Raw genomic sequence first — 42999 nt, forward strand, 5'->3', positions numbered from 1 at the left:
TTTGTTGCGGGGGCAGGATTTGAACCTACGACCTCTGGGTTATGAGCCCAGCGAGCTACCGAACTGCTCCACCCCGCGGCACAAGAAGTACTCTAGCACGGGAACGGATGGGGGGCGAATCGGCGAGTCCGGCGAGGTCGCCGAAGGCATGCGACGGTTCCAGGACGCAGAGAAAGCGTCAGAGATATCGCCGACGCAGCTCGGCGACCTCGTCGGGGTCCAGCGTCCGTGCGGGCCGTCCGCTGAGAAAGACATGCAGGCGCGCCGTCTCCTCGATCTCTTCGGCAGCAGCTGCGGCCGATTCCAGGGTCACCGCGGAGACCAGGGAACCGTGGTTGGCGAGCAGCAGGGACCGGGAATCGCGCGCGGCATCGGCAATGGCCAAGGCAAGGCCCCTGTCGCCCGGCGGAAAGTACGGGATGCGACGCTGCTCTTCGGCTGGTTCTAGCTCGACAGCGCGATGGGGCGGCATCGCCTCCGGCTTCTGCTCGGAGGCCGGTGCCGCCCTCTCCGTATTGCCGTGGGCTGGGCATGTCTGGCGTCGTAGAGGTTCGATGCGAGAAAGCGGGTCTGCTCTTCCAAGCCAAGCTCCTGAGCGAGCGTGGGCGCCTGCCGGGTCGCAGCCACCGAGAAGTCCAGTCCGAGAACGGATGCCCCACGCTGGGCAAGTGTCAGCGCGTCCGCGCCGAAATCGCATCGCAGGTGCAGCACACGTTTGCCGGACAGGTCAGACCGTTTGTCCGCACCTGGCAACAGCTGGGAGAGTTCTGCCTCGTCGACCCGGGTGAGCCGTCCGGCGCCCGCCCGCAGCTGCCCCTGATCGTCGAAGGCACTGAACATGTGGATGAGGACCCGTTCGTCCCAGTGCGCTCGGTTGGCGTCGAGCCACTCGCCCGAACCGAGGTCGACACCGCGTGGGGAGCCTGACGGAATCTCGGTCACGCGCCCCACGCTACCGGGTCGGTCAGCGGTTGAGCAGCGCGAGTGCCCTGCCGAGAGCGTCATTGAGTCGTGCATCGGCTTCGCCGTACGCCGCCCAGTCGCCTTCGGCCAGTGCCGCGGACTTGTCGTCCATCGCGGTCTTCGCCTCGGCCAGGACAGCGCGCAGAGCCTGGTCGGCTGCGGGGTCACCGGTGCTCGGCTCGGTGGGCGTGGATGGCTCCGCGCCTGGCTCGGTCGGCTCTGTCGGCACCTCGGGGGCCGGCGTTCCGGTATCCGCTGTGTTTCCGTCGCCGGCATCAGCGCCCGAGTCACCGCCGAACAGCGAGTCAAGAGCCTGATCCAGGGTGTCCTCGAACGCGATCTGGTCGCCGAACGCCACAAGGACCTTCTGGAGCAGCGGGTAGCTCGTCTCACCGGTCGACTGCACGTACACCGGCTGAACGTAGAGCAGTCCGCCACCGACCGGGAGCGTCAGCAGGTTGCCGTTGAGCACCTTCGACTGCCCCTGCTTCAGCAGGTTGATGAGTGAGGAGACTTCAGGGTCGGTGTTGAAAGCGTTTTGCACCTGCCCCGGGCCGGGAACCGTCACATCCTTCGGCAGGGTCAGCAGCCTGAGCTTGCCGTAACCATCTCCGGGTTTGCCCGACTCGGCACCGGCATCCGCGTCCACTGCGAGATACCCGGTCAGCACGCTGGAGGCGCTGTCGCCCGTGCCCCGAGGAACGAATGTGGAATACAGCGAGAAGGTCGGCGCTTCCTGGCCAGGCATCTGCAGGGTCAGGTAGTACGGCGGTTGCAGAGCTGCCTCTGCGGCCTCGGACTGGGGGTCGGCCGGTGTCGACCAGGCGTCTGTCCGTGAGTAGAACTTGCCGGCATCCGTCACGTGGTACTGCCCGAGGATCTGGCGCTGTACCTTGAACAGGTCTCCCGGGTAGCGGACGTGGCTCATGAGCTCACCGCTCATCTCCGACATCGGCTTCAGGGTCGACGGGTAGATCTTCTGCCACGTCTTGAGGATGGCGTCGTCGGTGTCCCAGGCGTACAGGGTCACCGATCCGTCGTACGCGTCGACAGTGGCCTTCACCGAGTTGCGGATGTAGTTGATGTCGTCGAGCCCGAACCGCTGGTCGTTCGTCGCGGAGTCGGCGATCGCCGTGGAGAGGCCGACGGTGCGCGAATACGGGTAGGCGTCCGAGGTGGTGTACCCGTCCACGATCCACACCACACGGCCGTCGACGACGCTCGGGTACGGGTCGGAGTCGAGCGTCAGGTACGGCGCCACCTTCTTCACACGGGTCGCCGGGTCACGGTCGTACATGATCTGCGACTCGCTGGTGACATCGTCGGAGAGGAAGATCTGCTCCGACTGGAACTTCAGCGCGTACACGAGTTTGTTGAGCACCGAGTCCAGCTTGGGCCCGGCGTCGCCCTTGAACGTGTTGTACGTTTCGGATGCGCCGTCCTCGCCTGACGGGAAGTCGAGTTCAACAGGCTTGTTGCCCTTCGGGGCGCCGACGATGGAGTACTCAGGCGAGGCCTCACCGAAGTAGATGCGGGGCTCGAACTTGCCGAGCGCACCGGAGGTCGGGATGCCGGACTCGAGGAAGACCGGCTGCCCGTCGACCGAACGCTGGTTGCCGTATGCGGCGACGAGGCCGTAGCCGTGGGTGTACACGAACGTGTTGTTCACCCAGGTGTCATCGGGGTCCTGACGCAGCTCACGGAGCGCAACCACAGCGTCCTGGCTTTCTCCGTCGACCTGGTAACGGTCGACGTCGAGAGTCGGCGCGAACGCGTAGTAGTTCTTGAATCGCTCGAGCTGAGAGATCGAGGGGCTGACGAGTGCCGGGTCGATGATCCGAATGGATGCGGTCGTCTCGGCGTCTTCGCGGAGTGCGCCCGCCGTGGCATCCGTTGTCGCGTTGTACGGAATCTCCTCGAGGTCCGCGACGTCGTATGCGTCACGGGTGAGGTCGATGTTCCGCTGGATGTACGGGGTTTCGAGCGACTTCGCGTTCGGGTCGACCTGGAAACGCTGCACGACCCACGGGTATGCGGTCCCGACCAGGAGGCCGGCGACGAGCAGGAGGGCCGTTCCGACGACGGGCAGCCGCCAGCGGCCGATGAACGCCGTGATGAGGAACAGCACGGCGACGAGCGTGGCGATACCGGCGAGGATGACCCGGCCAGGGATCGTGGCGTTGTCGTCTGTGTAGTTGACCCCGGTGATCAGGTCACCGGTCTGGTTCAGCGTCACGTATTGGTCGAGCCAGATCGACACCGCCTGAAGCGCGATGTACAGCGCGGCGAGGATGGCGATCTGAATGCGGGCTGCCTTCGAGATGCGCAGCTCGTGGCCGGTGACTCGGATCGAACCGTACAGGTAGGTGACGGCGATGGTCAGCAGCGTCGCGAGGAGGATGACGGCGGAGGCGAAGCCGACGAGGCCACGGAAGAACGGCAGCTCGAAGAAGTAGAACGAGACGTCGAGCCCGAACTGCGGGTCGACGTTACCGACGGGCGTGCGGTTCAGCCACATCAGAACGACTTCCCAGCGGGTCGCCGCGGCGAACCCTGCGAAGAGGCCGAGCACGACGGGGATGCCATAGGTGGCCAGGCGGCGCAGCGGCTCCACAAGTTCCTGGTACCGATCCAGCTGGCTGCTGAGCTTCGCGTACACGGGACGCAGACGGTACGCAAGCATGATGCTTGCCCAGACCGGGAGAGCCATCCCGAAAAAACCGATGACGAACATGACGCCGGAGGCGATCCACTGGGTGGTCAGCACGGTGGCGAAGCCGAGCTGTTCGAACCAGAGGAAGTCCGAGTACAACCCGGCGAAGATGAAGAACGCGACGACGAGCACGCCGACCACAGCTGCCGTGATGGCGAGCGGGGCTCTACTGCGGTTCGGTGCGGGACGGGCTGATGCTGATGGAGCGGATGTCACGTGTGGCCTCTGTCAATTTTCGGGTTCTGTCACAAGTCTATGGGGCACAGAGCGTTACTGGCTGGGAGCTAGCCCGCTGCCTCCGCCAGTTCACATGAGGCGAGCGCGTCGATCCCTTTGGAACTGGCGACAGCATCCAGTGCGGCCAGCGCATCGTCGAGCGTTGCGACGCTGAGAACGCGGATGCCGTCCGGCACGTGCCCGACGACTTCGTTGCAGTTCGCCTCAGGCGCGAGGAAGTATTCCGCGCCGGCGTCGACAGCTCCGTAGAGCTTCTGCCGGATGCCGCCGATCGGTCCGACAACGCCTTCAGCGTCGATCGTTCCGGTTCCCGCAACCTGTTCCCCGCCGTTGAGCGCACCGGGGGTCATCTTGTCGATGATGCCGAGGGCGAACATCATGCCGGCACTCGGCCCGCCGACGTTGTCGAGCTGGATCGTGACGTCGACGGGAAAGTCGTAGAGAACCTTCGTAGCGACGCCGATGATGCTCGTGCTTTCGCCGTCGGCCGCCGTCGCGTCCACCGGAGTGATCGACACGGTGGTCGGCACCCCGGCGCGCGCCACCTCGAACACGGCCGCCGACTGGGTGCCGTTCTCAGCGATCGCCTTTCGGAGGGACACCAGATCGGAGACGGCGACATCGTTGACCGCGAGGATCTCATCGTCGACCTTGAGCTTGCCGTCTGCCGGCGCACCGTCGGCGACCTGGCCGACGGCGAGCTGCGCGGGGAACTCGTAGTCGAGTTCGGTCAGGGCCGCGGCGACGGCATCCTGCTGCGAATCGACCATCAGTGCCGCGTTCTCCGCTTCGCGTTCCTCTGTCGTCACACCTTCGGGGAACACCGACTCAACCGGGACGATCGCCTTACTGGGCGCGAACCAGGCGAGTGCCACTTCGAACCAGCTCGGCCGTTTCTCCCGGTTGCCGACCGCCTGAACGGTGAGCATGTCGAGCGACCCGCTGGTTTCGTAGGTCTTGGCATCTTTCACCGTCACCAGCGGGACTTCCTTGTCCTTGATCGTGACCGAACCCAGCGTGTTGAACACCGGCCCTGGCTGCTGGATGACGTACGGAGACGGCCAGAAGGAGAGCCCGAGGAGGATCACGACAGACACGGCGAGCGCCAGCCAGCCGCGGTTACGACGCCGGCGAGCCGACTCCATCCCCGCGATGTCGGCCTCTGTGTACAGCGCCTGGGCTCCGGGTTGGGGCGGGTGTTCGAGAAACAGACTCATCGTGCCTTTCGGGTGTTCGCGGCGGGCGGACACCTGCCACGGGCAGCCACGCGAATCTCAGAGGATCAACGACTAGCGTAGATCCCGCAACCGAATGCTGTCTGAAAGGTGGCCTCTGTGCCCGACGAATCCGACAAAAACCCCGAGGACGAGTTCCGTGACATGCTGCGGCAGTTTCTCGCGGGCAACGCGGGCATCGACCCAAGCCAGCTCGCCGGCGCGGCGGGCCTTCCGGGTGACCCCGCCTCGGTCAACGCCATGATCAGCCAGCTCCGGAACGCTCTGCAGGGTGCCGGTGATGGCAAGATCAACTGGCAGGCCGCCACCGACCAGGCTGTCACCCTCGCCACGAACGACGCTGTTCCCGCGAGCACCCAGCAGCGGGCGGCGCTGGACCAGGCCTTCTCGGTCGCCGCGCTGTGGCTCGACGATGTGACGGGCATCAGCGAGTTGACGAACGTGCCGCGGCTTCTCACCAGGGCCGAGTGGGCGCGCGCGACCATGCCCGTGTGGAGTCAGCTCGCCGAACCGGTTGCGACGAGTATTTCGGATGCTCTCACCGGTGTTCTCCGCGACCAGGCCCCCGAAGAGTTCCAGGGCATGGTCGAAAACGCCGGCGCACTCCTCAGGAGCATCGGCGGCGCCTTGTTCGCCATGCAGCTCGGACAGGTCGTTGGGCAGCTCTCCACCGAGGTGGTCTCGGGAGGCGACATCGGCATCCCCCTGCTCGATGACAACCAGGCGGCCATCCTGCCGCAGAACGCGACCGCGTTCGGCGAGGGGCTCGACATACCTGACGACCAGGTTCAGTTGTACCTCGCGGTTCGCGAGATCGCCCACGCCCGCCTGTTCCGGCACGCACGCTGGCTGCGCCTGCACCTCATCTCGTCGATCACCGAGTTCGCGCGTGGCATCCGGATCGACACCGACCGGCTCGAGAGCCTCGCCGCGAGCTTCGACCCGTCCAACCCTGAGGAACTGCGCCAGGCGATGGTCGACGGCTCCCTGATCCCGCCGAAGACGGATGCCCAGCTGGGCACGCTCGCACGTCTGGAGACCACCCTCGCCCTGGTCGAAGGCTGGGTCGATGTCGTGACCGCTCGCGCGTCATCGCGGCTCCCCAAGGCCGACGCGATCGCCGAGACGGTTCGCCGTCGGCGTGCGACGGGCGGGCCGGCCGAGTCGGCGTTCTCCACGCTCGTCGGTCTTGAGCTCCGGCCCCGCCGGCTCCGGGAGGCGGCGTCGATGTGGCAGCAGATCACGGACGCCGTCGGCGACGAGGGGCGCGACGCCCTCTGGGCGCACCCCGATGTCCTTCCGACCGGTGAGGACATCGACGACCCGGCTGCGCTCATTGCGCGCCTGGAAGCGCGTGCCCGTGGTGAGGTTCCCGAGCCTGACGATTTCGACACGGCTCTCGAGGACCTGCTCCGCGGCGAGAACGGCCCCTCGAAGGACGACACGCCGCCGGTGGTCTGACCCGGGCTTCGCGCCAACGGCGTGGCGTGGTGAGGGCTCCCGAGTTGTGACAGCGGCAACAACCATTCCGGACCCCTCACGCATCCGGAACGACATCGGGGAACGACCACCGAATCCCGCGCTGTGGATAACCCGCACGCTTGACCGGTGCGTACGGCATGATCTCCGGCATGATCCTCCGTCTCGATCCCCGCTACCCGGTCGTCTGGCGGACGACCACATCACTGCAGATCGGCGCGGAGCATCCGATCGCGCGGCTCGACGCGGTCACGCCGGCCGTTGAGCACCTGCTCGGCGCGGTGATGGCGGGCACCAGCCGGGGCCAGCTCGACCGGCTGGCGGCACGTGTCGGCGCCCGGCCGTCAGAGGTTGCTCGGTTCCTCGCCGACATCACCCCGGCGCTGACCGCCCCGGAGACGTCCACCGGGAAGCCGGCCTGGATCGTCGACGGTAACGGCACGACGGCCGACGGCATCCGTTCTCTTCTGCGTTCCTCCGAGTTCCCCGAGGCCGGCCACACGATGCGGCCAGGCGTCGCCGTGCTCGTCGCTACCCACGTCATCGATCCGCGGCGATACGTCCGCTGGCTCAGCCTCGACATTCCCCACCTTGCGGTGGTCTACACCGACATCGGTGTGCAGATCGGCCCGCTCGTGGAGCCGGGCGCCGGCCCGTGCCTGCACTGCCTGGCTCGGGAACGCACCGACGCGGATGCCGCGTGGCCGGTGATGGCGTCGCAGCTTCTGGGCCAACCGTCGCTGGCGGAGCAGGAACCGCTCATCAGCGAGGTCAGAGCACGGGTGGCCAGGATCGTGACGGCGCGACTCGGGAACGGGTCAAACGACCTCGTCTCGGCGTCGCTCAGGATCGACGGGTTCCGGGTGTCTGGGAGCCTGACCGCGCACCGGCCACACCCGGATTGCGGATGCCGATCTCTGTCAGGAAACGGGATCGCTCCCGCGGCTGCGGGGAACGCCCCGAGTGCTCCGCCCATGACATGAACAACCGCGACCTCGCCCTGGTGACGCCCACGTACAGAAGCCGCCGTTCCTCATCCACCTGTTCGAACGTCTTCGCATAGCTGATCGGCACGAGGCCCTCGCTGAGGCCGAGGAGGTAGACGGCATCCCATTCGAGACCCTTTGCGGAGTGCAGCGTGGCGAGGGTGACCGCTGACACCGTCGGTTCGTGCTGGCCGGCCTGCCGCTCCAGCAGTTCGTCGGTGAACTGCCGGAAGGTCGTGCCGGGCGCTGCCTGGTCGACAAGTCCCATGATCGCGTTCAGGGACTCCCATTTATCGCGCACCGCTCCCGCGACCTCCGGTGCCTGATGCGTCCAGCCGAGCGAGCGGAGCACGTCGCTGACCGACTTGAACAACGGTTCCCCGGTGACCGACACCGATGCCCCGCGAAGCGCCATGATCGCCTGCCGCACCTCAGGCAGGTCGAAGAACCGTTTGCTGCCGCGCAGCAGGTAGGGGATGCCGGCGTCGCCCAATGCGGTCTCGAGCGCGGCTGACTGCACATTCACCCGGTAGAGGATGGCGATGTGCTCGGGTTTGGTGCCTGCCGCGATCTGCTCAAGCACCGACTGGGCGATCGCCCTCGCCTCGGCCATGTCGTTCGGGTATGAGGTGATGTCCGGCTGCCTGTGGCTGTCTGCGCTGCGGCTGGCGTGGAGGCTGAGCGCCCCTGGGCGTCCGCGCATCAGCCGGTTGGCGGTGTCGACGATCTGGGGGGTTGAACGGTAGTTCTGTTCGAGACGCACGACCGTGGCATCCGGGTGACGCGCCGGAAAATCGAGGAGGAAGTCACTGCGGGCGCCGGCGAAGGAGTAGATGGTCTGGCTGGCGTCGCCGACCACGCAGACGTCGTTCCTGCCGCCGATCCACAGTTCGAGGAGTTGCTGCTGCAACGGCGACACGTCCTGGTATTCGTCGACGACGAAGAACCGGTACTGCTCGTGCACCTGCATCGCGACGGCCGGTTCGGTCTGGATCATTCCTGCGCAGGCGAGGAGAACGTCTTCGAAATCGAGTTGGCGGCGTTCGTCCTTGAGATCCTCGTATGCCTGTTGCATCGCCGCCACCTGGTCCACCGTGAGGTTCTGAGGTGCCGGCCGGTTCGCGGCAGCGTACTGTTCCACGCTGAGCCCGGACACCTTGCGCCACTCGACTTCGGCGGCGATGTCACGAAGCGTCGCCGTGTCGAGTTTGAGGTGAAGCCGCTCGGCGGCGTGCCCGAGCATCTTTCCTTTGCTCGTGATGAGCGCAGGCATGATCCCTCCGACGGTGTGCGGCCAGAAGTAGTTGAGCTGGCTGAGCGCGGCGGCGTGGAAGGTACGGGCAGCGACTCCCCCTGCGCCGAGGTGTCGAAGCCTGCCCCGGAGTTCCGCTGCGGCCCTGTTCGTGAAGGTGAGGGCCATCACCCGGTTCGCGGCGTAGGTTCCGGTGGCGACCCCGTGCGCGATCCGGTGGGTGATCGCCCGGGTCTTGCCGGTACCCGCACCGGCGAGCACACAGACAGGACCCCGCAGCGCCTCGGCGGCTACACGCTGGTCGTCGTCGAGTCCGGCAAGGAGGTCGCTGGGTTCGGTGCGGCTCATGCCTGGGGAACTGTGGATCGAGCGGACGCGGTCCGAGCCGATTCGTCCAGGTCTCCCCCGCCGTCGGCGACGAGCCACAGGTCGATCAGATGCCTGGCGATCGAGGTCTTGCCCGGCAGCAGCAGGGTGGCGGATTCCTCGCGGAGCTGTTCCCTGCTGAACCACCGCAGATCCACGATCTCCTCACCGTCTGGCCTGAGGTCACCTGGGTCGACACCGGCCGCGACACGAGCGGAGAATCCGAGCATCATCGACCGCGGGAACGGCCACGGCTGGGAACCGAGGTAACGCGGGTTCTCAACGGTCAGCCCGGATTCCTCGGCGATCTCGCGGCAGACGGCGTTCTCCAGCGATTCGCCGGCCTCGACGAAGCCGGCGAGGAGCGAGTAGCGCCCAGCGGGCCAGAGGACGTTGGATCCGAGCAGGAGGCGGTCGTCGTCGTCGAGGACCAGGACGATGACCGCCGGATCGGTGCGTGGGAAGATCTCGTTCAGACAGGCGGGGCAGCGCCGCGACCAGCCGGCGAGTTCCGGAACCGTGGCGGCTCCGCACCGAGGACAGTGGCCGCTGGACGCGTGCCAGTTCGTCAGGGCGACGGCCGCGGTCAGCAGGGCGGAGTTCCCGGCGCCGAGGGAGTCGCCGGAGTCGCGGAGCGACACCCAGCGTTCAGGATCCGGCTCGATCACCGCCGCCGCCGCGTCCGTGATCACCGCGCCGACGATCGGCGCGCCGATGTCAGCGTCGGTGTCCGGTTCGGTCGACCGTCCGAGGTAGAACAACACGTCCGCGTCAGCGGCAGCAGCTGCCGGCGAGAGCGCGAGCCGGTCGCCGGCCATCGGGGCCTTGCCGTTCCAGAGCGGCAGAACCCGGCAGGCCGGGTCCACCGCGAGTTCGGCGAAGAGTTCAGGCCGGACCCGTGCGTCCGCGTCGCGGTTCACGGCGCCGCGCGCGAGGGGAAGATCGGCAAGCGCACCAAGGTCCAACAAAAAAGCACTCCCACGTGAAAGGCGTGGCGGATGACCGCCACGGGGCTGGGCAACCTAACCTAGATGCCATGGCCAGATCGCATCTCACTCTAGCCGCGTTGGCTACATCAGCCGTCGCGGACCTGCAGATTCTCGGCGCAGGCCCCTTCGGGCACGGCACCACCGGTGATTTCGACTCGGCGCTTCTGCGCACCAGCGACGACCGCGAACTCGTGGTCAGGGTGCCGGCGAACGAGCGTGCCGCGAGCGAGCAGTCCGTCGAACTCATCGCACTCCAGGCGATGACCGCCGGGATCCGGAGCCGCCTCCCGTTCCACGTGCCGACCGTGGTCGGACAGGGGTCGACCCGCGGAACACGTGTCGTCGTCTACGAGTACCTGCCCGGTTACACCGTCGAGGCGTCTGGCATTCCAGCCGGTGACGGCGTCGCGACGTCCATCGGTGCGGCGATCGCCGCCATCCATTCCCTCCCCGGTTCCTTCGTGGCTGAAGTGGGTCTTCCGCACCTGACCGCCGCCGAATGCCGCAACGAAGCCCGCAGCGTCATCGAGCGGGCCACATCCACACGGCTGCTCCCGACCGCCGTGCGCAAACGGTGGACGGATGCCGCCGCCGACGACTCGCTCTGGCAGTTCCAGCCGACCGTGATCCATGGATCCCTCGGTGCGGAATCCTTCGTTCTGACCGACCACAGCGTCGGCTCGATCGCCACAGGGGTGCTGGGGTGGAGTTCCCTCCGGGTCGGCGATCCGGCTCGTGACCTGCACTGGCTCAGCGGCACCGGCGAGGCCGCGGAGAGCATCCTGGCCGCCTACCGTTCGTCATCCGCGAGGCATCACGACCGGCTCCTGGTGCAGCGCTCCATGCTCCACGCCGAGCTCGAACTCGCCCGCTGGCTGCTCCACGGTGTTGACTCCCGCGATCAGGGCATCATCGACGACGCCGTGAGCCTTCTCGACGGTCTCGTGGATCATGTCCTCGGCGACCTCATGAATCCGCTGTCGCCGCAGACCGGACCGATCATGGCCGTGTCCGATGTCGAAGACATGCTCACGCGCACCCCACCGTCGACCGCTGCCTCTGGTTCGTCCGGGATCGGCATGGAGACCGACAGTTATGACCGCTCAGAACTCCAGGCCGTCTTCGGCCGCGACGCCGAACATGTCGGCGACCGGAATCGCGTCGATGACGTGAGCGGACGCTCCTTCCCAGGAGCCGTCCCCGCGGACCACGACCGGGATGCCGTCGAGACGGGCCCGATCGACATTGTCTCGTCGAACAGCGTCTCGTCGAACAGCGTCGCGTCGAACAGTGCTGTGTCGGACATCATCGCCGCGAAAGGCGACCGTGGCGACGCCGGTTACACGGCCGAACTGGATTTCTCGGCGCTTGAGGCCGCGGAGTCCGGCGAGATCACTCCGCTGGCCCAGCGGCGCCCGAGCTCCTCCGCTGAATAGAGGGTCGCCGGCCGGATCACCCGATCCTCGGTGACGTAGTAGAAGACGGCATCGATTCTCTCCACCGGCACCTTCCTCCACTGCGCGTAAGCGAGGCGGTACAGGGCGAGCTGGTACTGGCGTTCCTCCAGCTCGGCGGCCGACGAGGGAGCTTTACCGGTCTTCCAGTCAACGATCTGGTACCAACCGTCCCGTTCGTAGACGGCGTCGAGCTTGCAGATGATGATCTGGTTGCCGAGGACGAAGTTGATCTCCCGTTCAACCTCCACAGGGCGAAGGTCTGCCCATTCGGATGCCTCGAACGTGCGTTTCAGCACGGCGAGCTCTTCGAGTTCCCGCTGCTCGAGGGGCAGCAGGGTGCCGGGGGCCTCGTCGATGTCTTGTTCCAGGAAGCCGGAATCGAGCAGTTCCTGCCCTCCCGCGATCCCGGCACGTTGCTCCACCCAGGTGTGGAACAGCGTCCCCAGCCGCGTCTGCCGATATGGGCGTTCCGGGAGCGGTCGGCGCATCCGGGTCGCGAGGCCAGCGGCATCCGTCACGTACTCCTTGAATCGGGATGCCGGCACCCGGTCGGGCAGGACGACGTATTCGTCTGCGGAGAGCCGCGCCTCGCGTTCGGCGAGGAGCAGCGCGATGTCGTTCGACCAGATCGTGGGCAGGGTGGGGTCGGCGGACCGCACCGCCTCCGCGGCGGCCGCCACTGTTGCCCGTCGTGCCCCGAGCGGGTCCAGGGGCCAGGAAACCTCGTTCTGTGTGCCGGCGAGCGGATTCTCCTCGAACTGGGATTCGTCGGGTAGCCCGTCGCAGCTCGACGGAACGGCGGCGGCGATCTCACGAAGGAATTGACCAGGCCCTCGCGGTTTCGACTGGGTCGCCCAGAACGACCCGCTGGCCAGGAGTGCGTCCTTCGCCCGGGTGACGGCGACATACGCCAGCCGGCGTTGCTCGGCCGAGTTCCTGTCGTCGAGACCCTCGCCGAACGCCGTGTACGCGGCGTCGAAGTCCGCCTGGGTTTCGGCGCCGCGCCAGGCAAGAGTCGGCAGCTCGTCGCGGTCACCTCGGAACTCATACGGCAGTTCACCGAACGCCGTCCAGCCGCGTTTGCTCCGCAGCGTGCCTGGCAGTTCGTCAGAGACCATCCGCGGCACGGCGACGCTGTCCCATTCCAGGCCCTTCGAGCCGTGGATGGTGAGGATCTGCACGGTTCCCGGTTCGGGGTCCTCCCCGCGCGGGCTCAGATTCTCACGCCGCTCCGCCTCGGCCAGCCAGGAGAGGAACGGTCCGAGGCTTCCTCCTTCTGCGACCGCAAGGTATGACGCGATCTGCTCCGAGAAAGCGTCAAGGCTCGGCTGGCCAAGCGGATTCTGCTCGTTCGCCGCCACCTCGATGTCGAGCTGCAGCTCCTGCACGACCAGGTTCACGAGGTCGTACAGGTCGAGCCCTGACCTGCGGCGGAGCGCGGCCAGCTGGCGGGCGACGAGTCGCATCCGGCGGATACCTTCCGCACTGAATTCGCGGAGAGCCGAGTGATTGGCGGGCGCTGTCTGGAGGAAGTCAAGCGCGTCCACGATCGATTTGCCGTCGTCATGCGCGGCCGAAGCCGCGATCCTGTCTCGAACGTCCTCGGCGATCAGACGCTGGGACAGGTCGCGGTCGGCGAGCCAGCGCGCGAGTCCGCTCAGCGCCTTGATGTCGCGGGTGCCGATCCGCCAGCGTGCGCCGGTGAGCAGCCTGACCAGTTCCGAACCTGCTGTCGGGTCGTGAAGGACGCGCAGGGCCGCGACGAGGTCGACGATCACCGGCTGCTGAAGCAACCCGGCGACGCCGAGGATGTGGAATGGCACGTTATTGCGTCGGAGGGCATCGGTGAAGACGTCGACCTTCTTCAGCGACCGGCAGAGCATCGCCGCTGTGCGCTGCTCGTCTTTCGCCGACGGGCGCGCGAGTTCTGCGGCGAGCCAGCGCGCGACGGCATCCGCCTCTTCGACGACGGTCTCGGCGAAGACCACGTCGATGGCGCCAGGACCCGCGAACGGCGAACTGGCCAGCCGGCGGACCGGGACGTGCGGGGTCGCCGGAAGCGGGTCGACGATCGCGTTGGCGGCGTCGAGCACCCGGCCTGAGTTGCGCCAGCTCGTCGACAAGGCATACGCGTCGGCCGCGCCAGAGGGCGAGAAGTCGGCCGAGAACCTGGCGAGGTTCGCGGCGCTGGCACCGCGCCACCCGTAGATCGACTGGTTCGGGTCGCCGACGGCCATCACCGGCGAGCCGGAGAAGAGCCGCGCCAGCAGATCGGTCTGCACCACCGAGGTGTCCTGGTACTCATCCAGGATGACGACTCGGAACCGTGACCGGTATTCCTCGACCACCCGGGGTACCCGCCGGCAGATCTCGAGCGCGAGTGCGACCTGGTCGCTGAACTCGACGAAGCCGAGCCGCTGTTTCTCGGCCGAGAAACGCTCGGCGAGGTCGACCAGCAGGCCCAGCGACTGGATGTCGGTGACCGCTTCGGTCACCGATTTGAACGGCACCGTTTTGCGTGAGGAGCCATCATGGATGGGAAGCTCGCCGAGGCTGAGGAACCGTGTCGCGAACGAACGGATGTCGTCGGTGCGCCCGGCCGCGTCGTTGTCGCTGAGCGCGTGGCTGAGCGACAGAACCGCAGCCGTGACCTGGTCGACGCTTTTGTCGATGCCGACGAGCCGGTCGTCTGCGCTGTCCACGACGATCCGCCGAGCGAGGCGCCAGGCGGATGCCTCGGTGATCACTGTCGCGTCTGGTTCGCGTCCGATGAGGCGCGCGTACTCCCGGAACAGTCCGCTGGCGAAGGAGTTGTATGTGGCGATCGTCGGCGCTTCGAGCACATCGATGACCGCATCCGGGTTCTCGTCCTGCTGCAGATCCTGGAGCTGTCCGATGCGCCGGCCCACCCGTTCGGCGAGCTCACCCGCCGCTTTGCGAGTGAAGGTGAGGCCGAGGATCTCGGGCACCCGCACCTTGCCGTTGGCGAGGAGCCAGACGATCCGGTTCGCCATCGTCTCCGTTTTGCCGCTGCCGGCACCGGCGACAACCAGGGCGGGGGCCAGGTCTGCCTCGATCACCGACACCTGCTCGTCGGTGGGTTCGGGGAGCCCGAGCCTCGCCGCGATCTGCCTCGCTGACATCGCGCTGTTCGACGCGGCGGTCATGCGCTCACCGCGGCGACGAGGTGGATGCGGTACATGGGGTCTGCCTTCGGGTCGCGGTCGTCGAGGTTCGGGTTTCCGGTGAACTCAGCAGCGGCCATCCCGTGCCCTGCGGTCACCACCCGCTCGGTGAATGCGCTCCGTTCCTCGTCGGACATCGGCTGTTGGGTGAGCACCTTGTAGCCCTTGCCTCTCGCGCCACCCGACACGTACAGCAGGCTTGCGCCGCCGGACGGGTCGTCCGTCGTCGTCCCTCCGACGGCGCCGGCTGCCAGCGCCAGCTGGTAACCGCCGAGCTGCGGGTTCTCGTCGACTTTTGCTTTGGTCGGTGCGTTCTTGCCGGTCTTCAGGTCCACGATGACGATCTCGCCGCTGGGCAGGCGCTCGACCCGGTCGATGGTTCCCGTCAGCTTCACCTGCCCAATGGTCACCGAGAACCTGCCCTCGGCGCTGATCGTTTCGCTCCCGGCCCGCCGGAAATCGGTGAGGTACTCAGACAGGCCTTCGACGAGGCGGGAGGTCAGCCGCCGTTGCCGTTCCGCCAGCCACGGTGCTTCGAAGTAGAGCTCGGACCAGTGTTCGTCGATGTGCTTCCACAGTTGCTCGACGCTCACGTCCTGGTCGGTGAGCTCAGCCGCCGGGATCCGCCCGGCCTGCTCCATGGCGGCGTGCACAACGGTGCCGATGCCAGCGGCAAGCCCGGACGGCGCCGCGGCCATGGTGTCGATGAACCAGGCCAGTCCGGACTTCTCGAACGTTTCCAGTTTCGACGGGGACACCGGCACGATGGCATCCGGTTCGGTGAGATCCACAAGCGGAGCCGTCGTCGACGGCTCCAGGAGCCCGTACCAGTCCTCTGGATCGGCACCGGGCACGCCTTCGGCTGCCAGTCGGGCGAGAGCGGATGCCGCATGTGGGTCGGACGTGGTGACCAGACGCCGCCGGAGCGCACCGACCATTCCGCGGAGTGACAGCGGATGCTGGGCGTCGGCTCCCTGCAGCGGTTCGACAGCTCGAATCGCCGGGAATCGGAGGAAGGCCGATGGTTGTTCGTCATCGTTGACGGTGGCCGTGAGAACGACCTGCATGCGGGCTCGCGAGACCGCGAGGGCGAACATCCGCAGCTCGTCTGAGAGGACTTCGGCACGTGCGTCGAGGTCTGCGACAGGAAGGCCGGCGGAGAGCTGGCTGAGCGAATGCGGGTAAAGCAGGGACCCCCGCAGTTGCGGGTTGGGCCAGGCGCCGTCCTGAAGCCCGGCAACGATCACAACCTCGAACTCGCTGCCGACGACGGCGCTCGGCGTGCCGATGAACACGGCGTCGGCGGCGGACTGCGGGGTCAGGGAGTCCTCCGGCACTTCTGAGGCGAGGATCTCGTCGACGAAACGGCCCGCGGGTTCCGCCGGGTGTCGTTCGACGAATCGCTTCGCCGCGGTGAACAGCGCCATCACGCTGTCGAGGTTCCGGTTGGCTTCGTCGGCGGCGAGACCGGAGCCGAGCGCCTGCGCAGACCAGGTCGCGGCGAGACCGCTTCGGTCCCAGAACAGCCAGAGCAGTTCCTCGATGCTCGCACCGGCCTCAGCTGCCGCGCGCGCTTCGGCGAGGGTTTGGGCGAACCGGCCGGCTGCGCGGGCGGCGGCGGAGTCGATGGTCGCGAATCGCCCTGGCTGCCCGAGCGCGTCGAGCAGCAACTCGTCGCCGGATCGGTTGCCGTTGCCGGCGAGTTCTTCGTGCCGGAGCGACCGGCGGACACGGCGGAGCGAAATGCCGTCGAGGCCGCACAACGGCCCGGTCAGGAGGGACGTGACGAGTTCTGGCGTCGCTTCGGTGCGCCCGAGCACGAACGCCACAGCGGAGAGAAGCTGGGCAGATGCGAATTCCGCGCGGATCGTCCGCCCGCCAGCAGGAGTCGCGGTCGGAACCTCCGCGAGGGCGAGTGCCCTCGCCAGGACGGGGATCGTCGCGCCTGAACGCACGATCACGGCAAGACGCGACCACGGGATTTCGCCGAACAGGTGATGCTCGCGGAGCACTCGCGCGATCTGCTGGTGCTCAGCGGCCGTCGAGGAGGCCTCGATCCGCACGATCGGCGGCGGGCTCTCGAGCGGGAAGGCGTCGCGTTCAGCTGCGACAGCCGAGCGGTGGGCGATGGCACCGGCCGCTCCGACGCGTTCGGTCACCTGGCGTACGAGCGAGCGAATGTCGGTGCCGTGCCTGTACGACGTCGACAGGCTGCGCCGGTGCACCGGCACACCGAGAGCCGGACCGAGGCCCGCCAGAGCCGCCGGGTCCGAGCCGCGGAACGTGCTCGATGCGACGTCCGGGTCGCCGAACGCGATCACAGCGACACCGCGGCGGGCAAGTGCACGGAGCAGCCCGATCGCCGACGGCCCCTGCTCCTGGAAGTCATCGACAACGACGAGACGGAGCCCGTCGAGCCCGAAGCCGCGGTTGAGCTCGGTGGTGGCCTGTGCAACCAGCTCGGCCGAGTCGAGGTAGTCGGCACCGAAGCTGTCGACAACCTGTTCGTATTCGGCGATGAACCGACCGGCCGCAACCCATTCGGGTCTGCCCGTCTGCTGACCGAGCCTGATCAGGGAGTCTGGCCGCAGCCCGGCCTCGACCGTTCGCATCATCAGCTCCCGCAACTCCGTGCGGAACCCCTTGAGCCGGCGAACGTCCGCCACGAGCGGTTCGGGCCAGTCCGGGCCCGTGCCATCCGCCTCGTGATACGAGAGCAGTTCGGCGATCACTGTGTCCTGTTCGGCACCGGTCAGAAGTCGCGGTGCCTCCCGGCCATCAAGCGACGCCCGCGCCCCGACGATCTGGAACGCCACCGAACTGAGGGTCCTGGCGAGAGGTCCTGTCGTCGGGACGCTGACCCGCAGCGCGAGCCGGTCGCGAAGCGCAGCGGCAGCACGCCGGTTCGGAGCGAGCACGAGCAGTTCGGCGGGGTCGTAACCGCGGAGGACGATCCGATCGGCGACGAGCTCGACGACGGTCGACGTCTTGCCGGTGCCAGGGGCACCCGCGACGGCGGCGCTGGCACCGTCGGCAAGATCGAGGACCGCCTGCTGGGAGGCATCCGCAACCAGCGAAGCGGGCACAGCGGTGCTGCGTCTCGGACTGGTGAATCCTCGGATTGCCACGACAGCCAAGTTACCCGGCACCAGTGACACCGCCGGGACGCACGCCGGTGCCGCTGTTCGCTCTCGGCGAGGGCGTGCGGTCGAGGTGTGCACGGCAACTGCCGTAATGTTGCTGGTAACGCAAGGAAAGGTGCTTTTTCGTGGAGATCCGTATCGGTATTACCAACAGCGGGCGCGAGCTCAGCTTCGAGTCCGCTCAGACCGCCACCGAGATCGAGAAGACGATCTCAGAAGCACTGGGCTCCGAGAAGAGCTACTTCACCCTGAGTGACGACAAGGGCCGGCTGTACATCGTCCCGACCGCGGGCCTCGCCTATGTCGAGGTCGGCAGCGAAGAGACCCGCCGCATCGGTTTCGTCGGCTAAGCATCCCGGTGGAACTCCTCTTCGTCATCCTGTTCGGCGCCGCCGTCGGCGTCGCCGTGCATTACCCGCTGCCGTGGCGCGGCACCCACGGGATCGCCCTCATTCCCGCCGTCGCAGCGGGTGTCGCTGCGATCGTCTGGGTGGCGCTGACCTGGCTCGGGTGGGCGTGGGACGGCGGATGGATCTGGGCAGTGACTCTGATCCTGGCGACCGTCGTCGCCGCTGTCGTTGACCTCTACCTGGGTCGGCACCGCACGGCGTCCGATCAGCGCCGGCTCGTCGCTCTCGGCGGCTGACCGGCTCAACCGCCCACTGGATCGGCCCGCCCCGACCGTCTAGGGTGACGGCAACTTCCGCGGAGGATGCCATGGCCGGGTTCGTTCTCGACGCCGGTGCGCTTCTCCGTGGTGAGCGCCGGCATCCTGGTCTCAGACTCTCACGAGCTTCTCGCGCCGACGCTTCTCCGTTCACAGACGTTACCGGCGCTGCATGAGGCCGTCGCCAGCGGTGAAGTGGATGCCGACGCGGCCAGCGACCATCTCGCCCGGATCGGACGGATGCCGGTTCGGCTCCTCGGCGACGCCGTGCTTCGGCGTCAGGCGTGGAAGGTGGCCGACCAACTCGGCTGGTCGTCTATCTACGACGCGGAATACCTCGCGTTGACGTTTCGTGACCATCGGCGGGGAACTCGCCGCGCTGGCCGAAACGATCGTGCGGGTTGCCTCGATCGACGACCTGGTCAGGCCGTGAGGCCGAGAGCGTCCATCCGGCGGGTGTGCGTGGCGATGAGTTCGGTGAAGACCGGCTCGATCCGCGCTTCGTCCGACTTGCTGTGGCCCTCGAGGTTCAACGCCGACTGCGCGAGGAGCAGGGTGTCGCCGACGAGCCGCCTGCCGCACATGGCGAAGAAGTGGGCACGTTTCGGGTCGACCGCGATGGCATCCGTCAACAGTCCGACGATCCCGGCTGACCCGGAGTCCGCTCCGAGCAGGCTCGCGTAGCGCGCGCCGATCTCGGACGGCAGGCCGTCGGAGAGGCGGATGAAGAAGTCGTCGAGGAAGCCCTGCGTGATGTAGAGGGTCAGCAGGCTCTCGTTGACGGATGCTCCGCGGGTGAGTTCGAGGAATCGATCGATCCCGGGCACGAACGGCGCCATGACCTCGGTGGGGTCCTCGCCTCGGCGGCGGATCTCGGCGACGAGACCCTGATGCTTGGCCAGGGCGAGGCCGGCAGCGGCCGACAGGGTCTGGGTTGCGTTCAGGTCCTTGGAGGTGGCGCTGATGTTCGAGATGGACTGGAAGAAGCAGAGCTGCAGGTAGGCGACCTGGCCGAGGTAGCTGGAGGTGTCGGGAGCGAGCTCCGCGAAGTCGACTTTGGTGGCCTGGAGGGCACTGGAACGTGGGAGGAGGCGCGGCAACGGCGCTCGGGAGCGGGACGCACTAAACCATGAAACCACGGCTCCAGTGTAGATGTTCGGTAGGCTGGGCTTTGTTCCCGGCATCGGATCGGGATACTACGCCTCAAAAACATGCAGGGCGTAGACCGCTTATATGCATTGACAGGCAACCAACTAGTGAATTTTACGGATCTCGGCGTCGACCAGGACATGGCAGACGCCCTCGCAGCAAAAGGCATCCTGGAGCCCTTCCCCATCCAGGAACAGACCATCCCCCTCGCCCTTGACGGCCAGGACATCATCGGTCAGGCCAAGACGGGAACCGGTAAGACCTTCGGCTTCGGTCTCCCCCTGCTGCAGCGGATCGGCAACGACCCGGCTCCGGGTGTCGTCGCGCTCATCGTCGTTCCGACCCGGGAACTGTGCGTGCAGGTCACCGAGGACATCGAACTGGCCGCAGGGAACCGCCCGACGAAGATCGTCTCGATCTACGGCGGCAAGGCGTATGAGGGTCAGATCGAACAGCTCAAGGCCGGCGCGCAGGTGGTCGTCGGTACCCCCGGTCGCCTGATCGACCTCAACAACCAGCGCCTGCTCGACCTCTCGAACGTGCGCGAGATGGTGCTCGATGAGGCCGACAAGATGCTCGACCTCGGCTTCCTCGCCGACATCGAGAAGCTCTTCTCCAAGACGCCGACCGACCGGCACACGATGCTGTTCTCCGCAACCATGCCGGGGCCGATCGTCGCCCTCGCGCGTCGCTTCATGTCCAAGCCGATCCACATCCGGGCGACTGACCCCGATGAGGGCCTCACGCAGGCGAACATCAAACACCTCGTCTACCGCGCGCACAACATGGACAAGGACGAGGTCATCGCCCGAATCCTGCAGGCTGAGGGCCGCGGCAAGACCGTGATCTTCACCCGGACCAAGCGGTCGGCGGCGAAACTCGTCGAGGAACTCACCGACCGCGGCTTCAACGCCGCGGCCGTGCACGGCGACCTCGGCCAGGAGCAGCGTGAACGGGCCATGGCCGCGTTCAAGGCCGGGAAGAAGGACGTCCTCATCGCCACGGATGTCGCCGCGCGCGGTATCGACGTGAACGACGTCACCCATGTGATCAACCACACCATCCCCGAAGACGAGAAGACCTACCTGCACCGGGTCGGCCGCACCGGCCGGGCGGGCAAGACCGGCATCGCGGTGACCTTCGTCGACTGGGACGACCTGCACAAGTGGGCGCTCATCAACAAGGCTCTCGACTTCGGCCAGCCGGAACCGACCGAGACGTACTCCTCGAGCCCCCACCTGTTCAGCGACCTCGACATCCCCGAGGGCACCAAGGGACGCCTGCGGGCGTCGACCGCCGTGCCTGCCGAGAAGCGCACCGGCCCTCCCCGTGACGGCTCCCGTCCGCCGCGTGAGGGTTCCCGGGACTCGTCGCGTGCCCGCACCCGCACCCGCCCTGCGGCATCCGCTGAAGCCCCGCGCGAGGACGCACCGGTCGCTGCAGCAGGCACGCACGACGGGCAGGGCAGCGAGCACCACGACGGCAACAGTGCGCCGCGTCGCCGCAGCCGGACACGCCGCCGCACGAACCGCCCGGAGTGATCTCTTCTCCGCAAGAATGCCCCGCCCGAACCTCGGTTCGTGCGGGGCTTTTCCGTGTGACTTCTTGATCACGCCGAGGGGCGACTCGAGCCGCCAGACCAGACCCGCACGCCGGTAGGTCTCGTTGGGATCGGCCGGGGATAGCGGTCATGTTCTCGAGATTGTCTGACGAGAAGCTGCCGCCTTTCGCGACGCTACGCGTCGCGGGGGTACACGGGCGCGGAGCCGGTCGCTTCGTCGATGATCGCCCGCACCACAGCATCAGGAGTGGTGTTCTCCCCCAGCCGGTTCGGCTTGCCTTCGCCGTGGTAGTCGCTCGACCCGGTGAGTACCAGACCGAACATGTCGGCGAGTTCCCGGAGCCGTCCCTTGCCTTCCTCGGTGTTCTCGCGGTGATCGATCTCGAGCCCGAACAGTCCTGCGTCGACGAGTTCACCGAGGTGCTTCTCGTCGATCATCGCGTCGAGGCCGCGGGTGGCGGGGTGGGCGATCACCGGCACTCCCCCGGCCGCGCGAACGAGGCGCACCGCCTTGAGCGGATCCGGGGCGTAGTGCGGCAGGTAATATCCGGTCCGCGGGTGCAGGATGCCGGCGAACGCCTCACTGCGGGTCGGCACGTGTCCGCGAGCGACCAGAGCGTCGGCGATGTGCGGCCGGCCGACCGTCGCCCCTGGTGTGGTCTGGGCGACGACATCGTCCCAGCTCAGGCTGTAGTCGGCGGCGATGCGCTGCACGATCGACTCCGCCCGGCGCAACCGGGACTCACGGATGCGCGCTGTCTCCGAGTTGAGGGCGCCGTTGTCCGGGTCGAACAGGTAGGCAAGCAGGTGCACGCTCTGAAAGCCGAGCCGTGCGCTGAACTCCATACCGGGAAGAAGGGTGATGCCCACTTCGGCTGACGTGACGGATGCCTCGTGCCAGCCGGCTGTCGAATCGTGATCGGTGAGCGCAACAACCCCGAGCCCCGCCGCGGCGGCCTGGCGGATGACCCGCGAGGGCGACTCGGTGCCGTCGGACACTCGGGAGTGGGTGTGGAGGTCCGCAGGCCCGGCGAACAAGGGACGAACTGGCATCCTCACAGTGTATGGCTCGCGCCGCGCCCGCCGTTTCCGGGCTAATCCCAGTCGCGTGTCGATAGTGTGGCTGGACCATGCTCAAAGTACTCGGTGCCATCGCAACCGTGGGAATCGCCGTCGCGCTCCTCGTCATCTCTGTCCCTCAACTGTTCGGTCTGCAGACCACGTGGATCATCGCTCAGATCACCTCGATGCGATCTCTGACGATCGTCGCAGGGCTGCTCGCCGCCGTCGCCTTCGCCCTGCTCGCTCTGGCAACCCCTGTGCGTGCCTTCGCCGGCACGGTGGTCGTCCTGCTGCTGGTCTTCATCGGCGCCAACGCGATCATCGGCGTATCGAGGGGGCTCGGCAACACGACGTTCGCGGAGCCGACGCCGGACACGGTCACCGTGCTCACCTGGAACACGCTCGGCGACGCGCCAGGCGCCGGCGCCGTCGCGAACCTCGCCATAGAATCCGGTGCTGACATCATCTCCCTTCCCGAGACGACGCAAGCGACAGGCATTGAGATCGCCGAGAGCATGCGGGCGGAGGGTCGCCCGATGTGGGTGCTCACCGAATGGTTCGACCAGATCTCTCCTGCCCGGTCGACCACCGTGCTGATCAGCCCGGAACTCGGCGATTACGTCAAGGTCACGAGCAACGAGGAACGGGACGACAACACCGCAGTGCTCCCCACGGTGATCGTCGAACCTGTCGATGGGGACGGCCCGACCATCGTCGCCGCCCATGCCGTCGCGCCGATCACCGGGCAGATGGAGAACTGGCGGAACGACCTCGCCTGGCTCGCCGACCAGTGCCGCACCGACAACGTCATCATGGCCGGCGACTTCAACGCCACCCTCGACAACATGGCCGGGCTCGGGTCCACCGGCGAGGCGGCGCTCGGCAACTGCATCGACGCGGGGAAAGCCTCAGGCAACGGGTCGGTCGGAACCTGGCCGACCGGCATCCCCGCCCTGATCGGGGCACCGATCGACCACGTCATGGCGACCCCGGACTGGCAGACCACCGGGATGCGCGTCGTCACCGAGACGGATGGCACAGGGAGCGACCACCGACCGGTCCTCGTGCAGCTGACCCGCATCGCTGGGTAGCCGAGCACCAACTCGATAAGCGGCCACAGCGGCATCGGTGGAACAATGGCTGTATGGAGACTGCCAGGAACACCCCCCTCTCGCCGGGCGCAGACGTCCAGCCTGCCAGCGACGAGACCACCAGCGAAGAACCGCGCGGCACGTCCAACCGTTCGACGACCCCGGCGTCCACCCAGTTCCAGGACTTCATCGGCTCCTCATGGGCCGACCGTGTCGACGAGCTCCCCGCTGCCCGGGAACAGGCCAGCTTCGCAGCGGAGCGCCGCGCTCGCCTTTCCGAGGCGTTCCCCGGCAAGCGCATCGTCATCCCGGCAGGCGCGCTCAAGCAGCGCTCCAACGACACGGACTACCCGTATCGCGCGCACTCCGCCTTCTCACACCTCACCGGGTGGGGGTCGGACTCTGAACCGGACGCCGTCCTTGTGCTCGATCCGACCGACGACGGTCACGACGCGACACTGTACTTCCGTGAACGCGCTGACAGGACATCGAACGAGTTCTACGCGAACCCGGCCATCGGCGAGTTCTGGATCGGCGCTCGGCCGTCGCTGGCTCAGGTTGCGGCGGACCTCGAACTCGACACTGATCATCTCGCCCGGTTCGAGGCCACGGATACCGACCTCACGGTCGAGGAGGACGACGCGCTGACGACGTTCGTCTCCGAACTCCGGCTGGTGAAGGACGACTTCGAGGTCACGCAGCTGCGTCTCGCCGTGGATGCCACAGCGCGCGGTTTCGACGACGTCATCGCCGACTTCCCGCGCATCTCGGCACACGAGCGGGGTGAACGCGCCGTCGAGGGCGTCTTCTACACCCGAGCGAGGCTTGACGGCAACGCCGTCGGTTACGACACCATCGCAGCCTCGGGTGCGCACGCCTGCATCCTGCACTGGACGCGGAACGACGGCCCTGTCACCCCAGGGGATTTGATCCTTCTCGACGCCGGGGTCGAAGTCGACAGCCTGTACACGGCAGACATCACGAGGACCCTGCCCGTGAACGGCCGGTTCACCGACGTGCAGCGTGCCGTCTATGAGGCGGTCCGGGAGGCTGCGGACGCCGCCTTCGCCATCGTCCGCCCAGGCATCGTCTTCCGTGACGTGCACGCCGAGGCCATGAAGGTCATCGCGAAACACACCGCCGAGTGGGGGCTGCTCCCGGTGTCGGCCGAGCAGTCGCTCGAGGCCGAGAACCAGTTCCACCGCCGCTACATGGTTCACGGCACGAGCCACCACCTGGGGCTCGACGTGCACGACTGCGCCGCTGCGCGCCGCGACATGTACCACGACGGCGAGGTCAAGGCCGGCATGGTGTTCACCATCGAGCCGGGGCTCTACTTCCAGCCGGACGACCTGACGGTCCCTGAGGAGTTTCGCGGGATCGGAGTCCGGATCGAAGACGACATCCTCGTCACCGAAGACGGCGCCGAGAACCTGTCGGCGGGCATCCCGCGGACGGCGGACGATGTCGAAGAGTGGATAGCCCGCCTCACCAGCTGAGGTCTGCGGCTCTGCCGCTGACCTCGATGGGCCAGCCCGGTCACTACTCGGTGGGCGATCCGCTGAGCACGTTCCTCGCCCGGTTCGCGAGTTCGGCGGACACCGTCACCGCGTAACTGGTCGCGATGACCTGCATGACCGACGTGAAGTCGCGTCGCCGGCGGTTCACCGCGTACGAAACGATCGTGAACATCATGCCGAACGCGGCGCCGATGAGCACGGCGGCGCCGACGAAGACGAGGTCGGATGCCGGGTTGATGATCACGAGCAGCAGCCCGAAGAACAGACCCAGCCAGGCGCCGCTCAGTGCCCCAGCACCGGCAGCACGGCCGTAGCTGAGCTTGCCTGTCACCCGTTCGACGCTCTTGAGCCCGTCGCCAACGATCGACACCTGCTTGACCGGGAAATCTGCCTGGGCAAGTCGGTCGACGGCCTGTTGCGCTTCACTGTAGGTCTCGAAGCTGGCGACAGTCTCGCCGCGCGGAAGAACGGTGTCGAGGGGCCCGCGGGACATGCCGCGACGCTGCTGTTGATTGCTCACCTGTCCATTCTCCCACCCGCATCCCGGGAATCCGCCTTTGTCTGCGCCGCCCATCCCCGCCGCCAGGCCGCGCGCACTAAGTTAGAGGGGTGAGTGGCACGAGAGTTTTCGTCGCCCGGTTGGCCGGGTGCACCGTTTTCGACCCCGCGGGCGACCGCGTGGGCAAGGTGCGCGACGTTCTCGTGGTGTACCGCAAGAACGACCCTCCCCGGGTGGTCGGGCTCATCGTCGAGATCCCGGGAAAACGACGGGTTTTCGTGTCGATCGGGCGGGTGACGTCGATCGCCTCAGGGCAGATCATCACGACCGGTCTCATCAACGTGCGGCGCTTTGAGCAGCGAGGCGGAGAAGTCCGCGTGATCGCCGAACTCCTCGGCCGCAAGGTGGACTTCGTCGACGACTCAGGCGAAGCCACCATCGAGGACGTCGCCATCGAGGAAGTCGGCCCTGGCGCATGGGCTGTCAGCCAGTACTTCGTCCGCCGCCCCAAGGCGTCGTCGAGCCCGTTCGCGAAGGGTACGACGACGTTCGCGACCTGGCGCGAGATCCGGGAGAGGCAGACCGGCAGCGAAGCGCAGTCCGCTGAACAGCTCATCGCCACCTACTCAGACTTGAAACCGGCCGACTTGGCCAACACCCTGCTTGATCTGCCACAGGACCGCATGATCGAGGTCGCGGAGGAGCTCTCGGACGACCGCCTGGCCGACGCCCTCGAGGAGATGCCCGAGTCCGACCAGGTCCACATCCTCACCGAACTCGGTGATGAACGCGCCGCGGACGTCCTCGACCACATGCAACCCGATGACGCCGCCGACCTCGTCGCCCAGCTGCCGGCCGAGCGCGGCGAACGCCTGCTCCAGCTGATGGAGCCAGAAGAGGCGGACGATGTCCGGATGCTCCTGGCCTTCGCCCCTGACACCGCAGGTGGTCTGATGACGACGGAGCCGGTGATTCTCTCGGCCGACTCGACGGTCGCGGAGGCGCTTGCGCTCATCCGCCGTCCTGAACTTCCGCCCGCCCTCGGCGCAGCGGTCTGCATCACCCTTCCGCCGTACGAGCCTCCCACCGGGCGCTACCTCGGCATCGTCCACTTCCAGCGGATGCTCCGCTACCCGCCGCATGAACGGCTCGGTTCGATCATGGACCAGAGCCTGGACCCGGTCACGGCCAAGGCATCCGCCGCCGAAGTGTCGAGGATCCTCGCGAGCTACGACCTCGTCTCCGTTCCGGTCGTCGATGACAACCACCGGCTCGTCGGGGTGGTGACGATTGACGATGTCCTCGATTACCTGTTGCCCGAAGACTGGCGAAGTCAGAACGACGACGACGCAGTAGCGACCCACAGACCACAGGGAAGGAGGCCAGCTCGTGCCTAAGATCCGCAGGAACGAAGTGCGCCTCGACGCCCCGAAAGGCCTCCGCACGTCGATGCTTCCCGGCCGCAACCGGGAGTCCAGTGACCGCTTCGGTCGGTTCACGGAGTGGGTGGCGCGCGCCATGGGAACCCCGGGGTTCCTCGCAGGGCTTACCCTCTTCTGCCTGGCCTGGATCGCGTACAACACGTGGGGTCCTGAGGACTTCCGGTTCGACTCGGCCGCGCTCGGCTTCACCGCGCTCACCCTCATCCTGTCCCTGCAGGCGTCGTATGCCGCTCCGCTCATCCTCCTCGCCCAGAACCGCCAGGACGACCGTGACCGGGTGCAGATCGAGCAGGACCGGCAGCGCTCGGAACGTAACCTCAACGACACCGAATACCTGGCACGGGAGGTGGTGGCCCTGCGTCTCGCCATGAAGGACATGGCATCGAGGGACTTCATCCGCCAGGAACTCCGCTCTCTGCTGGAGGAGCTCGAGAAAGACAAGGACGATGTCCAACGCTGACCTCGAAGCTCGTATCACCGCAGCTCTCGGCCGCGTGATCGACCCGGAGATCCGTAAACCCATCACCGAACTCGGCATGGTCGCTTCCGTCACCGTCGATGACGCCGGCGCCGCATCCGTCGCCATCACCCTGACCATCGTCGGCTGCCCGGCAGCGACCGCGATCGAACGCGACGTGACCACAGCCGTCGCCGGTGTCCCCGGCGTCACCTCGACGAGCGTGGCGGTCGGTGTGATGACGGCGGATGAACGCCGGGCCCTGGTCGAGCGGCTTCGCGGCGGAAAGGCGGCACGGGTCATGCCGTTCGGCCCCGACTCGCTCACTCGCGTGATCGCCGTCACGAGCGGCAAGGGCGGTGTCGGCAAGTCGACGCTCACCGCCAACCTCGCTGTCGACCTCGCTTCGCGGGGCCTGAACGTCGGGATCATCGACGCTGACGTTCACGGTTTCTCCATCCCCGGCCTGCTCGGGCTGACGGATGCCGCAGCGAAAGCCGGTGTGATCACCCGCCCCACCCAGGTCGGTGACATGATCCTCCCGCCGATCGCGTACGGCGTGAAGGTGATCTCGATCGGCATGTTCGTCGAACCGGGCAGCTCGTCGGCCGTCGCCTGGCGCGGACCGATGCTGCACCGCACCATCACGCAGTTTTTGACCGATGTGTACTTCGGGGATCTCGACATCCTTCTTCTCGACCTTCCTCCCGGCACCGGTGACGTGGCCATCTCCATCGGGCAGACCCTGCCCCATGCCGACGTCCTCGTCGTCACCACACCACAGCCGGCAGCGGCTGACGTCGCCGAACGCAGCGGCACTGTTGCCAGGCAGACCGGCCAGCGGGTGATCGGAGTGGTCGAGAACATGGCGGGCCTCGTGCAGCAGGACGGCACCGTTCTGCCGCTCTTCGGCGAAGGAGGAGGGGCAGAAGTGGCGAAGAGGCTCAGCGCGGCGGATGGTGCTCCCGAGGTGCCGCTGCTCGCCTCGGTGCCCATCAGCGTTCCCCTGCGCTCCGGCGGCGACTCGGGAATGCCGGTCGTGCTCAGCGAGCCGCTCGACCCCGCCAGCATCGCCATCCGCACCGTCGCCGACCGGCTTGTCGCGACCGGCCGCGGGCTCGCTGGCCGCAAACTGGGCCTGGCGCCGGTGTAGCGGTGCGTCGGCGGCACGCTCGCCTGAAGACCTTCGCCTGGTGTGCGGCGGTGCCCGTTCTCGCCGGCCGCGCTGCTCTGAGCCAGGGAACCGCCCGCAGGAGCGTCGATGCCGTCAGGGCACCGCTCAGGTCGACTCAGCGTCGAAGGGCGGCGGAGCGACCGACTCCCCGGACGCGATCCGGCGGCGGCGATCGACAGCACCTGAGGTCACGAATGGCGACGACGCCGCACCGGGAACCGTCTGCTTCGACACCGCGACTCCTGCGGCAGCGGCGCCGGCAGCCGCGGGAACAGCCGACGGGGGTTTGATCACCGGTTCGGACTCCGGCACGTCGTCGAGGAGAGCTTCACGGATGATCCGGCGCGGGTCGTACTGCCTGGGGTCGAGCTTCTGCCAGTCGACGTCGTCGAACTCCGGTCCCATTTCGTCGCGCATGCGGTCTTTGGCTCCGCGAGCCATGTCGCGCAGCGAGCGGATCAGCTGCGCGAATTTCGATGCGTATTCCGGCAGCCGTTCGGGACCGAGAAGAAAGACAGCGATCACCCCGATGATGAGCAACTTCTCGAACGTCAGGCCAAAGAACACGAGTTCAGACTATCGCGCCGCGCCTTGTGAATTCCCGCACATTCCGCCGGTACTGTTGTGCCAACCACCATCGGGAGTGAAGACGTGTCAGAACAAGATTCGAACTGGAAGTACGCCGACTATATCGTCACCGAATCTGAGGCGATCGCGAAGGCACGGGCACAGTCCCTGGAGCTTGGCGTCGAACCCCTGTCACCGGCGATGGGTGCGCAGGTTGCGGTCCTCGCTGCGGCGGCGAATGCGGTCAACATCGTCGAGATCGGCACAGGAGCAGGGGTGTCCGGCTTGTGGCTCCTGCATTCCTCTTCCCGTTCGGTGCTGACCTCCATCGACTCCGAAGTGGAACACCTCGGCTACGCCAGGCAGGCGTTCTCCGACGCCCGGATCGCCGCGAACCGTGTCCGCCTCATCACCGGGAGGGCGCTCGACGTGCTTCCCCGCATGAATGAGAACTCGTACGACATCGTCTACGTCGACGGAGACCCCGCCCAGGTGATCGAAAACGTCGAGCACGGGCTTCGGCTGGCCCGCGCCCGCGGCACCGTCCTCGTTCCCCACGCGCTGTGGCGCGGGCGTGTGGCCGACCCGGCGCAGCGCGACGACATCACAAGCGCCTTCCGAACCTTGGTGCAGGAAATCGCCTCCTCAACAGCCGTGGTGAGTGCACTTTCGCCCGTCGGCGACGGCCTGTTGCAGATCACCAAGCTCGACTGACGCCGCACAGCAAAAAAGACGCGAATGCGTGTGGTCAGGCGACCACCGGCATCCGCGTCTTCGTACGTGAAGAACTAGCTCGGGGAAACGACCCCGGCGAGTGCATCGTGGAGTTCTTTGGCTTCAGCATCGTTCACGGAGACGACGAGTCGCCCGCCGCCTTCGAGTGGAACCCGCACGATGATCAGCCGACCCTCCTTCACGGCCTCCATTGGCCCATCCCCAGTCCTCGGCTTCATCGCAGCCATTCGGCTCCCCTTTCGTTGCTCAGAACTCTATTATCCGCCATGCAGGGCGGACAGGCGAAATCGCCCCTTTTCCTGTCCCGTACTGGGGGCACGCTTACGGCGGTGTCCAGTCGTAGCCGTCGACCCGCCAAGCGATGAGAGTCCAGCCGATTTGTCCCACGATACTGGCGACGACGATCGCGACCCGGTACACGACGGATCGGGGCTGCGCGAGTACCCCGGCCAGCGGGAAGACCGGAACGAGCAGCCGGAATGTGCTGGACTGCGGGAAGAACACCCCGAAGAGATAGAGCAGGTAGCTCCCGACCCATAACCGGAGATCCACCCCGAGCCGCCTCGCCGGTGGGGAAAGGAGAAGCGCGACCGCGGCGGCGACGAGCACGGCGACCCCGGCGGCGCCCCACCGGAACCCGGCAGGAAGCCTGAGCCCGTTCACCGCCCACCAGTCCAGCCCCTGGAACCAACCAGCGAACGGCACCAGGTCGGTGTAGCCGATGTAGGCCGACCGCCATGCCAGTTCGGTGTCGGTGTACGCGGTGAACGAGCCGGTGAGCGCCCAGGCGATGAGCAGCCAGCCGAGGCCGAGCACGCCGCTCGCGACTGCCGTGACGGATGCCGCGATCCGCTCGCTCGCCGGGAACGGGTCCCGCTGCCTGGTCCACCAGCGGTGCAGCAGGTGCACCAGCAGGAACAGCGCGAAAGCGAGGCCGCTCGGTCGGGTGAACGAGGCAACGGCGATCACCGGCAGAACCATCCAGTACCTCCGACGCAGCACGAGGTAGAGAGCGCCGGCAAGCAGCAGGAGGTGCATCGATTCTGCGTACGCCACCTGCAGAATGGGTGAAAGCGGCGACACGGAGTAGCAGACGACGGCGAACATCGCGGTTCCAGGTGGGAGGACCAGTCGGAACAGCCGTGCCACGACGACAGCGGATGCGAAGCCACATGCCAGCGAGACGAACACCGCCGACGGGGCCCACGGCGCCCCGGTGAGCACCATGAGCGCTCGAACCACCATCGGGTACACCGGCATGAACGCCCATGCGTTCTCAGCGACCTGACCGTCCTCGGTTCGAGGCAGGACGCTCGGGTAGCCGGACTCAGCGACGATGTTGTACCAGCGGCCATCCCAGATGGACGCGAAATCCGCGTAGCCGGGGCTCGGGCCGGTCCAGGCGTTAGCAGCCTGCCCGGCCGCCACGACGAGCAGGATCGTTGTGGTTACCGCGCGCGCAGCGCCGAACACCAGGAGCGCCTGGGCCCACCATGGGATGCGTCGCCACAGGCCGCAGATCGACCCGAACCGGAGCTCAGCTCCTCGCACCGGTCAGCCAGGTGCGGAGTGCCGTCTCACAGGCTGTGATCTCGTCGAGCGCGACCCGCTCGTCGTCGGCGTGGGCCTTGAGCGGGTCCCCCGGGCCGTAATTGACCGCGGGGATGCCGAGAGCAGAGAACCTGGCCACATCGGTCCAGCCGTACTTGGGCAGAGCGCGACCGCCAACCGCAGCAAGGAACTCCTGCGCGATCGGCGCGTCGAGGCCCGGCCTGGCACCGTCGGCGGCGTCCTGGAGGGTCACGTCGAAATCGGCGAACAACTCGCGGAGCTCCACCTCAGCCTCAGCAGCGCTGCGGCTGGGTGCGAACCGGTAGTTCACCGTCACCGTGCACTCGTCGGGAATGACGTTGCCGGCGATGCCGCCGGAGATGCCGACGGCGTTGAGGCCCTCGCGGTAGACGAGGCCGTCGACGTCGATCGAGCGTGGTTGGTACGCGGCGAGGACGGCGAGGATCGGCGCGGCTTTATGGATGGCGTTGTCGCCGACCCAGCTGCGGGCCGAATGGGCTCGGAGCCCCCTCGTCGTGATGGCGACCCGGAGGGTGCCGTTGCATCCGCCCTCGATGTCGCCACGGGTGGGTTCGCCGAGGATGGCGAAGTCCCCGACGAACAGGTCAGGGCGTCGTTCGGCGAGCAGTTTGAGTCCGTTGATATCGCTCGACACTTCTTCGTTGTCGTACCACATCCAAGTCACGTCACAAGCGGGGGTCGTCAGCTCGGCGGCGAGTTTGAGCTGGACCGCCACTCCGGCCTTCATGTCGACGGTTCCCCTACCCCACAGATAATCCCTGCCGTCGACGGTTTCGAAGCGGGTCGGCAGGTTGTCGTTGAGCGGGACGGTGTCGATGTGCCCGGCGATGATGACCCGCCGGCTTCTGCCCTGCATCGTCCGTGCCACGATCGTGTTGCCGTCGCGGACGACCTCGAGGTGAGGGTACCCGGCCAGCGCGAGCACGATGGCATCCGCGAGGGTTCCCTCATTCCCCGACACCGATTCGATGTCGCAGATCGCCCGGGTGAGGTCCACGGACCCGGCGGTAAGGTCGAGCGGGAAGATGTCGAGAGGCTGGTCCGGCATGGCTTCAGTCTATGGCGGCCGAACCGGGGGCCAGGGGCGGCCACCTTGGCGGGCAGCATTCGCTAGCCTTGAGGCATGACAAGCACTTCCGGAAACCCTGCCATCCCGACCCACGCGTGGGGCTACGGCCTCGCCACGGTGAGCGCCGACGGAACGGTGCTCGACACCTGGTATCCGGAACCGCGGCTCGGCACGCTGCCCGCCGCGCGGGAACGCTGGCTCGCACCCGCAGAGATCGAAGCCCTGGCCATCCCGGACGAGCGCCGTAACGTCCGCGTCGACATCGTCACCGTCGAGGTCGACCTGCGTGAGCAGGCGAAGGATACGCCCGACGCTTACCTGCGGCTTCACCTGCTGAGCCACCTTCTCGTCCAGCCGAACACGATCAACCTCGACGGCATCTTCTCCCACCTGCCCATCGTGGTGTGGACCAATGCCGGGCCCGTCCATCCTGACGACTTCGACCGGCTGCGCCCGGCCTTGTCCCGTCAGGGCATCCACGCCACAGGCATCGACAAGTTCCCCCGGCTGCTCGACTACGTCACGCCGTCGAAGGTGCGGATCGCCGACGCCTCCCGGGTGCGCCTCGGAGCGCACCTCGCTCCAGGCACGACCGTGATGCACGAGGGGTTCGTGAACTTCAACGCCGGGACCCTCGGTGTGTCCATGGTCGAAGGCCGGATCTCGCAGGGTGTCGTGGTCGGTGACGGTTCGGATGTCGGCGGCGGTGCCTCGATCATGGGGACGCTCTCCGGCGGCGGAACCCAGCGGGTCTCGATCGGCGCACGGGCCCTTCTCGGTGCGAACTCCGGGATCGGCATCTCCATCGGCGACGACAGCGTCGTCGAAGCGGGCCTGTATGTCACAGCCGGTACAAAGGTTCTTGTCCTCGACGGCGCAGAAGATGGCCCTCGAACCGTGAAGGCCGTCGAGTTGTCCGGCGTTCCGAACATCTTGTTCCGACGGAACTCCGTCACCGGCGCGGTCGAAGTCCTGCCACGCACCGGCGCGGGGATCCAGCTCAATCAGGCCCTCCACGCCTGAACCCTTCCTCTGCCTCTTCACAAAGGAGTGATGTGGTCCGAACCTCAAGCCGCGGTCGGCGATCGCGCGCGTTCACCGTTTTTCTCAGTATCACGGCGGTGTTCGTTGTCGTTGTTCTCGTCGGCGGCGGCCTCGGGATCTGGACTGTGCAACGTTCCTTTCCCCAGGTCTCCGGCACGCTCACGGTGCAGGGGCTCGACGGCGACGTCAGCGTCCAACGCGACGACGCCGGCATCCCGACGATCGAAGCAGGCAACGCCCACGACCTGTTCCTGGCGCAGGGGTTCGTTCACGCCCAGGACCGTTTCTGGGAGATGGACTTCCGTCGTCACGTGACCAGCGGGCGGCTCTCCGAGTTGTTCGGCGAGTCACAGGTCGGGACGGACACCTTCGTGCGGACCCTCGGCTGGCGCGCGGTCGCCGAGCAAGAAGTCAAACTCCTCGACGCAGAGACCCTCGGCTGGTACCAGGCGTACGCCGACGGGGTGAACGCCTACCTCAGCCAGCGAAGCGGTGCGGACCTGTCGCTGGAGTACGCCGTTCTCGGGCTGCAGAATCCCGGCTATGAACCGGAGAAGTGGACGCCTGCCGACTCGGTCGCGTGGCTGAAGGCAATGGCATGGGACCTCCGGTCGAACCTGGAGGATGAGATCGACCGAGCGCTGCTGGCCATGGAACTGACGCCGGAGCAGGTGGCCCAGATCTATCCCCCGTACCCGTACGCCGCGAACCCGACGATAGTTCCGTCGCCGTCGGCGGTGCCAGCACCGGCATCCGTCGGCTCAGCCATCCCGATGGCAACGACGACGGACGGCACGGTGGACTCGCTTCTCGAGCTGCGGGGCGTGCTTCAGAAGATGCCAGAGCTGCTGGGGCGCGCGGGTCCGGACATCGGCTCGAACTCCTGGGTGGTCTCCGGCGAGCACACCGCATCGGGCAAACCCCTGCTCGCCAACGACCCGCACCTGGGCCCCGCCCTTCCGTCGGTGTGGTACCAGATGGGTTTGCGCTGCTCCACCGTCTCGGCTGAATGCCCCTTCGCCGTCACCGGATTCAGCTTCTCCGGCATGCCGGGCATCATCATCGGCCACAACGATCGGATCGCGTGGGGGTTCACCAACCTCGGTCCCGATGTCGCCGACCTGTACCTGGAGAAGGTGTCAGGCGACACGGTCGAGCTCGATGGCGTCGCAACGCCCCTCACCGTCCGCGAGGAGACAGTGAAGGTCGCCGGCGGGGACGATGTACCCATTCGCATCCGTTCGGCCTCTCACGGCCCGCTCGTCACCGGGATCAGCGGGGAGTTCGGCGACATCGCCGCGGACTACCCCGCGACCGCCGAATTGCCGGAGGGCCGGTACGAGTTGTCCCTCCAGTGGACGGCTCTCACGCCGGGGCGCACACCTGGCGCCATCTTCGCCGTCAACAGGGCAACCGACTGGGAGAGCTTCCGCGCAGGCGCCAGGCTGTTCGACGTGCCGTCGCAGAACCTCGTCTACGCCGACATCGAGGGCAACATCGGTTACCAGGCGCCCGGGCTCATCCCCATCCGCCAGAGCGGCGACGGAACCCTCCCGCAGCCGGGCTGGTTCGCATCGACGGGTTGGGCCGGCTACGTGGACTTCGATTCGCTGCCGTCGCTGTACAACCCGCCGTCCGGCTACATCGTCACGGCGAACAACGCCGTCGCTCCTGAGGGCGCCGCTCCCCTGCTGACGAGGGACTGGGATGCGGGTTACCGCGCCTCCCGCATCGTCGAACTGATCGAGCAGTCCATCGCCTCAGGTGGCCGATTCACCGCCGACGACATGAGCAGCATCCAGGCCGACAACGCGAACGCCATCGCCGAGCGAATCGCCCCGTTCATCGCCGACCTCGCGCCGTCCGGCAACGCCCGGCTGGGCAAACAACTCCTCGACGGATGGGACTTCCACGACGACGCGAACAGCGCACAGTCCGCGTATTTCAACATCTTCTGGCGGAACCTCCTCGAGGGGACCTTCGCGCCCAAATTGCCTGACGACATTCCGCCTGCAGGCGGGTCACAGTGGTTCCAGGTGGTCGGTGCGCTCCTCGACGAACCCGACTCTGAGTGGTGGGCGGGGCCCGAGGACTCCATCGTCACGCGGGACGACGCGCTCACGCTTGCACTCAGCAAGGCCTGGACCGAGGCGGTGCAGCTGATGGGGGCCGACCAGGGCGACTGGACCTGGGGCGAACTGCACACCCTCACCATCCGCAACGCGAGCTTCGGCGAGTCCGGCATCGCACCGATCGAGATGCTCTTCAACCGGGGTCCGTACGAGCTTGCCGGCGGCTCCTCTGTGGTCAACGCTGTCGGCTGGTACGCGCCGGAAGGGTACGTCGTCGACTGGGTCCCGTCGATGCGGCAGGTGGTCGACCTGGCCGACTTCGACTCGTCCACCTGGATCAACCTCACGGGCGCGTCAGGGCACGCCTTCCACGCCAACTACGTCGACCAGACCCCGCTTTGGCAGAAGCAGAAGACGCGCCCTTGGCCGTCCACCCCGGATGCGGTGACAGAGGCGACGAGGGACACGCTGACGCTCGAGCCGTAAACCGTGGTGCAGTGGCGCCCGCGGGTCGACCTGGCGGCACCGACCTCAAATTCAGCAACCGCCCTCAAATTCAGCACATCTTCCCCGACACGCCGTAGGAGAGCGCTCCCAACTCGGCGTGTCGCACAGATCTGCTGAATTTGCAGTACCGGGCAGGACGCCCGTGCGTGCAGACGGCCCGCACGGGCCACACAGCTCAGCGCTGGGGAAGGTTGCGTTCCGCTGCGCCGGTGTACAGCTGCTGGGGGCGACCGATCTTGGTCTGCGGGTCCTCGTTCATCTCACGCCAGTGAGCAACCCAGCCCGGCAGGCGGCCGATGGCGAAGAGCACGGTGAACATGCGGGTCGGAAAGCCCATCGCCTTGTAGATCACGCCGGTGTAGAAGTCGACGTTGGGGTACAGACGACGTTCTTTGAAGTAGTCGTCCTCGAGGGCGATCTGTTCGAGTTCCTTCGCGAGGTCGAGGAGCGGATCGCTGATACCCAGCTGGGCGAGCACCTGGTCGGCGCTTTCCTTGACGATCTTCGCGCGCGGGTCGTAATTCTTGTACACGCGGTGCCCGAAGCCCATGAGCTTCACACCTTCTTCTTTATTCTTCACCCGGTCGACGAAGCGCTGGACGCCCTCGCCCGAATCCCGGATCCGGCCGAGCATCTCGAGAACGGCTTCGTTCGCGCCGCCGTGCAGTGGTCCGGAGAGAGCGTTGATGCCGGCGGAGATCGAGGCGTACAGGTTGGCGCCGGTCGAGCCGACGAGGCGCACGGTCGACGTCGACGCGTTCTGCTCGTGGTCGGCGTGCAGGATGAGCAACTGCTCCAGCGCGGTCGAGAGCACCGGGTCGATCTCATACGTTTCAGCCATGTTGCCGAAGTTGAGCCGCAGAAAGTTGTCGACGAAACTCAGGCTGTTGTCCGGGTACAGAAACGCCTGGCCGAGCGCCTTCTTGTGCGCGTATGCGGCGATGACCGGCAGTTTGGCCAGCAGACGGATCGTGGTCAGCTCGACCTGCTCGGGGTCGGTGGGGTCGGCTGCGCTTTCGTAATAGGTCGACAGCGCCGAGAGGGCGCTGGAGATGACGGCCATCGGATGCGCGGTGTGCGGCAGCGCCGAGAAGAAGTGCTTGAGGTCTTCGTGGAGCAGGGTGTGGCGGCGGATCTTCTCGTCGAACTCGCCGAGCTGGTCCGCGGTGGGAAGTTCACCGTGGATGAGCAGCCACGCTACCTCGAGGTAGCTGGACCCCTTCGCAAGCTGCTCGATCGGATAGCCGCGGTACCGAAGGATCCCGGCGTCGCCGTCGATGTAGGTGATATCCGACTTCGTGGCCGCCGTGTTCACGAAGCCGTAGTCGAGGGCGGTGAGCCCGGTCTGCCGCGTCAGCGTGGACACGTCGATGCTCGACGCCCCCTGGCTGGAACCCAGGATAGGGAATTCGGCAGTACCTCCGGGGTACGTCAGTGTCGCTTTCTGGTTCCTTGCGCGGAAGTCCTGCTCGACGTCGCCCACGGCGCCTCCTTGTGCTGATTTCGTTCGTCGGACCTGACTCGGGAACCACTGCCAGCCTTGCACGGTCCGGATACAGCCTAATCGGCTCCCAGACCAACTGTCGCATTCACCAACAGGTTCGCCAGGGTGTTGGAGCAATCCTCCTAAGCGACCGTTCCTCGCAGCCGTGCGGCCGCAGCGGCGATGCGTTCGTCCGTAGCCGTGAGCGAAAGCCGCACGTGTTCCGGGTAGAAGTCCCCGTAGAAATGCCCGGGGCCGGCGAGGATCCCGAGGTCGGCGAGCCGCTCGATCGACGCCCAGGCGTCCCGACCCTCGGTCGCCCACAGGTACAACCCCGCCTCGCTGGAGTCGATCCGGAAACCTGCCTCTTCGAGCGCCGGGGCGAGGATGTTCCGGCGGGCACGGTACCGCTCCTTCTGCTGGGCGACGTGCGCGTCGTCGGCGAGAGCCGCGACCATCGCGGCCTGCAGCGGGCCGGGAAGCATGAGGCCTGAGTGCTTGCGCACGTTGAGCAATCGGGCGATCGTTTCGGTGCAGCCAGCGGCGAACGCAGCCCGGTAGCCTGCCATATTCGACTGTTTGCTCAGCGAGTAGATGGAGATGATGTTCGCGGTGTCGCCACCTGTGACACGCGGGTCGAGGATGCTGGGGATCGGCTCGGTCTCCCATATCCCGGTCCAGCCCAGCTCGGCGTAACACTCGTCGTTGATGATCACCGCCCCGAGTTCCCTCGCCCGTGCAACAGCAACCTGCAGGAAACCGACATCGAGGACGCGGCCGTCCGGGTTCCCCGGTGAGTTGAGCCAGATGAGTCGTGTTGACGGCGGCCAATCGGCTGGGTCGTCGGATGCCAACGGCTCGGCCCCGCAGAGCGCCGCACCGATCGCATACGTCGGGTATGCGGCTCGCGGGTGCACGATGGTGTCTCCCGCGCCCAGGCCGATCATGAACGGAAGCAGGGCAACGAGTTCCTTGGACCCGATGCTCGGCAGCACGTTCTCGACGCCGAGTCCGGTCACCCCTCGGCGGCGTTCGAACCAGCCGACGATCGCTTCACGAAGAGCTGGCGTCCCGGCGGTCGTCGGGTAGGCGTGCGCATCGGTGGCGGCGGACAGCGCCTCACGCACGACCGCTGGGGTGGCATCGACCGGGGACCCGATCGAGAGGTCGGCGATGCCGTCCGGATGCAGCCGCGCGCGTTGCGCGAACGGCGCCATGGCATCCCACGGGTACTCGGGAAGAGACTGCAGCGCCACGCGGTCAGGCCTGCGGGGCCAGCGCGGCGACGATCGGGTGGTCGTACTTGATCACGCCGACTTTGGCGGCTCCACCTGGCGACCCGATCTCGTTGAAGAACTCGACGTTGGCCTTGTAGTAGTCGGCCCATTCCTCGGGCGTGTCGTCCTCGTAGTAGATCGCCTCGACGGGGCACACCGGTTCGCACGCGCCGCAGTCGACGCATTCGTCCGGGTGAATGTACAGCATGCGTTCACCCTCGTAGATGCAGTCGACGGGGCACTCATCGATGCACGCTCGGTCTTTGACATCCACACATGGGAGGGCGATGACGTAGGTCACGGTTTGCTGGGTTCCCTTCGATTACAGGAACTTCAGTCTACGCCTCAGGCAACCGTCGAAGGTTCGCCGGAGCTGAGGACGGGTTCCGGTTGGTTGTCGCGGCCGGGCGTTGAGGGATCCGTGGCCAGGCGATGACGACCGTCGCGACGAGGACGGGGGCAACGGTCCAGACCAGTCCGGCGACCCCCTGCGGGATCAGGATCGACCCGCCGGCGCTGGCTACCGAGAACAGGGCGATCATCCCGACCATCCCGATGGCGGCGAAGAGCACGGGGACCCGATCGTTGAACAGCAGGCGGAAGCCGACCAGCAGGCCGAGGGACCCGATCAGTGCGAAGACGAGCCCGACGGGAATAGCAGCTTCGCCGAGACGGAGCACGTTCTGATGGGCGACGGTACCGACGGTGCCGTAGATCGCTCCGACGAGCAGGGACAGCAGCGCGCCGGGGAGACGGGATGCCGGCCGGGAGCCGTTGCCGGCAGGCGAAACGGGCTGGCGGAAGTCGTCGGAGGTCACCGACATAGTTTAGCCGCGCGTGCTGCGCGGGGACTGCGACGCTCAGGCCATCCCGCCCCAGAGGCGGAGCATCGCGGCCACGAGAGCCGCCGCGATCACAACGACGAGGAACGGCAATCGGAGCCAGTACAGCAACCCGGCGGCGGCCAGAGCCGGCACGCGCGCGTCGACGACGAGTGATTGCCCGGCACCGAGGGTCTGCACGGCGATGAGGGCGGCGAGCAAGGCCACCGTGAGAAGGTCGGCCGTTCGCGCCACCGACGGTTTCTCGAGCCAGTGGGGCGGCACCGCGTAGCCGGCCAGCTTGAGGGCGACGCAGGCGATCGAGGCGATCAGGATGACGTGCCACAGGGTCATGGCTTCACGCGCCCTTCGGTTCGGCGCCCCAGCCAGTTGGTGGTGCCGACGACAACGGCGACCACCGCCGCGGCGAGGACGGGCACGCCCGGCGCCACCACGGGTGTGAGCGCCGTGGCCGCTACGGCCGCAGCACAGGCGACGGCGATCGTCTGGTGGCTCCTCAACCGCGGCCAGATCAGGCCGAGAAACGCTGCGGCGGCCGCTGCGTCGAGCCCGTAAGCGCGGGTGTCGCCGAGCAGGTCACCGATGAGGGCTCCGAGAAGGGTTGTGAGATTCCAGCCGACGTAGACGACGGTTCCCGTGACCCAGAATCCGCGACGTCGGGCGGCGGGTTCTCTCTGGGCGAGAGCCACAGCTGTCGACTCGTCGATGGTCAGCCAGGCCGCTGCCGCGTTCTTCCACCAGCTGTTCGCACCGACCACGGGTTTCATCCGCATCCCGTATGCGGCGTTTCTGGCGCCCAAGAGTGCTGCACTTGCGATGGCGGTGCCGCCGGCTGCTGCTCCCCCTGAGGCCAGGATGCCGACCAACGCGAATTGGGATCCACCGGTGAACATGAGAAGGCTCAGAACGCAGGCCTGCCAGACATCCAGACCTGCTGCCACCGCGAGCGCACCGAATGAGACACCGTACGCTGCGGTGGCGACACCGACCGCAACCCCCTGGCGGGTGGCCAGACTCTCGGGCGTGCGCGTGGTCGACCTCGCTCCCGGAAGACGGGAACGGATGCCTATTGGCGCGTCGGGGTCGGATCGTGCGCGCCACATGGAACCAAGAGTATCGGGAACGACGAAGCGCCCGGGGCCGTGGACCCCGGGCGCTCCTGCCGAAGGCGGTTTTACTCGTTCTGCTTCTTCATCCGGCTCGTCATGCGGGCGCGGGCGTTGGAGTCCAGCTCGACCTTGCGAATGCGGATGATCGCCGGGGTGACCTCGACACACTCGTCTTCCCGGGCGAACTCGAGGCACTCCTCAAGCGAGAGCTGGCGAGACGGGGTCATCGACTCGAACGTGTCCGAGGTCGACTGACGCATGTTCGTCAGCTTCTTCTCCTTGGTGATGTTCACGTCCATGTCATCCGAGCGTGAGTTCTCACCGATGACCATGCCCTCGTAGACCTCCTCGGTCGGGTTGACGAAGAACGACATCCGCTCCTGCAGGGCGATGATGGCGAACGGCGTGACAACACCCGATCGGTCGGCGACGATCGATCCGTTGTTGCGGGTCACGATCGATCCGGCCCACTCGTCGTAGCCGTGCGAGATCGCGTTGGCGATTCCGGTGCCGCGGGTGAGGGTCATGAACTCGGTGCGGAAACCGATGAGGCCTCGCGACGGGATGATGAACTCCATGCGGACCCAGCCGGTGCCATGGTTCGCCATGTTGTCCATGCGGCCCTTGCGGGCGGCAAGGAGCTGGGTGATAGCGCCGAGGTATTCCTCGGGGACATCGATGGTCAGGTGTTCGTACGGCTCGTGCGTCTTGCCGTCGACCTTCTTGGTGACGACCTGCGGCTTGCCGACGGTAAGTTCGAAACCTTCGCGTCGCATCTGCTCGACGAGGATCGACAGAGCGAGCTCGCCACGACCCTGGACTTCCCACTTGTCCGGGGAGCCGATGTCGACGACCTTGATTGAGACGTTACCGACGAGTTCGCGATCGAGGCGGTCCTTCACCATGCGGGCGGTGAGCTTGTGACCCTTGACCTTGCCGACGAGCGGGGAGGTGTTCGTTCCGATCGTCATGGAGATCGCTGGTTCGTCGACGGTGATCGTCGGCAGCGGCCGCACATCGTCAGGGTCGGCGAGGGTTTCACCGATGGTGATGTCGGGGAACCCGGCGACGACGACGATATCACCTGGGCTTGCACTCTCCGCCGGGTAGCGGTCGAGGGCTTTGGTGATGAACAGCTCGGTGACGCGCACGTTGTGGACGGAGCCGTCGTACTTCACCCAGGCGACCGTCTGGCCCTTCTTGATGGTGCCCTGGAAGATGCGCAGCAGCGCGAGGCGACCGAGGAACGGTGACGCGTCGAGGTTGGTGACGTGCGCCTGGAGGGGGTGCTCGTCGTCGTAGACGGGGGCGGGGATGTGCTTGATGATGGCGTCGAACAGCGGCTCGAGGTCTTCGTTGTCCGGCAGGCTGCCGTTCTCGGGCTTGTTCCAGCTCGCAGCACCGTTACGACCGGAAGCGTAGACGACGGGAACGTCGAGGACGGCGTCGAGGTCGAGGTCCGGGACATCATCAGCCATGTCGCTGGCGAGACCGAGGAGCAGATCCTGGCTCTCGGCGACGACCTCGTCGATGCGGGCATCGGGGCGGTCGGTCTTGTTGACCAGGAGAATGACGGGCAGCTTGGCTTCGAGAGCCTTGCGCAGCACGAAGCGGGTCTGCGGAAGCGGGCCCTCACTGGCGTCGACGAGCAACACGACGCCGTCGACCATGGACAGGCCGCGCTCGACCTCTCCACCGAAGTCCGCGTGTCCAGGCGTGTCGATGACGTTGATGGTGATCGGGCCATTGGTGGTGTGCTTGCCCTTGTACGACACCGCCGTGTTCTTGGCGAGGATCGTGATGCCCTTTTCGCGCTCCAGTTCGTTGGAGTCCATGGCGCGCTCTTCGAGGTGTGAGTGCTCGGCGAACGAGTCCGTCTGCCGGAGCATGGCGTCAACCAGCGTGGTCTTGCCGTGGTCAACGTGAGCAACAATCGCTACGTTTCGGAGGTCGTCGCGCGAAGCAAGCGCCATGAAGAAAATCCTTACAGAGTATGGATGCCGCGAATTTTCGATTGCGGCGGAAAAGGGATCGATCGGATCAGAGTCCGACCCAACAGAATATCCTACCGCAC

General features: G+C 66.8%; 36 protein-coding genes and 1 tRNA gene. 13 read left to right on the plus strand and 24 right to left on the minus strand.

Features of this window, described 5'->3' with window-relative positions:
- Nucleotides 1–4: 4 nt before the first annotated feature.
- From JWP90_RS07940 to JWP90_RS07960, 5 genes are all read right to left on the minus strand, one after another.
- Nucleotides 5–78 (minus strand) — tRNA-Met (locus tag JWP90_RS07940).
- 100 nt (nt 79–178) lie between these two features.
- Nucleotides 179–472 carry a class II aldolase/adducin family protein gene (locus JWP90_RS07945; protein ID WP_367182694.1) on the minus strand — a complete coding sequence of 98 codons (294 nt, stop codon included), beginning with the start codon at nt 470–472 and terminating at the stop codon, nt 179–181.
- A complete protein-coding gene (locus JWP90_RS07950; protein ID WP_297362146.1) occupies nt 445–942 on the minus strand; it encodes a hypothetical protein in 498 nt (165 codons plus the stop codon). Before JWP90_RS07950 ends, JWP90_RS07945 begins: the two co-directional genes overlap by 28 nt.
- A 22-nt stretch (nt 943–964) precedes the next feature.
- Complete coding sequence (locus JWP90_RS07955) at nt 965–3892, minus strand: UPF0182 family protein (protein ID WP_297362149.1); 2928 nt, start codon at nt 3890–3892, stop codon at nt 965–967.
- 68 nt (nt 3893–3960) lie between these two features.
- Entirely contained in the window at nt 3961–5130 is a 1170-nt protein-coding gene (locus JWP90_RS07960; RefSeq protein WP_297362152.1) for a S16 family serine protease, read from the minus strand.
- A gap of 162 nt (nt 5131–5292) precedes the next feature.
- Between JWP90_RS07960 and JWP90_RS07965 the strand changes: the two genes are divergently transcribed.
- A complete protein-coding gene (locus JWP90_RS07965; RefSeq protein ID WP_297362239.1) occupies nt 5293–6609 on the plus strand; it encodes a zinc-dependent metalloprotease in 1317 nt (438 codons plus the stop codon).
- 861 nt (nt 6610–7470) lie between these two features.
- On the opposite strand, the gene JWP90_RS07970 is transcribed toward JWP90_RS07965, so the two are convergent.
- Nucleotides 7471–9213: an ATP-dependent helicase gene (locus tag JWP90_RS07970; protein WP_297362156.1), complete on the minus strand. Its 1743-nt coding sequence runs from the start codon at nt 9211–9213 to the stop codon at nt 7471–7473.
- On the minus strand, nt 9210–10199 hold the full coding sequence (gene nudC, locus JWP90_RS07975; RefSeq protein ID WP_297362159.1) for an NAD(+) diphosphatase: 990 nt from the start codon (nt 10197–10199) through the stop codon (nt 9210–9212). The genes JWP90_RS07970 and nudC overlap by 4 nt, the downstream gene beginning before the upstream one ends.
- 68 nt (nt 10200–10267) lie before the next feature.
- On the opposite strand from nudC, the gene JWP90_RS07980 reads away from it, so the two are divergent.
- Nucleotides 10268–11656 carry a phosphotransferase gene (locus JWP90_RS07980; RefSeq protein ID WP_297362161.1) on the plus strand — a complete coding sequence of 463 codons (1389 nt, stop codon included), beginning with the start codon at nt 10268–10270 and terminating at the stop codon, nt 11654–11656.
- On the opposite strand, the gene JWP90_RS07985 is transcribed toward JWP90_RS07980, so the two are convergent.
- On the minus strand, nt 11560–14820 hold the full coding sequence (locus JWP90_RS07985) for an ATP-dependent DNA helicase (RefSeq protein ID WP_297362164.1): 3261 nt from the start codon (nt 14818–14820) through the stop codon (nt 11560–11562). The two genes, JWP90_RS07980 and JWP90_RS07985, sit on opposite strands and share 97 nt — an antisense overlap.
- A gap of 20 nt (nt 14821–14840) precedes the next feature.
- Nucleotides 14841–17990, minus strand: coding sequence for a UrvD/REP family ATP-dependent DNA helicase (locus JWP90_RS07990; protein WP_297362167.1), 3150 nt, complete (start codon nt 17988–17990; stop codon nt 14841–14843).
- 140 nt (nt 17991–18130) lie between these two features.
- Between JWP90_RS07990 and JWP90_RS07995 the strand changes: the two genes are divergently transcribed.
- Both JWP90_RS07995 and JWP90_RS08000 read left to right on the plus strand, forming a co-directional pair.
- Nucleotides 18131–18355: a DUF3107 domain-containing protein gene (locus JWP90_RS07995; protein ID WP_297362169.1), complete on the plus strand. Its 225-nt coding sequence runs from the start codon at nt 18131–18133 to the stop codon at nt 18353–18355.
- An 8-nt stretch (nt 18356–18363) separates the two neighbouring features.
- Nucleotides 18364–18651, plus strand: a complete 288-nt coding sequence (locus JWP90_RS08000; protein ID WP_297362171.1) for a hypothetical protein — start codon at nt 18364–18366, stop codon at nt 18649–18651.
- Between the two features lie 180 nt (nt 18652–18831).
- On the opposite strand, the gene JWP90_RS08005 is transcribed toward JWP90_RS08000, so the two are convergent.
- Both JWP90_RS08005 and JWP90_RS08010 read right to left on the minus strand, forming a co-directional pair.
- Nucleotides 18832–18975, minus strand: a complete 144-nt coding sequence (locus JWP90_RS08005; RefSeq protein ID WP_297362173.1) for a hypothetical protein — start codon at nt 18973–18975, stop codon at nt 18832–18834.
- Between the two features lie 119 nt (nt 18976–19094).
- Nucleotides 19095–19811: a ferritin-like fold-containing protein gene (locus tag JWP90_RS08010; RefSeq protein WP_297362176.1), complete on the minus strand. Its 717-nt coding sequence runs from the start codon at nt 19809–19811 to the stop codon at nt 19095–19097.
- Nucleotides 19812–19928: 117 nt separating this feature from the next.
- On the opposite strand from JWP90_RS08010, the gene JWP90_RS08015 reads away from it, so the two are divergent.
- Nucleotides 19929–21362, plus strand: a complete 1434-nt coding sequence (locus JWP90_RS08015; protein ID WP_297362178.1) for a DEAD/DEAH box helicase — start codon at nt 19929–19931, stop codon at nt 21360–21362.
- Between the two features lie 194 nt (nt 21363–21556).
- Here JWP90_RS08015 and JWP90_RS08020 read toward each other — a convergent pair whose 3' ends face one another.
- On the minus strand, nt 21557–22435 hold the full coding sequence (locus JWP90_RS08020) for a PHP domain-containing protein (RefSeq protein ID WP_297362181.1): 879 nt from the start codon (nt 22433–22435) through the stop codon (nt 21557–21559).
- Nucleotides 22436–22512: 77 nt separating this feature from the next.
- Between JWP90_RS08020 and JWP90_RS08025 the strand changes: the two genes are divergently transcribed.
- Both JWP90_RS08025 and JWP90_RS08030 read left to right on the plus strand, forming a co-directional pair.
- Entirely contained in the window at nt 22513–23535 is a 1023-nt protein-coding gene (locus JWP90_RS08025) for an endonuclease/exonuclease/phosphatase family protein (RefSeq protein ID WP_297362184.1), read from the plus strand.
- A gap of 53 nt (nt 23536–23588) precedes the next feature.
- Nucleotides 23589–25034 (plus strand): aminopeptidase P family protein, encoded by a 1446-nt coding sequence (locus tag JWP90_RS08030; protein WP_297362186.1) that lies wholly within the window; start codon nt 23589–23591, stop codon nt 25032–25034.
- A 43-nt stretch (nt 25035–25077) separates the two neighbouring features.
- Here the strand turns inward: JWP90_RS08030 and JWP90_RS08035 are convergent, their stop codons facing one another.
- Nucleotides 25078–25575, minus strand: a complete 498-nt coding sequence (locus JWP90_RS08035) for a general stress protein (RefSeq protein ID WP_297362188.1) — start codon at nt 25573–25575, stop codon at nt 25078–25080.
- Nucleotides 25576–25664: 89 nt separating this feature from the next.
- Here JWP90_RS08035 and JWP90_RS08040 point away from each other — a divergent pair, with 89 nt between their 5' ends.
- From JWP90_RS08040 to JWP90_RS08050, 3 genes are read left to right on the plus strand one after another with little or no spacing between them, the layout of a single operon-like run.
- Nucleotides 25665–26951, plus strand: coding sequence for a CBS domain-containing protein (locus tag JWP90_RS08040; protein ID WP_297362191.1), 1287 nt, complete (start codon nt 25665–25667; stop codon nt 26949–26951).
- A gap of 52 nt (nt 26952–27003) precedes the next feature.
- A complete protein-coding gene (locus JWP90_RS08045; RefSeq protein WP_297362242.1) occupies nt 27004–27456 on the plus strand; it encodes a DUF1003 domain-containing protein in 453 nt (150 codons plus the stop codon).
- Nucleotides 27443–28606, plus strand: a complete 1164-nt coding sequence (locus tag JWP90_RS08050; protein WP_297362194.1) for a P-loop NTPase — start codon at nt 27443–27445, stop codon at nt 28604–28606. Before JWP90_RS08045 ends, JWP90_RS08050 begins: the two co-directional genes overlap by 14 nt.
- A gap of 126 nt (nt 28607–28732) precedes the next feature.
- Here the strand turns inward: JWP90_RS08050 and JWP90_RS08055 are convergent, their stop codons facing one another.
- Complete coding sequence (locus JWP90_RS08055; RefSeq protein ID WP_297362197.1) at nt 28733–29194, minus strand: twin-arginine translocase TatA/TatE family subunit; 462 nt, start codon at nt 29192–29194, stop codon at nt 28733–28735.
- 84 nt (nt 29195–29278) lie between these two features.
- Between JWP90_RS08055 and JWP90_RS08060 the strand changes: the two genes are divergently transcribed.
- On the plus strand, nt 29279–29908 hold the full coding sequence (locus tag JWP90_RS08060) for an O-methyltransferase (RefSeq protein WP_297362200.1): 630 nt from the start codon (nt 29279–29281) through the stop codon (nt 29906–29908).
- A 74-nt stretch (nt 29909–29982) separates the two neighbouring features.
- Here the strand turns inward: JWP90_RS08060 and JWP90_RS08065 are convergent, their stop codons facing one another.
- From JWP90_RS08065 to dapE, 3 genes are all read right to left on the minus strand, one after another.
- The gene (locus tag JWP90_RS08065) at nt 29983–30156 is read right to left on the minus strand and encodes a DUF3117 domain-containing protein (protein WP_090712530.1); all 174 of its coding nucleotides are present in this window, start codon (nt 30154–30156) and stop codon (nt 29983–29985) included.
- Nucleotides 30157–30250: 94 nt separating this feature from the next.
- Nucleotides 30251–31480, minus strand: coding sequence for a hypothetical protein (locus JWP90_RS08070; RefSeq protein ID WP_297362208.1), 1230 nt, complete (start codon nt 31478–31480; stop codon nt 30251–30253).
- Nucleotides 31467–32570 carry a succinyl-diaminopimelate desuccinylase gene (gene dapE, locus JWP90_RS08075; RefSeq protein WP_297362211.1) on the minus strand — a complete coding sequence of 368 codons (1104 nt, stop codon included), beginning with the start codon at nt 32568–32570 and terminating at the stop codon, nt 31467–31469. Before dapE ends, JWP90_RS08070 begins: the two co-directional genes overlap by 14 nt.
- A gap of 75 nt (nt 32571–32645) precedes the next feature.
- Between dapE and dapD the strand changes: the two genes are divergently transcribed.
- Entirely contained in the window at nt 32646–33614 is a 969-nt protein-coding gene (gene dapD, locus JWP90_RS08080) for a 2,3,4,5-tetrahydropyridine-2,6-dicarboxylate N-succinyltransferase (protein ID WP_297362216.1), read from the plus strand.
- Nucleotides 33615–33712: 98 nt separating this feature from the next.
- Nucleotides 33713–36193 carry a penicillin acylase family protein gene (locus JWP90_RS08085; RefSeq protein ID WP_297362219.1) on the plus strand — a complete coding sequence of 827 codons (2481 nt, stop codon included), beginning with the start codon at nt 33713–33715 and terminating at the stop codon, nt 36191–36193.
- 196 nt (nt 36194–36389) lie between these two features.
- On the opposite strand, the gene JWP90_RS08090 is transcribed toward JWP90_RS08085, so the two are convergent.
- The 7 genes from JWP90_RS08090 to typA form a co-directional block, all read right to left on the minus strand.
- Nucleotides 36390–37697, minus strand: coding sequence for a citrate synthase (locus JWP90_RS08090; RefSeq protein WP_297362222.1), 1308 nt, complete (start codon nt 37695–37697; stop codon nt 36390–36392).
- Between the two features lie 143 nt (nt 37698–37840).
- Entirely contained in the window at nt 37841–38953 is a 1113-nt protein-coding gene (gene dapC, locus JWP90_RS08095) for a succinyldiaminopimelate transaminase (RefSeq protein ID WP_297362224.1), read from the minus strand.
- Between the two features lie 4 nt (nt 38954–38957).
- Nucleotides 38958–39275: a ferredoxin gene (gene fdxA / locus JWP90_RS08100; protein WP_297362227.1), complete on the minus strand. Its 318-nt coding sequence runs from the start codon at nt 39273–39275 to the stop codon at nt 38958–38960.
- Between the two features lie 37 nt (nt 39276–39312).
- Entirely contained in the window at nt 39313–39792 is a 480-nt protein-coding gene (locus tag JWP90_RS08105) for a hypothetical protein (RefSeq protein ID WP_297362229.1), read from the minus strand.
- A 42-nt stretch (nt 39793–39834) separates the two neighbouring features.
- The gene (locus JWP90_RS08110) at nt 39835–40149 is read right to left on the minus strand and encodes an AzlD domain-containing protein (RefSeq protein ID WP_297362231.1); all 315 of its coding nucleotides are present in this window, start codon (nt 40147–40149) and stop codon (nt 39835–39837) included.
- Nucleotides 40146–40919, minus strand: a complete 774-nt coding sequence (locus JWP90_RS08115) for an AzlC family ABC transporter permease (protein ID WP_297362235.1) — start codon at nt 40917–40919, stop codon at nt 40146–40148. Before JWP90_RS08115 ends, JWP90_RS08110 begins: the two co-directional genes overlap by 4 nt.
- 71 nt (nt 40920–40990) lie before the next feature.
- Entirely contained in the window at nt 40991–42898 is a 1908-nt protein-coding gene (gene typA / locus JWP90_RS08120; RefSeq protein WP_297362237.1) for a translational GTPase TypA, read from the minus strand.
- Between the last annotated feature and the right edge of the window lie 101 nt (nt 42899–42999).

Source organism: Mycetocola sp. (assembly GCF_025464835.1).
Lineage (GTDB): Bacteria > Actinomycetota > Actinomycetes > Actinomycetales > Microbacteriaceae > Mycetocola_A.

What these genes read in the sequence shown, in the direction of transcription:
- JWP90_RS08065 (WP_090712530.1), bottom strand. Translation starts at nt 30,156, where the DNA reads ATGGCTGCGATGAAGCCGAGGACTGGGGATGGGCCAATGGAGGCCGTG.
- dapE (WP_297362211.1), bottom strand. Translation starts at nt 32,570, where the DNA reads ATGCCGGACCAGCCTCTCGACATCTTCCCGCTCGACCTTACCGCCGGG.
- JWP90_RS07970 (WP_297362156.1), bottom strand. Translation starts at nt 9,213, where the DNA reads ATGAGCCGCACCGAACCCAGCGACCTCCTTGCCGGACTCGACGACGAC.
- JWP90_RS07985 (WP_297362164.1), bottom strand. Translation starts at nt 14,820, where the DNA reads ATGTCAGCGAGGCAGATCGCGGCGAGGCTCGGGCTCCCCGAACCCACC.
- JWP90_RS07980 (WP_297362161.1), top strand. Translation starts at nt 10,268, where the DNA reads ATGGCCAGATCGCATCTCACTCTAGCCGCGTTGGCTACATCAGCCGTC.
- JWP90_RS07960 (WP_297362152.1), bottom strand. Translation starts at nt 5,130, where the DNA reads ATGAGTCTGTTTCTCGAACACCCGCCCCAACCCGGAGCCCAGGCGCTG.
- JWP90_RS08115 (WP_297362235.1), bottom strand. Translation starts at nt 40,919, where the DNA reads ATGTGGCGCGCACGATCCGACCCCGACGCGCCAATAGGCATCCGTTCC.
- JWP90_RS07965 (WP_297362239.1), top strand. Translation starts at nt 5,293, where the DNA reads ATGCTGCGGCAGTTTCTCGCGGGCAACGCGGGCATCGACCCAAGCCAG.
- typA (WP_297362237.1), bottom strand. Translation starts at nt 42,898, where the DNA reads ATGGCGCTTGCTTCGCGCGACGACCTCCGAAACGTAGCGATTGTTGCT.
- JWP90_RS07945 (WP_367182694.1), bottom strand. Translation starts at nt 472, where the DNA reads ATGCCGCCCCATCGCGCTGTCGAGCTAGAACCAGCCGAAGAGCAGCGT.
- JWP90_RS08110 (WP_297362231.1), bottom strand. Translation starts at nt 40,149, where the DNA reads ATGACCCTGTGGCACGTCATCCTGATCGCCTCGATCGCCTGCGTCGCC.
- JWP90_RS08030 (WP_297362186.1), top strand. Translation starts at nt 23,589, where the DNA reads ATGGAGACTGCCAGGAACACCCCCCTCTCGCCGGGCGCAGACGTCCAG.
- dapD (WP_297362216.1), top strand. Translation starts at nt 32,646, where the DNA reads ATGACAAGCACTTCCGGAAACCCTGCCATCCCGACCCACGCGTGGGGC.
- JWP90_RS08020 (WP_297362181.1), bottom strand. Translation starts at nt 22,435, where the DNA reads ATGCCAGTTCGTCCCTTGTTCGCCGGGCCTGCGGACCTCCACACCCAC.
- JWP90_RS08045 (WP_297362242.1), top strand. Translation starts at nt 27,004, where the DNA reads ATGCTTCCCGGCCGCAACCGGGAGTCCAGTGACCGCTTCGGTCGGTTC.
- JWP90_RS08050 (WP_297362194.1), top strand. Translation starts at nt 27,443, where the DNA reads ATGTCCAACGCTGACCTCGAAGCTCGTATCACCGCAGCTCTCGGCCGC.
- JWP90_RS08025 (WP_297362184.1), top strand. Translation starts at nt 22,513, where the DNA reads ATGCTCAAAGTACTCGGTGCCATCGCAACCGTGGGAATCGCCGTCGCG.